A 57,290-nucleotide genomic window follows, 5' to 3' on the forward strand; every position below is an offset into this window, starting at 1 on the left:
GCGACATCGATGTTGCCCGGTTCGCGCAGCTCGCCCGGGTGGAAGATCTGCACCACCGCGCGTTTGCTGTCCGGGTCGTCCGTCAGTACGTCGATGACGCTGCGCCACTGGTCGAGGCCTGTCCCCCGGTAGTCGAATATCCGTGGCCCGTAGGCGGTGCCGGTCAGGGTGGCGCCGTCGGACGAGTACTTGCGCATGCTCGGCGCGTAGTGGGCGACGAGTTCCAGGTCGGCCGACCCCGACAGGTACCACAGGGCCTCGGCGAAGTTGAAGACCAGGTTGGATCTGCGCCCCGGCAGCGCGACGTGCCGCTGGACGGGGTCGTGGACCAGGAAGCCGGCGCCCAGTCGCTCACGGCTGGGGAAGCCGCGCGGGGCGTTGCGGAACGCCGCGCCGAGATAGGTGCTGCGCAACTCCGTCAGGTAGGCGTCCTCGACGGTTTCGTAGGTGCTGTGCACGTGGCCCCCGTCAGTCCTTGTAGAAGCACTGGATGTACGCGTCACCCGAGGTGCCGTAGGTGTACTCGGTGGTGTCGTACGCGGTGTACGGGTGGCGCTCCACGCGGATGGTGCGGAAGTGCTTGACGTACTGCCAGCGCAGTTCGGGCTTGGTGCTGAAGAAGGGGATGAAGACCCCGCCGGGGCGCAGCGCGCGGACGACCTCCGGCATGGCCTTGCGCCACAGTTCCTCGTCCTTCCACACCTCCATGTCGAGCGCGGGGTCGAAGAACATCCCGTCGATGCTCTCCGACTCGAGATCGAAGACCCGTTGGAAGAAGTCGCCCCGCTCGATGGAGAGCGTGCCGGGCAGCTTCAGGTGCTGTTCGCGGAAGAGGTCTTCGACCTCTCCGAAGAGTTCGAGGACCCTGTGGCTGCGGGTGGCGGGGTGCTCGGCGATGCGCAGAGCCGAGAGGCCGAGGCCGAGGCCCACCTCGTAGAAGTCCTTGCCGTGGCGGCAGAGCATGTCGGCGCTGGCCCACATCAGGTCGCGCTCCCAGGCCTGCATGGCCTGTTCGCCGCCGATGCTGAGGGTCAACTCGCCGTTGTGGTCGATGAGCTCGATCTCGGGTGCGGAGGACTTCTTCTCGGGGGTCTTCTTCTCGGGGATCTTCTCCATGACAACCGTCCTTCGTCGTGGGGGTGCCGGGGTGGTCGGGGCGCCTTTTCAGTCCTGGCCCGGGACGACCCCGAAGTGCCGCCGGGCGGTCGAGACAGCGAGGTCCTGCACGGCGAAAACCGTGAAGTAGTAGGCCTGCGGGGCGGTGTCGGGCGCGAACCTCACCTTGAACACGACGTCCCTGGCACGCTCGTCCGAGGCGCGGACCTTGGCCCTTGCCGGTTCCACCGTCGTGTCGTCGCGCAGGTAGCTCGGCAGGAACAGACCGAGGCGTACGGGGCCGGGGCGGGCCGCGGTGAGGGAGGCGCGCACTTCGAGGACGCCGCCCTGTTCCACCTCGTCGGCTGCGTGGGCGAGGAGCTGAGGCGCGTCGGGGACACGGAAGGTGACGTCGCCGCAGCGCATGCACACCACGCAGAGGGTGTCGAGGACGTGCGGTAGGAGTCCTCGCCTGGCGAACTCCTGGGCGGGACGCCCGCAGTGGCAGACGACCTCGTGGACATCGGGGTCCAGTGAGCTGCGGTCGCCGAAGTGGGCGGGGTAGTTCATGATCTCGTTCTCGGGGTTCTCCGAGACCTGCCCGGCGATCACATGGTCGAGGCTCTGGAGGTCCGCCGAGAGGGAGGAGCGGATCTCGTCGGGCGTCTGGTCGGCGAGGTGGGTGGGCCGGGAGACCAGGAGGTCCACCTTGCGGGCGAGCTTGCCGAGGCGGGGGCGCAGGGTGTGGTTGTGCGGCAGCAGCTCCGAGCCGAGCAGCGCGGAGAGGCGGCGGCCGACGGTGAGGACCAGCGGGTCGGGCGCGTGGTCGGAGGGGGGCGGTGGGGCCGGGGTGTCCTCCGGGCTGCCCGGCAGCCCGAAGCGCATGAACGCGGGGTACGGATGCGAGCCCGCCAGGCTGGCGTTGAGGGTGTCCACGGAGTCGGCGCCGGTGGCTGCGGCGAGCATCCAGGCGACGTTCTCGGGCCGGTCGGAGTCGTGCACGGAGACGGCGGAGACGATCGTGCGGGCGGGGCTGTCGAGGGCGTTGAGCAGGAGTTGGTACTTGGGGTCGTAGAGCGCGAGGTCGGCGAGCGGGCCGCTGTTGCAGGCGCTGAGGACCAGCTCCGTCGCCTCGACCTTGTTGAGCGGGACGAGTTTGTCCTCGGGTTTGTAGCAGGGAAGACCGTAGGCGCATCGAGGGGCCAGGACGCCCGGTTGGGCGGTCGCGGACTCGTTGAGGCCGCAGATGGTGAACTCGCCGAGGTTGATGCTGTCGTCCTTGCCGTGGCCCTGGAAGACGACGCGACGCCACTGGGTGCCGAGGATCTCGGCCTGGATGTCGTCGCGTTCGAAGTCGCGGTCGTCGAAGACCTTGACCCCGGGGAGCCGCGGCGGCCGGTCGGTGTCCGTGAACAGGCCGAGCGCGTCGAGGTCTTCGGGCATCTCGGCGTACTGCTTGGCGACGTTCCACGCCACCGACGCGCCGTCTCGGCCGCTCAGCAGCGAGAGACCGCGCCGGGCGTCCCGGTAGGTGGCGAGGAGTAGCGGGCGCACCGGGTGGAGGTTGAGACGGGCGTAGGTGCCCACCAGCAGGAGTGTCCCCGGCGGCCGTTCGTGGAAGCCGGCAAGGTCGTCCTCGGTGAGCCACTGACGGGCGAGCGGGCGGGCCAGCTCCACGACGCCGTCGGCCAGCTCCGACCGGCCGAGTACGACGCCGAAGTCCAGGGGGGCGGGCTGTCGCACACCGGAGTAGAGGCGCGAGGCGAGCGCCACGCTGTGGACCAGATCATCCCGGTCGTCGACCGGGACGGGGATCGACGTCCGGTCGGGCGCGGCAAGGAACTCCCCGACGGCCAGAGGGAGATCGGCATACTTGACCGGAGTGAACAGTGCGCTGCCCGGCGGTTCGTGCGACGGCTCGTGGCGCTGTCGGGAGACGGCAGACTTCATGAAGCGTTACCTCGTGTTCTTACGCTGACCCTGCGAGGAGTGACGTGCGTGTTGGGCGGACGGCTGTTCGGGAACAGGGGCGCCGGGGGCGGGCGTGCCGCTCCCCGCCCGGTCACCGCTCCCCCGCCTCGGTGGGCACGCGGGCCGTTGCGGGGCGCCCCGTCAGGCCTCGGCAGGCGAAGGCCACGCAGGCGGCGACGAGGGCCGTTCCGAAGGCCACGGCGAAGACGCCCCGCGGGCCCGCCGGTTCCATGAGGAGCCCGCCAGCCTGCTGGCCGAGCGCGTCCCCCACCACCGTGGCCAGGGACGCCCAGGTGAAGGCCTCCGTCAGCGAACGGCCGTCCGCCAGCAGGCTGACCAGCGTCATCTCACTGGCGGAGACGAGCGCGATGGGCACGCTGCCGACCGCGAGCGCGAGGGCGAGCGTCAGCTGGGACGTCGCGAGCAGCGGAAGGCCGGTGCCGACGGCGAACGCGAGCACCAGGCGCGGGAAGCGCAGATGCACCGCGACCTCGGACTGGGAGCGGCCGAGCCACAGGGCCCCCAGGGCACTGCCGATGCCCCAGCAGGCGTACACGAGGCCGGTGCTCCCCTGCGAGCCGTGGTCGTCGACGAAGGCGGGGATGGCCAGCGTCATCAGTCCGATGGGCACGGAGCTGAGCGCCATCACGGCGGTCAGTGCGAGCATCGGCGGCGACCGCAGCGGGCCGAGCAGGCCGCCGCGCCCGGCCTCCTCCCCCGGGTCCTTGCCCGCCGCCTGCCTCGCGCCGTCGGTGCCTTCGGGCACGCGGGTGAAGGCGAGACCGATCGCTCCCACGCCGCCGATCACCGCGACGGTGGTCAGCGCCGCCCCGGCGGACCCTGTCAGCATCAGCACCGCGAGCATCAACGGCGCCCCGATCACCAGGACTTCGGTGAGCAGTGCCTCCCACAGATAGGCGGTCTCGCGTTCGTCGTCCCGTAGCGGAAGGCGTGCCCACAGCGACCGCATGCAGGCGTTCGCCGGAGGCAGCGTGATCCCGGCCAGCACGGCCAGGACCGGCTGCGCCCAGTCGCCCGGCCCCGTCGTCCACACCAGCGCGGCGAGCGCCGCCGGATAGGCCGCTCCGGTCGCCACCAGGACGGTTCTGCGACCCCGCCGGTCGACCCGGCGGGCGATGAGCGGGCTGCCCAGCGCCATGCCGATGGTGTAGAGGGCGGAGACGAGACCGGCTTGGGCGTAGCTGCCGCCCTGTTCGCGCACGACGAGCACCATGGCGAGGGACATGAGGTAGACCGGCAGCCTGGAGACCACGCTCCACCAGGCGGGTCCCGCGACCTGGCGGCGCGTCAGCAGGGCGACGAGACGGCGGCCGAGACCGTTCGGCTTCACTTCCATGGTTCCTGTTCCGTGGGGGTCCGTTGCGGGGGTGCGGGTGCCGGCGCGCGAAGTGCCGTGGGGTGGGCCTGTGTCGGGCCGGTGAGGGGGCGGCTCAGCGCTGGAGCGTTCTGGCCGTCTGCGCCTGGGTGGCCACTTCGATCGTGAAGGCGTCCAGTACGCCGCGCATGCGCTTTTCCACCTCGGTGATCGATCCTCCGGTCACGTGGACGTATCCGGACGCGTTGTGCGAGGCGCGGCGTGCCTCCACCAGGTCCCCTTCTCGGTATCTGAGGACGCTCTTGACCACCCCGGGCAGCCGCAGCAGTTCCTCCTCGGGGGTGATCCGGTGCACGGTCCCCGAGCCCGGCAGCGGCAGCAGGAGGTCGCCCGTGCAGCAGCTCTCGTAGTACTCGAGGGCGGGCCGGCGGCCGAGGTAGACGTCCAGCGTGGCGCCGAACACGTCGAAGCCGTAGGCGTACCCGTGGTTGGCGGTGATCTCGCAGCCCGCCAGCCTGACCCCGATCTCGCCCGCGTACACCTCGGCACCGACGACGAAGAACTCCATGTGCGCGTACCCGTGGTCGATTCCCATGCCGGTGACGATCCGCTGGAGCATGCCCCGCAGGTCGAACGGCGGGCCCTCGTCGGTGGCGACACTGATGTTGGCGTTCATCGCTCCGTCGACGATGTCCAGCGGGCGGCACGGCATCGCACTCGGCCAGGCGTCCAGGACCTCGCCCGCGTGGATGAGCGCGCACACCTCCCACTCCGTGCCGCCCAGATGCTCCTCGACAAGCCAGGAACGGCCGTTGATGGCCGCGTCGGGCAGCTCCTGGGGGCCGTTGAGCCGGTAGGTGTCGACGCAGGCGAAGGAGTCCACGGGTTTCAGTACGACGGGCCAGCCGCACCGTGCGGCGAACTCCGCCACCTCGTCCACCGTGGAGACGCGCGCGTACCGTGCGGTGAGGAGGCCGAGCTCGCGGAACTTGTCCTTCATCGCCGCCTTGTCGCGCACCCAACTCACTTGACGTTCCGTCAGGTGCGGCAGGCCCGCCAGCGAGGCGAACCGCTGGGCGATGTCCTGGCGCGGTTCGGAGGGGTTGCAGAACCGCGTGGGTACCGCAGGCAGTTCCGCGGCCCAGGCTCGGTAGCGGGCCGCCTCCTCCTCCAGGGGCAGCCGCTCGTTCACCCAGAACGCGGGGATGTGCGCGGTCTGGCGTACGTACGCGTCAGTGAGGTCCTTGCGCGTGGAGGCGAACCGCAGCAGAGCCAGTCGGCCGGGCAAGGCGTCGACCGCGTACCGGGTGAAGGTGGAAGCGCGGTCGTCCGCCATCAGGAGCACCGGCGGCGCGTTCACGCGGCCTCCAATGCCTGCCGGAGCGACTTGACCGCGAGGGCCTGTTCGGCTTCGGAGAGCTCCGGGGAGAGCGGCACGCACAGGGTGCGGTCGAGGAGGTCCCGGGTCCTGGCGAACCCGTCGCGGCTGAGGGCGAGCGTCTTGTCGGGGGCGAGGTTCCAGGGGAAGCCGTCGGCGTAGAGCGAGCGCCGGCCCGCGACCACGGGGTGGTCGGGCAACAGGTACTTGTTGAGCGTCCAGTTGGCGATGGACCGCTCGGTGAGGGCGGACACGGCGGCGTCGCGTAACTCCCGGCTCTCGCAGCGGAACCGGAGACTGATCTTCACGTCGCCCGCCGCTCGGGGCAGGACGTCGAGGCCGGTGCGGTCGGGCAGTTCGTCCATGGCGATGGCGTGGTGGCGCTCCAGGCCGGAGAGCACCTCGTCGAGGTGGCGGAACTGCTGGTACTGGATCGCCGCGACCTCCTCGCTGGTGACCAGGTTCTCGCCGTAGTAGGCGTCCTCGTTCCAGGTGGGGTAGCGGCCGGGCACCCGTGCGGAGCCGTGGTCGTGGTAGCAGCGCATCGTCTCCCAGGCGGCCGGGTCGTTGGTGACGAGGAGGCCGCCCTCCCCCGAGGTCAGCACCTTGTTGTGGTGGAAGCTGAAGGTGCCCGCGTAGCCACGGGTACCGGTGTGCCCGCCGTCGGGGAACGTGGCGCCGAGCGCCTGTGCGCTGTCCTCGATGACGTACGGAACGCCGTCCGGCAGGGGCGCGACAGTGCCCTCCATGTGGGCGACGATGGCGCGTTGGGTTCCCTCGGGGAGCAGCGAGGTGTCCATGGAGAGCGAGTCGTCGACGTCCACCAGGGCCGGGATGAGCCCGCTGGAGAGGACGGCGCCCGCCACGGCGACGAATGTGACGGCCGGTATGTGGACTACGTCGCCGACGCGCGGGCGGGTGGACACCAGGGCGAGCCGCAGCGCCTCGGTGCAGTTGTGCACCGCGAGCACATGGTCCGCGCCGAGCCGCTCCCCGACCCGCCGTTCCAGGCGCGAGGCGACGCTCTCGGTCTCCGTCTGGTAGCGGAAGAGCACTCCGTGTTCGATCGCGGCGCGCAGCTCGTGCATGTCGGGCCAGTCGAGGTAGTTGGCGCCGTAGGGGAGGAATCGCAGGCCGAGCCGTTTGTCGAGGGTCATGTCGCGTCAGCCTCCGTGATGGGGTGCACCGCGGCGTCGACGACCATCTCCTGGCCTCGGTAGTTGCGGAGCAGCAGGCCTTCGGGGATGCGGGAGAAGTACGGCTGGGCGATGGGGATCTTGCCGATTTTCGTCGTCAGTACGTACTGCGGTACGCCGAAGCCGGTGATGTGTCCCTGCAGGCCCTCCATGATTTCCCAGCCCTTCTCGATGGAGGTCATGAAGTGGGACACGCCGGTGACGTTGTCGCAGTGGTAGAGGTAGTACGGCCTGACCCGGATACGCAGGAGTTCGGTCATCAGCGTGCGCATCGTCGTGACGTCGTCGTTGACGCCGCGCAGGAGCACGGTCTGGTTCCCCACCGGAATGCCGTGCCGCAGCAGCCGGTCGACCGCGGCGGCGGACTCCGGGGTGATCTCCTTGGGGTGGTTGAAGTGCGTGTTCAGCCAGACCGGGTGGTAGCGCGCGAGCATCTCGCAGAGCTCGTCCGTGACGCGCTGGGGCAGCAGGACGGGGAAGCGGCTGCCGATCCGGATGATCTCCACGCTGGGGATCGCCCGGAGGCCGGAGACGATCTCCTCCAGCTTGCCGTCACGGTACGAGAGCGGGTCGCCGCCGGTGAGCAACACGTCCCGGATCTCCGGGTGTTCGGCGATGTAGCGCAGGTCCTCCTCGAAGGACTCCCCCTCGTTGTCCCGGAAGTAGCTGCCGTCGACGTCGGTGGTGTGGAACTTGCGCGTGCAGTGCCGGCAGTAGACCGGGCAGGCCTCGGTGATCAGCATGATCACCCGGTCCGGGTACTTGTGCACCACCCGGTTGGTCTTGCGGTAGAACATGTCGCCGACGGGGTCGACTTCGGCGCCGCTGAACTCCGCGAGTTCACCGAGCGCGGGTACGGCCTGCTGCCGGATCGGGCAGGTGGGGTCGTCCGGGTCCATCAGGGACGCGTAGTACGGAGTGACGCTCCAGCGGTACTTGCCCGCCGATTTGTCGATGGCCCGTTCCTCGTCGGCGGTGAGGTTGATCCACTGTCGTGCCTTGTCGACGTTGGTGACGCGCTTGCGCATGTGCCAGCGCCAGTCGTTCCACTCCGCTTCGGTGATCTCGGGGGTCTTTGGCCGGTCCGGAAGGGCGTGGCGGTCCGCGTCTGTGGCTCCGGGAGTGCGGTGCATGATGTCTCCAGGTTCGACGGGTGGGTGACCTGTCACAGGGGTGCGAGGGAGAGTTGGCGCAGGGTGCGGGCGACGCGCTGTGCGCCCCGCAGGTCGTCCACGGCGCCGTCGAGCGCGGACCACGGGCCCGGCATCTCGGGGGCCCAGAGGGAGGGGTCCCGCGGATCGGCGACCACGGGGACGGGGACCGCGCGGGCGACCCGCTCGGCCAGGTCGCGCTGCCCGTCACTGAGCGGTGGGAGAAAGGCGAGCGGCGCGCGTCGGGCCTGGGCCAGCGCCACCGCGCCCAGGATCGGGGCGGCCAGGAGCAGTTCGGCGCCGGCGTGCAGCGCGTCGACATCGGTGTCGGCGGCACGTCGGACCCGTACGCCTTCGAGCCCTTCGAGCGTGGCACGCACACTCTCGACGCGCATGTCGCAGACCACCTCGCACCGCTGTGTGCGGCGTACGGCCTCCGCGGCGAGCTGACGCAGCGCTCCGGAGGTGAACGCCTCCGCTTCTGGGTCCGGGACGCCCCACAGCGAGAGCAGCAGCAGACTGCCGCTCCGCTGACGCCCACGCGTCATGCGTGCGGGGGCGAGTACGCCGGTGGTGCGCGCGCCGCCCGGCGTCGTGGGCCACGGTCCCGGGAGCCACCCCGGGCGGTGCACACGGTGCAGTGCCCTGTCGGCCCCTTCCGAGGCGGAGCCGACGGCCACCCGGTGTCCCGAGCGCAACCGCACGACCGGTACGCCCAGGCCGATGAGCCGACGGGTGGCGGCATCGTCGTCGCAGACCAGCGCCACGTCCGGCCGCGGCCCGTCGTCGCCGGGCCGTTCGTCGCCGGGCCCGCCCTCGCCCGCGGTCCGCTCGAGTTCGCCCAGGTGCGCGGCGATACGCCGCCCGGCGAGCAGCGAGTCGAGTTCATCGTCCCGCGAGACCAGCAGCACACGGCGCGGGGCGGGACCGGACGGCAGCGGGCCGGACCCGCCGGGGCTCAGTACTGCCACGGTGCGGCCACCCCGAGCCTGGCGACGTCGTCGCTGTAGCCGGCGGCCGTGGTGGAGCAGCCGCCGCACATGTCGGGGCCGCGCTCGCGGAAGAAGTCCGCATGGGTGCGGAAGACCGGCGTGTCCAGGTGGATGGCGCCGTCTTCGCGCAGCGGGGCGCCGCCCAGGTCCTCCCCCTCCCGGTGCGGGAGGCAGCTGCAGGCGTACATGCGCCCGTACTTGCCGTCGATGTAGATCACATCGTCCACGACATGGCACAGGGGTTCCGAGGCCCGTGGGGTCAGTGACTCGGCGAAGTAGCGCTGTTGTTCCTCACGGGTGTCCCCGTAGAAGCGCTTGCCGAGCGGTACGAGGAGGGTGTCGGGATCCGCGTCGTAGATCGGGTCGCAGACGGCGCGCACGTGGTCGGGGTCCGGGTAGGTGATGGAGCGCTCCAACTTCAGGGCGGAGAGCTCCCATTGCCTGACGCCCGCCTCGGTGAGCACCTTCTGCAGGTCCGGCATCTCCGTGTAGTTGTGCGGCCCGACCACGGTGTTGACGCGGGGCAGGACACCGAGGGCCGCGGCGGCACGCAGTCCTTGCAGGCCGTTGTCGAACATGCCGGGCGAACGCCGGTAGACGTCGTGTGTCGCCGCGGATCCGCCGTCGAGACTGACGATCACCTGGGCGAGTCCCGCCTCGGCGAGCAGCGGGGCCTTCTTCGGCAGCATCATGCCGTTGGTGATCACGGACATCTTCATGCCCGCGTCCGTGCCCGCACGCACCAGCTCGACGACGTCCCTGTGCATGAGCGGTTCGCCGCCGGTGAACCGTACGTAGGCCACCCCGGCCGCACGGGCCTTGGGCAGCAGGTCGGCGAAGTCCTCCAGCGAGAAACGGAAGGTGTCGCGGGAGAGCGCGAACTCGCACATGAAGCAGTCCGCGTTGCAGGCTTCCAGGATCCTGATGAACAGATAGCGCTGACGCTCAGTCATGTACGTCGATGCCTTCCTGGACGGTACGCGGAACCGAGGGCCCGGCGGGGCCGGGGCGCGGCTCCCTGTCGAGCACGTCGAGCAGTGCCCCGGCCACCTGTGCGGCGCCACTGGTGCCGACCTGGGCGGCAAGGCCTCCCCATGCGGCGCCGGACGACGCGCGCCGCAGAGCGTCGAGTACGCCGTCGCGTACGGCGGTCATCACGCGCGGGGCGTTGCGTGGTTCGGCAGCGGTGGTGATCCCCCCGTAGATCACCCGCAGGGCCGCGTCCTCGCCCTGCGACCGGCGGGCCAGGGCCTCGTCCTCGGCGAAGACCGCCGGCGGCCAGACGACTCTGACGTCGGCGAGGGCGGCGCTGCTGTGGAAGCGGCCGTTGAAGATCTGGCTGAGGTTCTGCGGTGGCAGGCAGACGGTGGGCACCGAGAGACTCGCGGCCTCGAGCAAGGTGGTCAGGCCCGGCGAGGTGAGCAGAACGTCGCAGGTGGCGAGCTGGTGGAGGAACTCGTCGTGGGAGAGCGGCCCCGCCGTGACACCGAGGTCCGCGTCGCCCGCCGCACGGAGCCGCTCGGCCAGATCGGCGGGCAGATTGCCCGCCACATGCGCCTCACGGACCCCGTACGTCGCGAGGGCTTCGAGCACCGCGGGCACGACGATCTCCGGATAGCGCGTCCAGTCGGCCAGGTCGGGGGCGCGCAGGCCGCCCAGGTTCACCAGGGCACGGCGGAACGGTTCCGGACGGTTCCGCCGGGGCCGCGGAGCCACGGGGGGAGCGGCGATCACGGCTTCGACCCAGCGCAGTTCGCGCACGGACGCGAGTACACCGCGGCACTCCTGCGGTAGCTCGACGCACTGTTGCGCGCAGTAGACGGAGACCTCGAGCGGGAGTTCGGCCAGGTCGCCCTCGGTCCACAGGAACGGCAGGCTGTCCACGAACACGGTCGGCACGCCCGCTGCTTCCAGGGCCATGGCCGCGGGGCCGTCGAGCACCACGACGGCCGCTTCGACGCGTTCCGCCTCCACGACCTTGGCCACGGCATCGGCCCTCTCCCCCGCGGGAGCCCCGGTCGGCAGGTCGTACCAGTGCTCGACCCCGTGCTGAGCCAGCAGCGGCCGCCCGAGGCCGGACGCGAGGCCGACGAACCTCAGCGGGCGAGCGGACCGTTGGCGCAGCGCGGTCAGGACGGCGCTCAGCTTGCCCGAGCTTCCCCAGCCGAACTCGGCGCCCGCGACGGCGACGGTGACCGGATCAGCGCCGGCGGCCGCTCTGGGTGCGCCCGGGGCGGGGGCGGGTTTCTCCCGGACGTCTCGCGGATCCGGAGGGGGTACACCATGCATCGTTCTGTCCAACTCCCTTGCCGGGGCCGGGGTGTGGCCCCTGTCGGGTGAGTGCGGGGAGGGAATGTCACGTGGGGATGAGGGTGCATTCGAGCCGCGCCGCGGCGGTCGACCACGGCAGGCTCCTACCGGAGAGGGAACCCCTCCGCTTCCCACACGATCACCCCTGGCCCCGGGCGACGCAAAGGCCCCCCGGTCACCTTCTGGCCACCGATAAGTAGTTGCGACATGGTTGCAATAAGCCGCTCGCAGGCGTCGTCCCGGCTCACGCGAAGGCCCCCTCCCGAGCGCCGCCACCCCTGGGGCACACCGGCTGCGCACGTGACCACGGAGCGACCCGACACCCCCTCCAACAAGCCGTTTTGACGGCCGAAGACCGTCGGCGGGGCAGTCCTCAACAACGGCCGAAAGAGGCCAGTGGCACATGCCGCGGCATGAGCTGACCGCCGAACTGTGGGGGTTGCGCGGCGAGCGGACCCCGCGGCCGCTCGACACCGTCGGCCTCACCGTCGAGGGCATCGGCACCCTGACCAACACGGTCGTCCCGGGAGTCGAGCCCGTGCCCCTGCCGACCGGCCGGCGCCGCACCCGGGAGCGGCCGTGAACGATCCGCACCGTGATCTGTACCCCCGCGTCTCCGATGCCCTAGGCGAGCCGCACTCGTAGACTCCATCGCAGACCGGCACAGCTCACAGGAGGTACCCATGAAGATGCTGATCAACGTGGCGGAGACGGTCGTGGCGGACGCGCTGCGGGGTATGGCGGCCGCGCATCCCGATCTGACGATCGACGTGGACAATCGCGTGATCGTGCGCAGGGACGCCCCCGTCGAGGGGAAGGTCGCCCTCGTCTCCGGCGGGGGCTCCGGGCATGAGCCGCTGCACGGTGGGTTCGTGGGTCCTGGCATGTTGTCCGCCGCCTGTCCCGGTGAGGTCTTCACCTCGCCCGTGCCGGATCAGATGGTGCGGGCCGCGGCCGCCGTGGACAGCGGGGCCGGCGTGCTGTTCGTCGTGAAGAACTACACGGGGGACGTCCTCAACTTCGACATGGCGGCGGAGCTCGCCGAGGACGAGGGCATTCAGGTCGCGAAGGTCCTCGTGAACGACGATGTGGCCGTCACCGACAGCCTTTACACGGCGGGCCGCCGCGGCACCGGCGCGACGCTCTACGTGGAGAAGATCGCGGGGGCGGCGGCCGACGAGGGTCAGCCGTTGGAGCGGGTGGAGGCGATCGCGCGACAGGTGAACGAGAACGCGCGGAGTTTCGGCGTCGCGCTCAGCGCCTGCTCCACTCCCGCCAAGGGCAGCCCCACCTTCGATCTTCCCTCCGGCGAGCTGGAGTTGGGCGTCGGCATCCATGGCGAGCCCGGACGTGAGCGGCGCCCGATGATGACGTCGAGTGAGATCGCGGACTACGCCGTGGACGTGGTGCTCGGGGACCTTCAGCCGCGCAACCCCGTGCTCGTACTCGTCAACGGCATGGGGGCCACTCCCCTCCTCGAGCTGTACGGCTTCAATGCCGAGGTCCAGCGTGTCCTCGCCGACCGCGGCGTCGTCGTGGCGCACACGCTGGTCGGCAACTACGTGACGTCACTGGACATGGCCGGGGCCTCCGTCACCCTGTGTCAGGTCGACGAGGAGCTGCTGCGGCTCTGGAATGCCCCGGTGCGTACCGCGGGGCTTCGCTGGGGTATCTGATCTGGGGTATCTGATCCCTCAGCCGTCACCCTGCTCGACCCGTGGCATCCCGTACCCAACCGTGCCCAACTGTTCTACCGCGCAAGGAGTTTCCGTGCTCGACGCCGCATTCTTCCGTCACTGGCTGACCTCGGCCGCCGCACTCGTCGACCGGGAGGCGCAGCGGCTCACCGAGCTGGACTCGCCGATCGGCGACGCCGACCACGGCAGCAATCTGCAACGCGGGTTCGCCGCCGTGGTGGCCACTTTGGAGAAGGACGCGCCGGCCACTCCGGGGGCCGTGCTCACCCTGGCGGGACGGCAGTTGATCTCGACCGTGGGGGGTGCATCGGGGCCGCTCTACGGGACACTGCTGCGGCGCACCGGCAAGGCCCTGGGTGACGCCGCCGAGGTCAGCGAGCAGGAGTTCGCCGACGCGCTGCGCACGGGCGTCGACGCCGTCAGCGCGCTCGGTGGCGCCGCGCCCGGCGACAAGACCATGCTGGACGCCCTCGCCCCCGCCGTCGACGCGCTCTCGGAGTCGTTCGGCGCGGCTCGCGAGGCCGCCAACGAAGGTGCCCTGGCCACGACGCCGCTGCAGGCACGCAAGGGGCGGGCCAGTTATCTGGGCGAGCGCAGCATCGGGCACCAGGACCCCGGGGCGACCTCGTCGGCGCTTCTCTTCGACGCGCTCGCGCAGACCGCGGAGGCCGGCCGTGAGTGACGACAAGCTGGTCGGCATCGTCCTCGTCTCGCACAGCGGCCCCGTCGCCGAGTCCGTCGCCGCCCTTGCCACGGGGCTCGCGGGCGGCGGAACGACCGCGCCCGTGGCCGCCGCGGGCGGCACCGAGGACGGCGGCCTCGGCACCAGCTCGGAGCTCATCGCCGCGGCCGCCGCGAAGGTGGACGGCGGCGCGGGCGTCGCGATCCTCACCGATCTGGGCAGCGCGGTCCTGACCGTGAAGGCGCTGATCGCCGAGGGTGACGAGCTCCCGGAGGGCGCCCGCCTGGTGGACGCCCCCTTCGTGGAGGGCGCGGTCGCGGCGGTGGTGGCCGCCTCCGCGGGCGCCGACCTGGCGGCGGTGGAGGCAGCGGCAGTCGAGGCGTATTCCTACCGGAAGGTGTGAGGCCGGGCGGCCGTGACTGGGTGGTCAGTTCTGGCCGAGGAACTGCCGGGCCAGCGCGTCGCCGCGGGCGACCGCGGCCCGGTGGCTCTCGATGGGGGACGCCTTGGGGCCGTTGAAGACGATGTAGGTGACGCCCGACCCGGTGCCGCCCGTCCGGGGGTCGGGGTTGATGCCCAGCGACTTGGCCGCCGCGTACGACGCCTCGCCGATGAGGTCGGTGGGTCCCGTGTCGCCGACGACGGCGTACAGGACCTTGCCCCCGTGGATGACGGCGGCCACCGAGCCACCCGTGATGCCGTGCCGCGCGTGATTCCACAGGGGGCTCGCGCCCGGCACGACGACGTACGGAAGGCTCTCCGCGCTCAGCTGGCGGCCGCCCGATTCCTGGAACGCGGTGGCGTCCTGGAACAGCGGGTCCGTGCGCCGGTTGCAGGCCTTGCCCGGCCGTCCGTCACAGTCGATGTCCATGTCGGCCTTCCAGAACACCGCGCCCCGCTTGCCGCAGACGGGGATGTTCGCGGGGGCTCCGCCGTCCGTACGGTACTTGCCGCGCGAGACTTGGTGACAGGTTGCGGTCCTGGCCAGGAGGTCGGCTGCGGAAACGGACCCCTCCTGGCTGACCGGAGCCGGTGAACCACCTCTGCTCGCAAGCAACTTACGCTCCTGCGGATCTGCCGCGGCGGGCAGTGAAGCGGGGACGAGCAGGACGACTCCGACAGCGGCGGCGAGGGCCGCGTTTCCGGTACGCACGTGAAAAGGCCTTCCCTGGGAGGAAACTGACGGCCGGTCGGACGAGTGGGTACCGGCAGCCTGTAGCACCTGACCAGACATCCCAATCTGTTCCGGGTCCTACACCTCGGCCACCGCTCGATGCCCGGACGGTGCACGCGCACCCCTTGATGTGCACCCGACACCTGTGTGGAAATAGGTCCGGACCAATGCCGCCCGAGTGGAAGGCACGACCGTGCGACGGACCCCCCACCTGTCCACCCCCTTCACCCGCCTCTCCACCCTCCTCGCCGTCACCGCCTGCGCCCTCACCTCCTGCGCATGGGGCGGCGACCAGGACGCGAAGGACGTACAGCCCCCGGCGGCCCCCAGAGGCGTCACGGTCCAGGCGGGCAGCGCCACCACCGCCCACGTCATGTGGAACCGGGCGACGGACGACACCGAAGTCACCGGCTACGACGTGTACCGGGGTTCCACCCGGGTCGAGCGTGTGCCCGGCGGCAAGCACATGGTGGACGTCGGCGGTCTGAAGCCGTCCACCGCCTACACCTTCACCGTCCGCGCCCGGGACGCCGAGGGGAACGTCGGCCCGGCCGGCAGGAAGCTGACGGTCACCACGCCCGCCGCGACCGCCGCGGACCGCGAGCCGCCCTCCCGCCCCGGCTCGCCGCGGGGCGCGGTCGAGGGGAGCCGGGCCGTGACGCTGTCCTGGGGCGCCTCCAAGGACAACCGGGGTGTCGCCTCGTACGAGATCTATCAGGGCACTTCGAAGATCCACAGTGTGGGCGGGAGCGAGCGGCGGACCCTGGTCACGGGGTTGCGGCCGGGCACCGCCTACCGCTTCAGCGTCAAGGCGCTCGATGCGGCCGACAACGCATCCCCCGCGAGCCACGCCGTCCGTCTCACCACAGCTGCGGGCCGGGACGACGGGCGGGGCACGGCGCCGGATGACTTCCGCGCCAAGACCCGGCACGCCGACGGGGCGTACTACATCGACCTGGCGTGGACGCCTCCGGACACCGGCGGCGCGGTGGCGGAGTACCAGATCCACCTCGACGGGAAGAACGCCACTTCGCTGGTGTTCGGCGGTACAGCGCCCCGGAAGAAGGCCACGCACAGCTTCTACGTGGGCAAGCAGGCAGGGGATACCCACCGGGTGAAGTTGCGCGCCAAGCTCCCCGACGGGACGTGGGGCGGCTTCACCCCCGAGCGGACGGTTACCACAGGCCGGCGGCCTTGACGCCGGGTCGCCTGTCGGCCGTACGAAGGATTCCGTCACCTGCCCGGTCGCAGTCCGCATGCGGTCTCGGCGATGGACACGTTGGCTCGTCGGCAGGTAGCACGGGCGCTCCCCGACCCCCGGCGGCGCATGGGATGTACCGCCTCCCGTGCCACCGGAGGGCAGACACTCATGCGCACACTCCAGATATTCGTCCGCTCCGGCCTGACCATCGCCGCCGCGGCTGCGCTTCCGATGGCACTGACCGCTCCGTCGGCGTTCGCCGCCCCCGGAGGAATCACGGTCACCGCCACGGGATCGACGGTCATGGTGTCCACGGCGGCCTGCCCCGACGGGGGAGACGCCTCCCTGATGAGCAACGGCCAGGCGAGCTTCGCCCAAGGCAGGCAGATGGCGCTGACGAACGGCAGCGCCTCCTGGCAGAACGTCAGCACAGGTCTCCACACGGTGGCCGTGATCTGCGAGGACGGCACGACAGCCGGTTCACAGACGGTCACCGTCGGGGCATCGGCATCGCCGACCACCCGCTCCACGACGGCGCCCCCGCGCGGCGTCCGGGGCGGTCTCGGGGGCGGCAGCGAGGACTACGGCACCTTCACCCTCGCCGCGGGCGGGGCCCTCGTGGTCCTGGCCGTGGGCGGTGGTGGCGCCTGGTACCTGCGTCGCCGCGGCGCGCAGCACAGGCTCTGATCCAGAGCCGACGAAAAGGCGGCTGCCGCCGGTCCGGAGTCACGCCGGGCCGGCGGCAGGCGTCGTCCTGAGGAACATCACGCGTCCGGCGCCCCGAGCTCCTCCAGCGTCCGCTCCAGCCACTGCGTCCAGAACGTCTCCAGATCGATCCCGGCCCGCAGCACCACATGCCGCAGCCGGTCCTCCACCGTGTCCTTCCCCGGTGGGAAGTCCCGCTTCTCGATCTCCTCGTACTCGGCCAACTGCCGCCGGTGGAGGTCGAGATGGCGGCGCAGGTCCGCCTCGATGCCGTCCGTGCCGACGACCGCCGCCGCCCGCAGGCGCAGCAGCAGCGTGTCCCGCAGCGGCTTGGGCTCCTGGCTCGCGGCCGTCCAGCGGGCCAGCTCGGCGCGGCCCGCGGGCAGGACCTCGTACTCCTTCTTCTGCCCACGGGTCGTCTGCTGCTGCTCAAGGGCGCGGATGGCCCCGTCCCGCTCCAGTTTCCCCAGCTCGCGGTAGATCTGCTGGTGCGTGGCCGACCAGAAGTAGCCGATCGACTTGTCGAACCTGCGGGTCAGCTCGAGCCCCGACGAAGGCTTCTCCAGTAGGGCGGTGAGGATCGCGTGCGGGAGTGACATGGCGGCCATCCTAGGTACGGCGTCCGGAGCGGGCGCCCGCTGTCACGGGGCGCCGGGGTCACAGGGCCGCGGCGAGCTCCGTGCCCTGCTTGATGGCCCGCTTGGCGTCCAGTTCGGCCGCCACGTCCGCGCCCCCGATGAGGTGCGCGCTGTGCCCGCCGGCGAGCAGCTCCTCGTACAGGTCGCGGCGCGGGTCCTGGCCCGAGCAGAGGACGACCGTGTCGACGGGGATGACGGTGGACTGTCCGTCGACCGTGATGTGCAGGCCCGCATCGTCGATGAGGTCGTAGCTCGCGCCCGCGACCATGGTGACGCCGCGGTGGCGCAGCTCGGTGCGGTGGATCCAGCCCGTGGTCTTGCCGAGGCCCTGGCCGACCTTGGACGTCTTGCGCTGCAGCAGGTGGACGGAGCGCGGCGGGGTGGGTCGGTCGGGCGCGGTCAGGCCGCCGCGGTCCTTGTAGTCCATGTCGACGCCCCACTGCCGGAAGTACGTCGCCGGGTCGAGGCTCGCCTTGTCGCCGCTGTCGGTGAGGTACTCGGCGACGTCGAACCCGATGCCGCCCGCGCCGATGATCGCGACGCGCTCCCCCACGGGCGCGCTGTCGCGCAGCACGTCGAGGTAGCCGACCACGCTGGGGTGGTCGATGCCGGGGATCTCGGGGGTGCGGGGGGTGACTCCGGTGGCGACGACCACTTCGTCGTACGCCGCCTGCGCGAGGTCCTCGGCGGTGGCGCGGGTGTTCAACCTGACGTCCACGCCGTGCAGTTCGAGCTGGGTGCGGAAGTAGCGCAGGGTCTCGTCGAACTCTTCCTTGCCGGGCACCTTGCGCGCGACGTTCAGCTGGCCGCCGATCTCGGACGCGGCGTCGATGAGCGTGACGCCGTGGCCGCGCTCGGCCGCCGACACCGCGAAGGCGAGTCCTGCCGGGCCCGCGCCGACGACCGCGACGCGCTTCTTGGTGCGGGTCGGCGCGAGAACGAGCTCGGTCTCGTGGCAGGCGCGCGGGTTCACCAGGCAGGAGGTGATCTGGAGGTTGAAGGTGTGGTCCAGGCAGGCCTGGTTGCAGCCGATGCAGGTGTTGATGGCGTCGGACTGCTCGGCCTCGGCCTTGGCGACGAAGTCCGGGTCGGCGAGCAGCGGGCGGGCCAGGGACACCATGTCGGCGGCGCCGTCGGCGAGCAACTGCTCGGCGATCTCAGGGGTGTTGATGCGGTTGGTGGTGACGAGGGGGACGGAGACCTCGCCCATGACCTTCTTCGTGACGAAGGTGTACGCGCCGCGCGGCACCGATGTCGCGATGGTGGGGATGCGCGCTTCGTGCCAGCCGATGCCGGTGTTGATGATCGTGGCGCCCGCGGCCTCGATCTCCTTGGCGAGGTGGACGACCTCTTCGAGGGTCGAGCCGCCGGGGACGAGGTCCAGCATGGAGAGGCGGTAGATGATGATGAAGTCCGCGCCGACGCGCTCGCGTATGCGCCGGACGATCTCGACGGGGAAACGGATGCGGTTCTCGTAGGCGCCGCCCCAGCGGTCGTCGCGCTGGTTGGTGGGGGCCGCGATGAACTCGTTGATCAAGTAGCCCTCGGAGCCCATGACTTCGACGCCGTCGTAGCCCGCGCTCCTGGCGAGCTCGGCGGCGCGCACGAAGTCCTCGATGGTCTGCTCGACCTCGTCGTCCTCAAGCGCGCGCGGCACGAAGGGGCTGATCGGCGCCTTGATCGCGCTCGGCGCGACGAGGCCCTCGTGGTAGGCGTACCGCCCGAAGTGCAGGATCTGCATGGCGATCCTGCCGCCCTCGGCGTGCACGGCCGCCGTGACGCCCGCGTGCTCCTCGGCCTCCGCCTCGGTGGTCAGCTTGGCGCCGCCGTCCCAGGGACGGCCGAGCTCGTTCGGGGCGATACCGCCCGTGACGATGAGGCCGACACCGCCGCGCGCACGGGTCGCGTAGAACTCCGCCATCCGCCTGAAGCCGTCCGGCGCCTCTTCGAGGCCCACGTGCATGGATCCCATCAGGACCCGGTTGGGCAGGGTGGTGAAGCCCAGGTCCAGGGGGTTCAGCAGGTGTGGGTAGCGGCTCATGCGGGGCCTCCGTACGGCGTGTGTCGTCAGGACAGTTCTAGAGGACGCCGACCCCTTGTGCAACTAGTTGCATAAAGACGTGTCGGGCGCCACTTCGACGCCGTGCGCATCGGCCTGCGTTTTGGGCGTTTTGGGCGTTTCGCCGGAAGATTCACCGTGCGCAACAGGGGATTGACCATCCGACGAAGCACTCCTACGCTCCTCGCACCCCCGCAGGTATATCGATTAACCCCTGGTTGTCATCGCCCTGGTTGGAGACATCCCGCTGTGCGCTCAACGATGAGTCGGCGCGGCTTCCTCGCCGCAGGTTCAGGCCTGGCCGCCGCCACCACCCTGCCCGCCGTCGCCGGCTGCTCCACGCTGGCATCGGCGGATTCCGATCCCGACACGCTCGTGGTGCACAGCCAGCTCGGCACCACCGCGCCGGGCTCGCCCACGTACCTGTCCGCCCTGAACACCTTCCGGGATGAGAACCCGGGCCTGAAGGTGAAGAACCTCGTCAACGGCGACGACCTCGCGCAGGTCTACGAGACCTCGCGGCTCGCCCGCAAGGAGCCGGACGTCGTCATGGTGAACCTCTACGACAAGACGCTGGCCTGGACCGATGTCGGGGCCACCGTCGACGTCAAGGGCTACCTGGACGACTGGGGGCTGCGAAAGCGCGTCCTGCCCGTCGCCCTGGACGCCTGGACCGACGGCAAGGGGCGGCTTCGGGCCTTCCCGTACTTCGCCACCAACTGGCCGGTCGCCTACAACACGGCACTGCTCGGCAAGGCCGGTGTCGACGCGATCCCCACCACCGGCGACCAGCTGATCGCCGCGGCTCGCAAGCTCCGCGCCAAGGGCATAGCGCCGGTGACCGTCGGCGGCAACGACTGGACGGGCCAGAAGCTCCTGGCGCAGGTCATCCAGACCTTCCTCTCCCCCGACGAGGCGCAAAAGGTGTTCACGAGCGGCGACTTCAGCGGCAGCCGTGGCGCCCGCGACGGCATCGAGTACTTCGCCGCCCTGCGCGACGCGGGCGTCTTCGCCGACAAGGCGCAGGGCCTGACGTCCGACACGATGACGACGCAGTTCAACACCGAGGCGGCGGCCATCCAGTCCGCCATGTCATCGGCGCTCGCCAAGGTCCCGGACAAGGTCGCGCGGCACACCGAGGTCGGCGGCTGGCCGCTCGCACCGGACGCCGCGCACGCCAAGCCGACGATCCTGCGGACGTACACACTGATCGGATTCTGGATCAGCCCGAACGGCACGAAGAAACTGGACGCGGTCGAGAAGTTCCTGCGCTTCATGTACCGCCCCGACACCGTCTCGCGGTTCATCAAGGAGAGCGGGCGCGACATGGCCCTGCGCTCCGACACCCTCAGCACGGACTTCCCGCTGGTCGCCGATGCGCAGAAGCTCGGCGACGACGTCAGCGAGGCCCTGCTGCCCGACGTCTACGTCCCGCCGGCCGCGACGCAGCCGCTGATCACCGCGACCAGCACGGCGTTCACCCGCGGCACGAGCCCCGCCAAGGTGCGTTCCGTGCTCGAAGCCGCGTACCGCACCGCATGAGCCGCCGTCCGTCCGAGCTGCCCGAGCCGCCCGAGCCTTCTGGGAGTCACCCGAGATGACGACAACGATGTCGACGCCGGGCGGGACCGAGGTCCGCCCCGCTGCCCCCTCCGAGCCCCCGATCCGGGGGCGCCGCCAGGAAGGCGGCACGATCCTCGCCGTACCCGCCCTGGTCTGGTACCTGGTCTTCATGGTCGGGCCGATGATCGCGATCTTCGTGATCGCGGCCCTGCGCTGGCCGGGCATGCTCCAGCCCGTCTCGTTCGCCGGGCTCGACAACGTCCGCACGGTCCTCGACGACCCGGTGTTCTGGGACGCCGTGCGCAACACGGCGGTCCAGCTCGCCGTAGCACTGCCGATCATGCTCGTGTGCGCGTACATGCTGGGCTACTACGTGGCGCAGAAGCCGCCGGGACACCGCGTCCTGCGCTATCTCCTCTTCATACCCGGCCTGATCTCCACCCCGGCCAAGGCGATGGTGTTCTACGCCGCCCTGTCCCCCGACGGCCTGGTCAACGGCGCGCTGAAGTCGGTGGGACTCGGCTCGGTGACCGATGCCTGGCTGGCCTCCCCCTCGACGGCGCTCGCCTGCCTGATCGTGCTCGACATCTGGGGCGGGATCGGCTTCACGGCCGTTCTGTTCGCCGCGCGTCTCGGCAGCGTGCCCGAGGAGCTCGGCGAGGCGGCGCAGCTGGACGGCGCCGGGCACTGGCGGACGATGTGGCGCGTGCACTTCCCGGTCATCCGCGAGTACGTGGGCGTGGTGACGATGCTCCAGTTCCTCTGGACGTTCTTCGGGTCCGCCCAGCACGTCCTGCTGCTGACCCAGGGCGGACCCGGCAGCTCGTCGACCACGCTGTCGTTCCTCGTCTACCAGAAGGCGTTCATCGCGGCCGACCTCGGCTACAGCCAGACCGTCGGCGTGATCCTCTTCCTGGTCGGCCTCGTCGGTCTGCTCACCATCCGCCGCGCTTTTCGCCAGAACTACTGAGGTCACTGTGAAACACGGAAAGTCCTGGCTGCCCGCGCACATCCTGGCGTGGGCGTACGCGGCGCTGCTCGTCGTCCCCCTCTACTATCTGCTCGCCTCGGCCTTCAAGACGAACGAGCAGATCTTCGCGAGCCCCTTCTCGCTTCCCACCTCGCTGTCCTTCGGCAACTTCGGGACCGCCTTCGAGAGCGCGGACCTGGGCCTCGCGGTCGTCAACTCGGCGCTGGTGACGGCCTTCTCGCTCGCGCTGACGCTGGCCCTCGCTCTTCCGGCGGCGTTCGCGATCGCCCGTGCGACGGGCCCGCTCGGCGCGTTCGTGGAGAAGGTCTTCTCGCTGGGCTTTCTCATCCCGACGTTCGCCGCTCTCTTCCCGACGTTCCTGCTCGCAGCGGCCACCGGGCTGTTCCACACGCGCATGTTCATGGTGCTCTTCCTGCCCGCCACCGCGATGCCGCTGTCCGTCGTCATCCTGGTGCAGTTCATGCGGACCATCCCCAAGGAGATGGAGGAGGCCGCACGGATGGACGGCGCCTCCACCTTCGCGGTGCTCCGGCACGTCTATACGCCGATGTGTCTGCCCGGCATCGCGACGGTGCTGCTCCTGAACTTCCTGACGTTCTGGAACGAGTACCTGTACTCGCTCGTCATCATCGGCCCGGATCCCTCCCAGCGCACCGTGCAGGTCGCCCTGCCCACCCTCAAGTCCCTGACGGGGACGGATTACGGGGTGCTGACCGCCGGTACGGTTCTGACTCTCGTACCGGTATGGGCCGTCTACACCGTGCTGCAGAAGCGGATGCAGCAGGCCCTCGTCAGTGGGGCGGTGAAGATGTGAGCGGGTCGGAAGCTTCCCGTAGGGACAGCGGCAGGGACAGTGGTACGCGTCCGACGATCAAGGCGGTCGCCGCGGCGGCCGGGGTCTCCACGGCCGCCGTCTCGCAGGCCTTCAACGCCAAGGGCCGCATCTCCGAGGCCACCCGGCGCCGTATCCTGGACGCCGCGGCCGAGCTCGGCTGGTCGCCCAGCGCGACGGCCACGGCGCTGCGCAGCGCGCGGACCCGCACGCTCGCCCTCGTCGTGCGCCGCCCCACGGACGTGCTCGGGGCGGACCCGCACTTCAGTGAGCTGATCACCGGCCTGGAGGGCGAACTGGCCCCGCGCGGCTACGGCTTGCTGCTCCACCTGGTCACGGACGTGGCCGAGGAGAGCGCGCTGTACGAACGCCTTGCCGCCGAGGGCCGCGTGGACGGCGCCGTCCTGACCGACGCCCGCGCCGACGATCCCCGCCCTCCGCTCCTGCGCGGCCTCGGTCTGCCCGCGGTGCTGCTCGGCACGCCCCACCCGGACGCGCTCGTGCCCACCGTGGGTCTCGGCAACCAGGGCGCCGGCATACACGAGGCCGTCGACCACCTCATGGAGCTCGGCCACCGGCGCATCGCCTATGTGTCGGGACCCGGCGAGCTGCTGCACACGGGGCTGCGCCGCACGGTCTTCGAAGAGACCTTGCTGCTCAGGGGAGTTGAGCCCGCAGCCGTTCTGAGCACCGACTTCTCCGAGGCGGCGGCCGTCGCCGCGACCGAGGAGCTGCTTGCCATGGCGGAGCGCCCCACCGCCGTCATGTACGCGAACGACTCCATGGCGGTGTGCGGCATCGGCGCCGCTCAGCGCTGCGGGCTGCGTGTCCCGGGCGACCTGTCCGTCGTCGGCTACGACAACCTCCCGATCGGCCGCTGGCTGCATCCGCGTCTGACGACCGTCGACCAGCAGGTGCAGCGGGTCGGTGCGGCCGCCGCGCGTGCGCTGCTCGCGCAGTGCGGCGAGGACGTGCCGCCGGTGACGCTCGGCGACCGGCCACGGCTGGTCGTGCGCGAGTCGACGGGCCCGGCCGACTGACCTGGCGCTTCTGCCTTCCCCGCACTTCTGAGTACCACTTCGCCCCCGTACGGAAAGACCTGAGTACCGCCATGCGACGCCACAGCGCCCACCTCACCCATGACTCCGCCGTCCTGCCCTGGATCGGCGCCAACTTCTGGTCCCGCACCGGCGGTCCGCTGATGTGGCGGAACTACGACCCGAAGACGGTCCGCGAGGAACTGACCGTGCTGCGGGAGCACGGCATGACGATGACCCGCTCGTTCTTCTACTGGCCTGACTTCCACCCCGAGCCGCACCGCATCGACGAGGAGCTCTGCGAGCGCTTTCGTGACTTCCTCGACGCGCACACCGAGTTGGGGATGGGTACGGTACCCACCTTCATCGTCGGGCACATGTCCGGCGAGAACTGGGACCCGGCGTGGCGCGGGGGCCGCGACCTCTACGAGGACGTGTGGCTGGTCGGCCGCCAGGCGTGGTTCGTGTCGCAGATGACGCGGCGTTTCAAGGACCACGCGGCGGTCACCGGCTGGCTCATCACCAACGAGATGCCGGGCTACGGACGCATCTACCAGGTGGACCCGCCGTCCAGCGATGTCGTCACCGCCTGGGCGCAGTTCATGTGCGACGCGGTGCGCGCGGCGGGCGGCACGCAGCCGGTGTCGCTCGGCGACGGCGCGTGGGGCATCGAGGTGACGGGCCGCGACAACGGCTTCTCGCTGCGGGACACGGCCGAGTACGTCGACTTCGTGGGCCCGCACGTGTACCGCTCCGACACGGACCGCGTACGACAGCACTACCGTGCCGCGTTCGAGTGCGAGCTGGCCGCTGTCACCGAACAGCCGGTGATCCTGGAGGAGTTCGGCCTGTCGACGGACACCGTGTCGGCAGAGAACGCAGGGATCTACTACCGCCAGACGCTCCACAACTCCCTCCTCGGCGGCGCGAGCGGCTGGATAGCCTGGAACAACACCGACTACGACGACCTGTGGGACCAGTCGCCCTACGACCACCACCCCTTCGAGATGCACTTCGGCATCACGGACAAGGCCGGCGTCCCGAAGGCCCCGCTCGTCGAGATCGCCGCGTTCTCGCAGGTGTTGGAGCAGGTCGACTTCGCGCGCTGCCGCCGCTCGGACGCGGACGCGGCGCTCGTCGTGCCCGCCTTCCTGGAGCGCGGCTACCCCTACAGCCGGCCCGCCGACCGGCCCCTGATCTTCACCTCTCTCCACCAGGGGTACGTCGCCGCACGCGGGGCCGACCTCCCGGTGGCCCTCACCCGGGAGGCGGACGGAATCCCGGGGGACGCGGCGCTGTATCTCCTGCCGTCCACACGGCAGTTGACCACCCGGACGCGGCGCGAGCTGGAGCGGCGGGCCCGCGAGGGCGCCACCGTGTACCTGTCGTTCTGCTCCGGTGAGCACCCCGGGACGCGCGGCCCGTGGTTCGACGACCTGGACGGGCTCTTCGGTGTCGAGCTCCAACTCACCTACGGGGTGGCCGAACCCATCGAGGACGACCTCCTGGAGATGACCTTCGCGGAGGAGTTCGGCGGTATCGCGGCGGGCGAAACCCTGCGCTTCCCCGTGGCGGGCAACGAGGACAGCCGCGCCTACCTGCCGGTCGTCCCGACAGGGGCGCGGGTCGTGGCGAAGGACGCGCACGGCCGCCCGGCACTGCTGGTGCACGAGACGGGGCACGGCCGTACGGTGCTCGCCACCTACCCGCTGGAGCACATGGCCGCGCGCACGGCTCGCGTGAACCCGGAGCAGACGCACCGGCTCTACGCGGCCCTTGCCCAACTGGCGGGCGTGGAGCGGCCGGTGACCGTCGACAGCCCGTACGTCTCGGTGGACGTCCTGGTGCACGAGGACGGGCGGCGGTTCGTGTGGCTGGTCGGCCAGGCGGACGAGGAGCTGACGGTGTGCCCGGCGGTGGACGGTTCGCTGCACGACCTGGCGACGGGAGAGGCGGTGGAGGAGGTGCGGCTCGCCCCGTTCGGCGTGCGCGTCCTTCAGCAGCGATGAGCGCGCCGCTGTACCGGGACGCGGACGCGCCGGTCGCCGACCGGGTGTGCGACCTGCTCTCCCGGATGACGCTCACCGAGAAGGTGGGCCAGGTCAACCAGCGGATGTACGGCTGGGACGCCTACGAGCGGACGGCGGACGCCCAGGAAGGCCACCGTCTGACGGACGCCTTCCGTGCGGAGGTCGCCGCGTTCAACGGGATGGGCGCGCTGTACGGACTGCAGCGCGCCGACCCGTGGTCGGGGGTGACGTTCACTGACGGCATCACCGCGGCGGACGCGGCGCGGGTGGCCGACTCGGTGCAGCGGCATGTCATGTCGAGCACCCGGCTCGGCATCCCGGTCCTGCTGGTGGAGGAGGTCCCGCACGGCCACCAGGCCCTGGACGGCACGGTCCTGCCGGTGAACCTCGCGGTGGGCGCGACGTGGGACCCGGATCTGTACGAGGCCGCCGCGGCGGGCGCCGCCCGTGAGCTGCGCGCCAGGGGCGCCCATGTCGCCCTCGTCTCGGCGCTCGACCTGGTCCGGGATCCGCGCTGGGGCCGCGCGGAGGAGTGCTTCGGCGAGGACCCGTATCTGGCGGCACGCTTCACCCAGGCGCTGGTGCGGGGCATGCAGGGCAGCGACGCCGTCTTCGCCCCCGACCGGGCGGCGGTCGTGCTCAAGCACTTCGCCGGGCAGGGCGCGACGGTCGGTGGCCGCAACAGCGCGGCCACGGAGCTCGGCCCGCGCGAACTCCACGAGATCCACCTGGTGGCGGCGCGGGCGGGCATCCGCGCCGGAGCGGCGGGCGTCATGGCCGCGTACAGCGAGTACGACGGCCTGCCGTGCGCGGCGAACCGTGAGCTGCTCACCGGTCTCCTGCGTGAGCGATGGGGCTTCACCGGACTGGTCATGGCCGACGGGTGCGCGCTCGACCGCCTCGTACGCCTCGCCGGTGATCCGGTGGCGGCGGGCGCGCTCGCCCTGAACGCGGGGACTGATCTGAGCCTGTGGGACGGCTGCTTCCCGCGGCTCGCGGAGGCGGTCGAGCGGGGCACGGTCCGCGAGCACGACCTGGACACGGCGGTCGCCCGCGTACTGACGCTGAAGTTCCGCCTGGGTCTCTTCGAGCGGCCCTACGTCGGTGGTACATCTCAACCTCAGGATCAGCAGGCCGAGTTGAGCGAGCGCCTGGCCCGCGAGTCGATCGTCCTGCTGAGCCATGACGGGTCGACGCTCCCCTTGGCGGGTCCCTCCCGCATCGCCGTCATCGGCCCCAACGCCGACTCGCTCCCCCAGCAGCTCGGCGACTACACAGCGCCGCAGCGCCCCGGCACCGGGCTCACCGTCCTCGGCGGCATCGAGGCGGTGGCGCCGCCGGGCGTCGAGGTCACGTACGCGCGGGGCTGCGATCTCGTCGGCCACGACCGCGGCGGGATCGCGGACGCGGTGGCGCTGGCCTCCGCTGCCGATACGGCCGTACTCGTACTCGGCGGGTCGAGCGCGCGGGAGGCCGACACCCGGTTCGACAGCAATGGGGCTGCCGTCGTTGCCTCCGGCACTCCGGTGGGGATGACGTGCGGCGAGGGAGTCGACCTTGCCGAACTGAGCCTCCCGTCCGGCCAGTTGGCGCTGCTCGATGCCGTGGCCGCCACCGGCGCCCCCGTCGTCGTGGTCCTCGTCCAGGGGCGGCCGCATGCCGTGCCGGAGCTGGCCGGGCGGGCCCGTGCCGTGCTCTCGGCCTGGTATCCGGGGCCGTGGGGCGGGCGGGCGCTCGCCGATGTGCTCTTCGGTCGCGCGGAGCCGGTGGGGCGACTCCCCGTCTCCGTGCCGCGTTCGGCGGCCCAGCTCCCGGTGTTCCACAACGCCAAGGATCACGGCTACCGGGGCTACGTGGACCAGCCCGCCGGCGCGCTGCACGCCTTCGGCCACGGGCTTTCGTACACGACCGTCGAGTACGGGGAGCCCCGGCTCTCGCGCGCGCAGGCTCCGGTCACCGATCCGGCGGTCGTCTGCACGGTCGCCGTGCGGAACACGGGTTCGCGTGCCGTGCGGGAGACCGTGCAGCTCTATGTGCGCCGTCTGACGGGAGCAAGCTCCTGGCCGCGCGTCCGGGAGCTGCGGGGCTTCGCGCGCGCCGACCTGGGCCCCGGCGAAAGCACCGATGTCGCCTTCGTCGTCGAGGCCAATACCCTTGCCTCGCTGGGCCGCGTCCTGGAGTACGTCGTGGAACCGGGCGAGATCCTCCTGGAGACAGGACCCTCATCCGACCGCACGCAGGGCGCACCGCTGACCCTGACGCCCTCGGCGGCGCACCCCTGAGTCCCATGTCCGAATCCCGCCGGCCGCAGGCCCGGGCACCCCGCAGAATTGGGGGCGTCACCGGGGAAAGGCCCCCGGGCAGAGGGAGCATCTGATGAGCAAGGTCATGGCAGCCAAGGCCGTCTACACGACCGTCGACAGCCCGCTGGGTGAGCTGCTGCTGGTCGGCGAGGAGTCGGCCACCGCGCAGGGCGGCACCGCGCTGGCCTCGCTGTCCCTGCCGGGGCAGAAGGGCGGCGCGGTCGTCCAGGCCGGGTGGGTGCGCGACGACGAGGCATTCGCCGTGATCACCGGGCAGCTGCGCTCGTACTTCGACGGAAGGCTGACGCACTTCGACATCGAGTACGTGAGCGGCGTCGGCACCGACTTCCAGGAGCGGGTCTGGCACGCCCTCGAAAGCCTCCCCTACGGCACGACCACCACGTACGGAAAGCTCGCCGCGCAGCTGGGGCTCTCGCGCGTCGCGGTCCGTGCCCTGGGCACGGCGATCGGGCGCAATCCGCTGCTCGTCGTGCGCCCCTGCCACCGGGTCATCGGCGCCGACGGCTCACTGACCGGATACGCGGGCGGCCTGGAGGCCAAGCGGCGGCTCCTGGACCTGGAGTCGAAGAACTGACCGCTCAGCGTCCGCCCCGGTGGCCCAGGCGCTCCGAGAGGTCGTCCGCGCCCTTGGCGGCCAGCTCGGCGAGCTCGTCCTCGCGCTGCTCGCTCCAGCGGATCATCGGCACGGAGATGGAGAGCGCCGCGACGACGTGGCCCGCGCTGTCGCGGACCGGGGCGGCCACGCAGCTCACGTCCGGGTTGGACTCGCGGTGTTCGGCCGCGACGCCTCGCTCCCGGATGTCGGCGAGGGCGGACAGCAGCGCGTCCGGCTCCGTGATGCTGTTCTGGGTCATGGCCACCAACTCGCGCCCCGCAAGGCGGGATTCGAGCTCGGTCGGGGGCAGTGAGGCGAGCAGCATCTTGCCGACCGACGTGCAGTGGGCGGGCAGCTTGCGGCCCGCGGCGGAGACCATGCGCACGGCGTGCGTGGAGTCCACCTTGGCGATGTAGATGACGTCCGTGTCCTCGAGGACCGCCACATGGACCGTCTCGTCGCAGGTCTCGGCGACCTCGCGGGCCACCTGCTGGCCCTCGGCGGCCAGGTCGAGCTGCTCGGCGTACCGGCTGCCGAGCTGGTAGGCGCGTACACCGAGGCGGTAGCGGCCCGTCTGGTCCGGGATCTGGACAAGGTACGAGCGGGCGGCGAGGGTGGTGAGCAGTTCGTGCACGGTGGTGCGCGGCAGCTGGAGTCTGCGGGTGACCTCGGGGGCCGACAGTGTCCCGTCGCCCTCCAGGAACAGCTCCAGTATGTCCAGTGCCCTGGTCACCGCGGGAACGAGTCGTCCCATGGTCGGCCTCCCACCCCGTGCGCCCGAAGTCGCGTCAGCGGATGCACTCGTGAGCACGTCCGAAACTTCGGTCAACGATCGATATGACGAACACAGGCTAGCCACAGCGACGTTCGGCGCGCAACGGCCCAAGGGGCACGCCTTCGGATCCGAGCCGGACCCAAGACCGTTTCGCGTGACCCATTGACACCCTGCCGCCTGCGTGAATACGGTCACGCCAACATTTCGAACGTGTGACGAAATACCGAACAACCAAGGGGCAACTGCCTTGCGTATTACGGGAATCAGCACGCACGTGGTGGGAACGCCGTGGCGCAATCTCACCTACGTCCAGGTCCACACCGACGAAGGCCTCACCGGAGTCGGCGAGACCCGCATGCTCGGCCGCACCGACGCGCTCCTCGGCTACCTCCGCGAGGCGGCGGCCAACCACATCGTCGGGTCCGACCCGTTCGCGGTCGAGGACCTCGTGCGGAGGATGAAGTACGGCGACTACGGCCGGGCCGGCGAGATCGTCATGTCGGGCATCGCCTGTGTGGAGATGGCCTGCTGGGACATCAAGGGCAAGGCCCTCGGCGTGCCGGTCTGGCAGCTGCTCGGCGGGAAGGTGACCGACAGGGTCAAGGCGTACGCCAATGGCTGGTACACCACCGAGCGCACTCCGGAGGCGTACCACAAGGCCGCTCTGGCCGTGGTCGAGCGGGGCTACCGAGCCCTGAAGATCGACCCGTTCGGGACGGGGCACTTCGAACTCGACCAGGCGGGCACGTCCTACGCGGTCTCGCTGATCGAGGCGGTGCGGGACGCGATCGGTCCCGACGCCGAGCTGATGCTGGAGATGCACGGACGGTTCAGCCCCTCGACCGCCGTGCGCCTCGCGCGGGAGATGGCGCCGTTCCGGCCCGCCTGGCTCGAGGAGCCGGTGCCGCCGGAGAACCTCAAGGCGCTGGAGAAGGTCGCCGCCAAGGTGGACATGCCGATCGCCACCGGCGAGCGCGTCCACGACCGGATCGAGTTCCGCGAGCTCTTCGAGTCGCAGGCCGCCGACATCATCCAGCCGGACCTCGGCCACATCGGCGGCATCCTGGAGACCCGCAAGCTGGCCGCGACCGCCGAGACGCACTACACGCTGATCGCTCCGCACAATGTCGGCGGCTCGGTGCTCACCGCGGCCTCCCTGCAACTGGCCGCCTGCACACCCAACTTCAAGATCCTGGAGCACTTCAACGACTTCGCGGACGCGGAGATCAAGAAGGTCGTCAAGGGTGCGCCCCAGGTGGTCGACGGCTACTTCGAGGTGTCGCACGAGCCAGGGCTCGGCGTCGAGCTCGACACGGACGCGGCGGCCGAGTTCCCGCAGCAGCAGGCGCGGTTCGACCTGTGGGCCGAGGGCTGGGAGAAGCGCGCCCCCAAGGCGGCCGGAAAGTGAGCACCGTCTCACCCACGGGCCATGACTCACGCGCGATCGTCATCGACCGGCCGGGCTCACACCGGCTCACGGTCGGCGCGCGCCCCGAGCCGGGACCCGGTGAGGTCCTGGTCCGCGTGGCCGCCGCCGGGATCTGCATGAGCGACCGCGAGGTGTACGACGGCCATCGGGACTCCGGCTACGTCCGCTATCCCGTGATCCCCGGGCACGAGTGGTCCGGCACCGTCGAGGCCACCGGAGAGGGCGTCGACCCGGCGCTCGTCGGCCAAAAGACAGTCGCCGAGGGGTTCCGCGCCTGCGGCACCTGCGAGCGCTGCCGCGAGGGCGAGACGAGTCTGTGCGGCGGCGGATACGCGGAGACCGGCTTCACCGAGCCCGGCGCCTTCGCCGACCATGTGGCCCTGCCCGCCCGCCTGTTGCACCTTCTGCACCCGGACGCGGACCTGGCAGCCGCCGCCCTCCTCGAACCCGCCGCGGTGATCGCGGGGGCGGTCCGGACGGGGCGGCCGAGGCCGGGCGAGCGGATCGCGGTGGTCGGGGCGGGCACCCTTGGCATGCTCGCGGTACAGCTGCTGGCGGCCACCTCGCCCGGCGAGCTCGTGGTGATCGACCCGCGGGCCGAACGCGGGCGGCAGGCGCTGGGCTTCGGAGCGAGCGAGAGTTCGACGCCTGCCGAGGCTGAGGCGTACCACGGCCGCTTCGACCTGGTCGTGGAAACCGCGGGGGCGCCGAGCACGGCCGCCTCCTCGTGTCTGCTCGCGCGCAGGGGCGGCCGGGTGGTGCTGACCGGCATGTTCACTCCCGGCGCCGTCGGCATCGATCCGGTGCATCTCTCGCTGAGCCGGTTGGAGGTGCGCAGTGTCTTCGGCGCACCGTCCTCCGCCTGGTCGGACGCGGTCCGCGCCTTCGGTCTCGGCCTGCTCGACCCGGCGCCGCTCATCACCCACGAGTTCCCGCTGGAGCGGTTCGGCGACGCGGTGGCGCTGGTCGGTGGCGGTGACCCCAAGACCGGGAAGGTGCTGCTCCGCCCCTGAGACGCCCCCGCGGACCACGAGAACGCAACCCCCTTGAACCGACCAACGTACGAAATCTCGAACACAGCAGAATTCACAGCGCATGGGAGCCCCGTGACCAGCCCGTCAGCACCCCGCCGCCCCGGCGTCGACGCCCTCGCCCGCATCGGCCACCCCGTACCCGCCGTCGACCCGGCCGACGCGTCGCCGCACGCGTTCCCCGACGGTGGCACCTGGCGCACCGAGATCCCCTCCGTGGAGGGGCCCGAGGCGCTGGCCGTCGTCCTCAAGGAGAGCTCGCGGCTCGATGTGCCGATCCACCGGATCAGCCAGGGCAGCGGCATCTGGATGCTCTCCGACGTCGAGATCACCGAGATGGTGGAGGCCTGCGCCGAACGGGACATCGAGCTCTGCCTGTTCACCGGGCCCCGCGGCACCTGGGACATCGGCGCCGCGACCCGCACCGACTCGGGCGGCGCCGGTCTTCGCTCGCGCGGCCATGACGCGCTCGCCGGATGCGTCGAAGACGCCGTACGATCAACGGAGTTGGGCGTGCGCTGCCTGCTCGTGGCCGACGAGGGCGTGCTGTGGACACTGCACCGGCTGCGGGTCGCGGGCGCGTTGCCCGCCGACACGACGTTCAAGGTGTCGGCCCTCATCGGGCCGGTCAACCCGGCCTCGTACGCGGTGCATGAGCGGCTCGGCGCGGATTCCCTCAACATCCCCTCCGACCTGACCCTGGACCACCTCACGGAGATCCGCAGGGCCAGCCGTGCCCCGATGGACCTGTACGTCGAGGCGCCCGACGACCTCGGCGGCTACGTCCGGATGTACGAGGCGGCCGAGCTGATCAGGCGCGGCGCCCCGCTCTACCTCAAGTTCGGCCTGAGCAAGTCTCCCGGCATCTATCCCTACGGTGCCCAGCTGCGCGAGCACACCCTGGCCACCGCCCGCGAGCGGGTCCGCCGCGGTCGTCTCACCCTCGACCTGCTGGCCCGGCACGGGGCGGACGGCGGAATGTCTCCGCTCGGCGCACGGCTGCCCGGCGAGCTCCAGCGCTTCCCCGTCCCGGAAGGGGACTGACCCATGAGCACCCGCACGCACACCCGCGTATCGAGACAAGTACGCCTCGGCGCCGCCACGGCCACCGTCGTCCTGCTCGGCTCCCTGACCGCCTGCGGGCAGGAAGCCCTGGGCGGCAGCCGCTACAAGCCGGACGAGGGCAAGGGCAGCACCATCGGACTCGCGATGCCCACCAAGGCCTCCGAGCGGTGGATAGCCGACGGCAACAACATGGCGAAGCAGTTCCAGAAGGCCGGGTACGAGACCGATCTGCAGTACGGCGACGACAAGGTCGAGAACCAGATCGCCCAGCTGGAGAACATGATCACCAAGGGACGCAGCCTCCTGGTGGTCGCCGCCATCGACGGCTCCGCGCTCACCGAGGTCCTGCAGCGCGCGCACGACGCGGACATCCCCGTGATCTCGTACGACCGCCTCATCCTCGGCACCGAGAACGTCGACTACTACGCGTCGTTCGACAACGAGCGCGTCGGCCGCCTCGAAGCCCAGTACATCGTCGAGAAGCTGAAGCTGGGCAAGCCGGAGAAGGGCGACGACCCGAAGAACATCGAGCTGTTCGCGGGCTCGCCGGACGACAACAACACCAAGTACTTCTGGAACGGCGCGATGAAGGTGCTCCAGCCGTACTTCAAGAGCGGTCAGCTCACCGTCCGCAGCAAGCAGACGAAGATGAACCAGGCCACCACGCTGCGCTGGGACGGCGGCACAGCGCAGAAGCGCATGGACGACCTGATCAGCAAGAACTACGGCTCCGCGAAGGTCGACGCGGTCCTGTCGCCGTACGACGGGATATCCATCGGCATCATCTCCGCGCTCAAGAGCGCGGGGTACGGCTCCAGGAGCCAGCCGCTGCCGGTGATCACGGGGCAGGACGCGGAGCTCGCGTCGGTGAAGTCCATCATGCGCGGCGAACAGACGCAGACGGTGTTCAAGGACACCCGCAAGCTGGCCGCTCAGACGGTGTCCATGGGTGACGCGGTCCTGAACGACAAGAAGCCGAAGGTCAACAACACCAAGGACTACGACAACGGCAAGAAGACCGTGCCGTCCTTCCTTCTCGATCCGGTCAGCATCGACAAGTCCAACACCCAACTTCTGGTGGACGAGGGCTACTTCAAGGCCGGTCAGCTCTCGTGAGCGGGCCCGTACTGGAGATGCGCGGCATCACCAAGACGTTCCCCGGCGTCAAGGCGCTCTCCGATGTGAACCTGACCGTGGGCGCCGGGGAGATCCACGCGATCTGCGGCGAGAACGGCGCGGGCAAGTCGACGCTGATGAAGGTCCTCAGCGGCGTTCACGAGCACGGCAGTTACGACGGCGAGATCCACTTCGAGGGCCGGCAGGTGGCCTTCAAGGACATCCGTGCCAGTGAGAAGCACGGCATCGTGATCATCCATCAGGAGCTCGCGCTCGTCCCGTACCTGTCCATCGCCGAGAACATCTTCCTGGGCAACGAGCAGAGCACCCGGGGCTTCATCGACTGGAACGACACGCTGCGCAGGGCGAGCGCGCTGCTCAAGCGCGTCGGCCTGAGCGAGAAGCCGCAGACTCCGGTCGCCGACATCGGCGTGGGCAAGCAGCAGCTGGTGGAGATCGCCAAGGCCCTGTCGAAGGAGGTGAAGCTGCTCATCCTGGACGAGCCGACGGCCGCGCTCAACGACGAGGACAGCGCCAAGCTGCTCGACCTCATCCTGGAGCTGCGCGATCAGGGCATCGCCTGCATCATCATCTCGCACAAGCTGAACGAGATCAGGGCCATCACCGACTCGGTGACGATCCTGCGCGACGGGCGGACCATCGAGACCCTGACGGTCCGTGAGACCCCGGCGTCCGAGCCGCAGGTGGCCGAGGACCGCATCATTCGCGGCATGGTCGGCCGCGACCTGGACCACCGCTTCCCCGACCGCACGCCCTATGAGGGCCCTGATGCGGGCTCCCTCGCCCTGTCCGTGAGCGGCTGGACGGTGCGGCATCCCGTCGACCACCAGCGCAAGGTCGTCGACGACGTGTCGCTGACCGTGCGGCGCGGCGAGATCGTCGGCATCGCCGGCCTGATGGGCGCCGGACGCACGGAGCTCGCGATGTCGGTCTTCGGGCGCTCCTACGGTCAGTACGTCGCAGGGACGGTGGCCGTCGGTGGGCGCGAGGTCGTGACGAAGAACGTGCCCGCGGCGGTCGACGCCGGGATCGCGTACGTCACCGAGGACCGCAAGCAGTACGGCCTCAACCTCATCGACAACATCAACCGCAACATCTCCCTGGCCTCGCTGCCGGGCATGCGGCGCAAGGACGGCTTCGTCGACGAGCACCACGAACGCTCCGTCGCCGAGCGCTACCGCAAGTCGATGAACATCAAGGCTCCCACCGTCTTCGAGCAGGTGGGGCAGCTCTCCGGCGGCAATCAGCAGAAGGTCGTCCTGAGCAAGTGGATCCACGCCGACCCCGAGGTCCTGATCCTCGACGAGCCGACCCGCGGCATCGACATCGGCGCGAAGTTCGAGATCTACACCGTCATCGACAAGTTGGCGGCCTCGGGCAAGGCGGTGCTGTTCATCTCCTCCGAACTGCCCGAGCTGCTCGGGATGTGCGACCGGATCTACACGATGGCCGAGGGCAGGCTGACCGGTGAGGTCGACCGCGCGGACGCCACCCAGGAACTCCTGATGCGCCACATGACCAAGAACAGAAGCTGAGGCATCCGCCATGACCACCACGACCACGCCACCACGTGACGCGTCGTCCACGCCGTCCGCCAAGGAGTCCACGGGTGCTCTGCTGCTGCAGAGCGTGCGCTCCAACATGCGCCAGTACGGCATGCTCGTCGCCCTGGCCTTCATCGTCATCCTGTTCCAGATCTGGACCGACGGCACGCTGCTGCTGCCGAACAACGTGTCCAACCTGATCCAGCAGAACGGCTACATCCTCATCCTGGCCATCGGCATGATGATCGTCATCATCGCCGGCCACATCGACCTGTCCGTCGGTTCGCTGGTCGCCTTCGTCGGCGCCATGTCGGCGGTGATGATGGTCAAGCACGACATGCCCTGGGTGCTCGCCCTCGTCCTCTCGCTGCTGATCGGCGCGGTGGCGGGAGCGTGGCAGGGCTTCTTCATCGCCTACGTCGGCATCCCGTCGTTCATCGTGACGCTGGCCGGGATGCTGCTCTTCCGCGGTCTCACGCAGATCGTCCTGGAGGGCCAGTCGCTCTCGCCGTTCCCCGAGGGCTTCCAGAACATCGCCAAGGGCTTCATCCCGGAGATGGGCCCGTACACGCAGTACCACAACCCGACGTTGGTGCTCGGCCTGGTGACGGTCGCGTTCCTGCTCTTCCGTGAATGGCGCAGCCGCAAGCAGCAGTTGGCCTACGACCTCGACGTGATGCCGACGGGCCTGTGGGTCGCCAAGCTGGTGGCGATCTCCGCGGCCGTCATCGCCTTCACGCTGACCCTGGCGAGCTTCCACGGCGTGCCCGTCGTGCTGCTCATCATGTGCGGCCTGCTCATCGCCCTCGGTTACGTGATGCGCAACGCGGTCGTCGGACGCCATGTCTACGCGCTCGGCGGCAACAAGGCGGCGGCGAAGCTGTCCGGCGTCAAGGACAAACGCGTCACCTTCCTGATCTTCGTCAACATGGGTGTGCTCGCGGCGCTCGCGGGCTGTGTGTACGCGGCGCGGCTGAACGCGGGCACCCCGCAGGCAGGCCTGAACTTCGAACTGGAGGCGATCGCGGCCTCGTTCATCGGTGGCGCGTCGATGAGCGGTGGCGTCGGCACGGTGATGGGCGCCGTGATCGGCGGCCTGGTGCTCGGTGTCCTGAACAACGGCATGTCCCTGGTCAACATCGGCACCGACTACCAGCAGGTCATCAAGGGGCTCGTGCTGCTGGCCGCGGTCGGCTTCGACGTCTGGAACAAGCGCAAGGTCGGTCGCTAGCCCTCTCCGTCAACTCTTCCTTCTGGAGCCGCACATGGAAACGAGCAGACGCACCGTCCTGGCCACCGCTGCCGCCGCCGGCCTCACCGCCGCCGTCGCCGGCGCCTCGTACGCGTCGCCGGGTTCCGGCAGGACGCCCGCCAAGGAGCTCTTCGGCAAGCTGGCCGACGGCACCAAGGTGTACCGCTGGTCCCTTGCCAACGGCGGCACCCGCATGAAGGTGCTCTCGTACGGCGGCGTCGTGCAGTCCCTCGAACTCCCGGACCTCCGCGGCCGGTACACGAACGTGTCCCTCGGCCACGACACCATCGAGGCGTACACGGCCGGGACGACGTTCTTCGGCGCGCTCATCGGCCGCTACGGCAACCGCATCGCCAAGGGCCGCTTCACGCTTGACGGCAAGACCCACCAGCTCTCTGTCAACGACGGCGAGAACAGCCTGCACGGCGGGGCCAAGGGATTCGACACACGGGTGTGGGACGTGGAGCCGTTCACCGGTTCCACGGGCGTCGGTCTCGTCCTGCGGTACGTGAGCGTCGACGGCGAGATGGGTTATCCCGGCACACTGCGCGTGAAGGTGACCTACACCCTCACCTCGCGCGGTGACTGGCGCATCGACTACGCGGCGACCACGGACAAGCCCACTGTGGTGAACCTGACGAACCACACGTACTACAACCTCGCGGGCGAGGGCAGCGGCGGCATCTACGATCACGAACTCTCCCTGGCCGCCGCCCGGTTCACTCCCACCGACGCCGGTCTCATCCCGACGGGTGAGCTGGCACGGGTGGCGGGCACGCCCTTCGACTTCCGGCGCGCGAAGACGGTCGGCGAGGACATCCGTGTCTCGCACGAGCAGTTGGTGAAGGCCAAGGGCTTCGACCACAACTGGGTCCTGGACAAGGGCGTCACCAAGCACCCCGAGCACTTCGCGACGCTGCGGCACCCGGAGTCGGGGCGCTCCATGAAGGTCGCCACCACCGAACCGGGCGTGCAGTTCTACTCCGGGAACTTCCTGGACGGAACACTCACCGGGCCTTCGGGGCGCACCTACCGGCAGGGCGATGGCCTGTGCCTGGAGACCCAGCACTTCCCGGACTCCCCGAACCAGCCGAAGTTCCCCTCGACGGTGCTGCGGCCCGGGGAGACCTACCGGTCAAGCACGGTGCACAGCTTCTCGGTGCGCTGAGCCGCGCCGCCGTGGCCCTGGGTGCCCTGAAAGCCCTGAGAGGCCGGCCAGTCCCCCACCGTCCGTACCGTGAAGGGCTGTGTGGTCCCCTCCGCTGTGACCCGGGCCCCGGCGCCGTCCCGTACGGCGCGGAAGACAGCCGCGGGCCGCCCCTCCAGGTCGGGCACCGTGATCTCCGTGCCGTCCTCCGTGTCCGGGGTGACCAGGAGGGTGAGGTCCTGGAGCCAGTCGCCATCGGCCAGTCCCGGCAGGGCGCGGAGAAGTTCCACTCGGGGATGGTGAGCCACGCGGGTGCGCACGGCCGCACCTTCCAGGAGGTCAGGGCGCTGGGCGCCGAACTGGCCCGGGTGGGCCCCGAGGTGGCGGGCACTCGCGTCACGGCAGAAGTGGCCGTTCTGCACGACTGGGACTCCTGGTGGGCGAGCGGGCAGGAGGGGCGGCCCTCCTCCCTGCTCGACCACGCGGAGGTGATCAGCGCCTGGCATCGCGCGCTGTGGGAGGCCAACATCCCCGCCGACTTCGCTCACCCCGAGCACGACCTGACCCGGTACCGCATGGTCGTCGTCCCGCACCTCTACCTCCTCACCGACACCGCGATCGACAACCTCCTGGCGTACGTACGTGAGGGGGGCACCCTCGTCTGCGGCTTCCTCACCGGCGTGGCCGACGCGGACGACCGGGTGCGGCCCGGCGGCATGGACACCCGGCTGCGCGCGCTGTGCGGCATCCGCACCGTGCACGAGTGGTGGCCACTGGAGGCCGAAGGGCAAGTGGACTGCGGGGAGTTCACCGGCACGCTCTGGTCGGAGGAACTGCAGGCCGACGACAGCGCCGAGACCGTCGCCGCCTATCGGGGTGGCGAGCTCGACGGGCTGCCCGCGCTGCTGCGCCGCGACCGCGCCTGGTACCTGTCGACCCTCCCCGAGCCCGAGGCCCTGCGCGACCTGCTCACGCGCGTGGCCTCCGCAGCAGGCGTACGGCCCCCGCTCGCCGGCCTCCCCCGCGCAGTGGAGGCCGTACGCCGCGGCGATCTCCTCTTCCTCCTGCACCACGGCCGCGAGCAGGTGACCGTGCCGGTGCCGGGCAGGTACATCGATCTGCTGACCGACACGGAGGTCGAGGGTGCGATCGCTCTCGGCCGCCACGGTGTGGCCGTCCTGCGCCGCGCCACCGCCGACGTCCGCGGGCCCGACCCGGCCCCGCGGCACTCCCCCCACCCTGGAGACACCACATGACACGACACACCCGCCGCACCCTGACCCGCCTGCTGCTCGCCCCCACCCTGGCGGCGGGCGCGGCGCTCGGGCTCGCCTCCGCCCCCGCCCAGGCCGCCGTCTGGAGCTCGTGCGACCAGTGGGGCAACACCACCCTGGGCGGCTACACCCTCTACAACAACATCTGGGGCTCCGGCGCCGGCAGCCAGTGCATTTCGGCGGACTCCGGCACCAAGTGGAGCGTGCGCGCCGACCACCCCACCACCAGCGGCATCAAGTCCTACCCCAACTCCAAGAAGGTCATCGGCAAGCCGGTCGACTCGCTGTCCTCGCTGAAGAGCTCGTACGACGTCAACGTCCCGTCGGCAGGCGACTACAACTCCTCGTACGACATCTGGGACACCGACTACGACTACGAGATCATGCTCTGGGTCAACTACAACGGGAACGTCGGCCCCCTCGGCACCGCCCAGGGCACCGTCGGTCTCGGCGGTCACACCTGGGCGGTCTACAAGGGCACCAACGGCGCCAACGAGGTCTTCTCCTTCCTGCGCACCTCCGACTCCTCGTCCGGGGCGGTCGACATCCTCCCGATCCTCAAGTGGATCAAGAACACCAAGGGCTGGATGGGCAACGAGACCATCGGCGACGTGCAGTTCGGCTACGAGATCAGCGGCTCGGCCGGCGGTCTTGACTTCACCACCAACTCCCTGACGGTGTCGGGCGGTTAGTCCGGGAGCTCATCGCCGACCAGGGCGAGGTTCTGGATGGCGGCGAGACCGGGCCCGTGAGGGCGGCGCGGTCCCAGCTCATCGCCTTGGTAAGACCGTCGCTCTCGTGGAACTTCCGCCAGGCGCGCGCCGCGAGCTTCTCGTCCTTCAACTGGGCGGCGGCGTAAGCGTCCTGGCGGGAGTGCCCTGACAGAGCAGGCATGTCGAACGAGTTTTCCTGTGCGAAACGTTGACGCGGGCCCGGGCGGCGCCCTAGCTTCATCGCGTCGTACTTCGTACGTCATATATGAGACGCGATACGCGATGACTGCACGACGGCCTACGCGATGACCGCACTATGGCCGCCTGACGACTGAGAGCATCGATGAACTTTGCGCCCCACCCCATCCCCTCGCGCACGCAGTACGTGCTCGAGGCGGTCAAACACCGCATCCTCACTGGACAGTTGGCGCCCGGACAGCCCCTCGTCGAGACCGAGCTCGCCGCCCAGTTCGCGGTCTCCAAGACGCCCGTGCGGGAAGCGTTGAAGACACTCGCCGGGACCGGGCTCGTCGTGATGAGCCAGTACAAGGGCGCCACCGTGCGCATGGTGGACGCGGCCATGGCGCAGGAGGTATACGACGTACGCCTGCTGCTCGAACCGGAAGCGCTGCGGCGCACCGTCCACAGCGGCGCTCTCCTGGAGGAGGCGCGCGACGCTCTGGAGCGAGCGGACACCGCGGCGGACGCGGCCGAACGCTCCCTGGCCAACCGGGAGTTCCACCGCGCGCTCTACGTCCCGTGCGGCAACCCCCTGCTGTCCCGGATGCTCGACGACGTGCGTGACCAGGCGGCCCTGGTCTCCGCCGTCGCCTGGGCGACCCTGCCCTCCTGGGAGCGGGAGGCGGCCGAGCACCGCGAGATCCTGCGGCTCGCGCTCGCCGGGGAAGCCGACGCGGCGGCGCGCGGACTCCACGACCACATCGCCTCGTTCGTGCGGCGGGCGTTCCCGGAGGGGGAGCTTTCATGACCGGACCCAGCCACTCCAACTCGCGTTTCCGTGGCTTGCGTTCGGCCCTCGCCGATGTCGTCGCGATCCCCGTGACGCCGTTCGCCGAGGACGGCTCCGTGGAACGGGGCACCTACCGCGCCCTGGTGCGACGGCTCATCGAAGGCGGGGTGCGCACCCTCACCCCCAACGGCAATACCGGCGAGTTCTACGCCCTGGACCCCGACGAGCGGCGCCTGGTCACCGAGTTGACCATGGAGGAGGCGGGCCCCGGCGGTGCCTACGTCCTCGTCGGCGTCGGCCACGACCTGCCGACCGCGATCGCCGCCGCCCGGCACGCGCGGGACGCCGGGGCGCACATGGTGATGGTCCATCAGCCCGTGCATCCGTACGTGTCCCAGGACGGCTGGGTCGACTACCACCGTGCCGTCGCCGACGCCGTGCCCGAGCTCGGCGTCGTCCCGTACATCCGCAATCCCCGCCTCCCCGGCCAACGCCTGGCAGGTCTGGGCGAGTTGTGCCCCAATGTGATCGGCGCGAAGTACGCGACGCCGGACGCCGCCGCCTTCGCCTCGTTCGCGCGGGACGCGGGGCTCGGCCGCTTCGTGTGGGTGGCGGGGCTCGCGGAGCTGTACGCACCGGCGTACTGGGCCGTCGGGGCGACCGGTTTCACATCGGGCCTGGTCAATGTCGCACCCGAGGTGTCGCTGAGCATGCTTCAGGCCCTGCGGGCGGGCGACTATCCGGCGGCCATGGACGTCTGGGAGCGGATCCGGCGCTTCGAGGAACTGCGCGCCTGCGACCACTCCGCGGACAACGTCACCGTCGTCAAGGAGGCCCTTGCCGCCCTCGGCCTGTGCCGCCGCGAGGTGCGCCCGCCGAGCCGGGTCCTGCCCGTCGAGCGGCGCGAGGAGATAGCGGCGCTGGTGAAGGCGTGGTCGCTGTGAGGCCCGACGAGCTGCGCAGCCACCAGTGGTACGGCACGGACGGCCTTCGCTCCTTCAGCCACCGGGCCCGCACCCGGCAGCTCGGGTATCTGCCCGAGGAGCATCTGGGCAAGCCCGTCATCGCGGTGCTCAACACCTGGTCCGACATCAATCCCTGCCACGTCCATCTGCGCGAACGCGCCCAGGCGGTCAAGCGCGGGGTGTGGCAGGCAGGCGGCTTCCCCCTCGAGTTTCCCGTCTCCACGCTCTCGGAGACCTTCCAGAAGCCGACCCCGATGCTGTACCGGAACCTCCTGGCCATGGAGACCGAGGAGCTGCTGCGGTCCTATCCCGTTGACGGCGCGGTACTGCTCGGCGGCTGCGACAAGACGACACCCGCCCTGCTCATGGGCGCCGCGAGCGCCGATCTGCCGGCCGTCTTCGTGCCCGCTGGGCCCATGCTCCCGGGGCACTGGCGCAACGAGGTGCTCGGTTCCGGCACCGACATGTGGAAGTACTGGGACGACAAGCGCGCCGGGCTCATCGGCGACTGCGAACTGGCCGAGCTGGAGAGCGGTTTGGCCCGCTCCCCCGGCCACTGCATGACCATGGGCACCGCCTCCACGCTGACCGCGGCGGCCGAGGCGCTCGGCGTGACGATGCCCGGCGCCTCCTCCATCCCGGCGGTGGACTCCGGGCACGACCGGATGGCGGCCGCGTCCGGGATGCGGATCGTCGAACTCGTCCGCCAGGACCTGAAGCTGTCGAGGCTCCTGACGCCACAAGCGTACGAGGACGCGGTAGCCACCGTCCTCGCGCTCGGCGGCTCCACCAACGCCGTCATCCATCTGATCGCGATGGCTGGACGCAGCGGCGTACGGCTCACGCTCGACGACTTCGACCGGATCGCGCGGGCCGTGCCCGTGCTCGCCAACCTGCGCCCGGGCGGGCAGTACCTCATGGAGGACTTCCACTTCGCGGGCGGACTCCCGGCGTTTCTCGCCCAGTTGACCGACGTCCTGCATCTGGACCGGCCCACCGTCGCCCACGACACCCTGCGCGAGCAGCTCGCGGGCGCCACCGTGCACAACCCCGAGGTCATCCGGCCCCGCGACAAGCCCCTGGCCGACGAGGGCGGAGTGGCGGTCCTCCGAGGCAACCTCTGTCCGGACGGCGCCGTCATCAAGCACATCGCCGCCGAGCCGCACCTGTTGCGGCACACCGGCCCCGCGGTCGTCTTCGACGACTACCGGCAGATGCAGCGCACCATCAACGACCCGGCGCTCGGCATCACCGCCGAGCACGTCCTCGTGCTGCGCGGCTCCGGCCCCAAGGGCGGTCCCGGCATGCCCGAGTACGGCATGCTCCCGATCCCCGACCACCTGCTCAAGCAGGGAGTGCGTGACATGGTGCGGATCTCCGACGCGCGGATGAGCGGCACGTCGTACGGCGCGTGTGTGCTGCACATCGCGCCCGAGTCGCATGTGGGCGGGCCGCTCGCCCTCGTCCGTACTGGAGACCCGATCACCCTGGACGTCGAGGCTCGAACGCTCCATCTCGGTGTGTCCGACGCGGAGTTGGCGCGGCGCCGGGAGGCGTGGACGCCGCCTCCTGTGCGCTACGAACGCGGCTACGGCGCGCTGTACAACGAGCAGATCACCCAGGCCGACACCGGGTGCGACTTCGCGTTCCTGGCCCGTGAGGGCGGGGTCCCCGACCCGTACGCGGGCTGAGCCCCAGCCGGCCCCCGGCGCCTCTCTATTTGTACGAGATCTCGAACAACGTCTGCGAAGCGCTTCATCTCGCCGACTGTGTGCCACCCATCAGAACGGAGAAGCAGACATGGCCTCAGCTGTGGCGAAAGCGCCACCACAGCCACCACCCCGGCGCCGCACGCCGGGTGGGCGCCGGCGCCGAACGGGAGCGACCCCGCGCCGTCTCCCGTATCTGCTGATCGCGCCGGCCGGGCTCCTGATGCTGGGCTTCATCGCCTACCCGGTCATCAGCGTCTTCTACTACAGCCTGCGTCACCACAACCCCACCAAGCCCTGGCGCGACGGCTTCGCGGGCCTCGACAACTTCGTGACCGCTTTCACCGAGGATCCGCAGTTCTGGCAGACGCTCGGGTTCAGCCTGCAGTGGGTGGCCGTCGAGGTCGTCCTGCAGCTGCTCCTCGGCCTCGGACTCGCGCTGATCGTCAACCAGACCTTCATCGGCCGCGCGATGGCCCGCGCCCTGGTCTTCTCGCCGTGGGCGGTCTCCGGTGTGCTCACCTCGACGATCTGGCTGCTGATCTTCAACTCGCAGACAGGCATCACCCGTTACCTGGCGGACATGGGCATCGGCTCGTACGGCACGTCGTGGCTCTCGGACACCAGCACCGTCTTCCCGGCCGTCGTCATCGCCGAACTCTGGCGCGGTGTCCCGTTCTTCGCGATCCTCATCCTCGCCGACCTGCAGTCCGTCTCGAAGGATCTGTACGAAGCCGCGGAGGTGGACGGCGCGAGCCGCTTCCGGCAGTTCTTCCACATCACGCTGCCGCACCTGAAGGACGCGATCATCCTCTCCACGCTGCTTCGCGCGGTCTGGGAGTTCAACAACGTCGACCTGCTCTACACCCTCACCGGCGGCGGACCCGCGGGTGAGACGACGACCCTGCCACTGCGCATCGCGTCCATCGCCGTCGACTCGCACGACTTCGGCTACGCCTCCGCGCTCACCTCCATCGCGTTCGTGATCCTCCTCTTCTGCTCGATGGTCTATCTGCGGCTGAGCAAGTTCGGAGGTCAGGACAAGTGACCACCGCCCAGCACCTGGACAGGGAAGCCGCCATGGCGGGCACCACCGCGCCCACCGGGGTCCTCGCCGGCGGCCCGCGCACACCGAAGCGGCGCCCCTGGGACGAGGCCCCCCGCTGGCAGATCTATCTCCCGCTCGGCCTCTATCTCCTCTTCACCCTCATCCCCTTCTACTGGATGCTGCTCTTCGCGATCCGCCCGGCGGGCTCGACCTCGCTGCTCCCGTGGCCGATCACCTTCGAGCACTTCGACAAGGTGTGGACCGAGCGGAGCTTCGCGCTCTTCTTCCAGAACAGCCTCATCGTCGGCGTCCTGTCGATGCTGATGACGACGCTCGTCGCCCTCGCCGGCGGCTATGCCCTGGCCCGCTTCGACTTCAAGATCAAGCGCGGCTTCATGCTGGCGCTGCTGTGCTCGCAGTTCATCCCGGGCGCGCTGATGCTGGTGCCGCTCTTCCAGATCTTCGCCAACCTCCAGATGATCAACTCGCTCGGCAGCGTCATCATCGCCGAGGCCGTCTTCCAGCTGCCGCTCTCGATGATCCTGATCAGCGGCTTCATCAGGAACGTGCCGTACTCCCTGGAGGAGGCCGCCTGGGTCGACGGCTGCGGACGCTTCCGCGCCTTCTGCGCCGTCGTCCTGCCCCTGCTGCGGCCCGGTCTGATCGCCGTCGGCTCCTTCGCCTTCGTGCACAGCTGGAACCACTTCCTGTTCGCCCTGATGTTCCTCTCCAACCAGGACAAGCAGACGATCCCGGTCGGCCTCGCCACCCTGATGGGCGCCGACAGCGTCGACCTCGGCGCGCTCGCGGCGGGCGGTGTCATCGCCGCCCTGCCCGTCGTCATCGTCTTCGCCTTCATCCAGAAGTGGCTGGTCACGGGGTTCAGCGCCGGGGCGGTGAAGGGATGAGCACCACCCCGCTGCCGCTCGTCCTCGCCGGTGCGCGCGGGCACGGCAGATGGCATCTCGAGAACATCCGGCGCCTCCAACAGGCCGGGCGCGTACGGCTCGTGGGGATCTGTGAGCTCGTTCCGCTGACTGGTGCGGAGCTCGACGGGCTCGAGGGGCTCGGCGAGCCCGCGCAGTCCGCTGACTTCGCCGCTCTGCTCGACGCCACCAAAGCCGCCGTCGCCGTCATCTGCACGCCCATTCCCAGCCACGCCGAGCTGGCCGTGGCCGCCGCCGCGCGAGGCGTGCACGTGCTCCTGGAGAAGCCGCCCGCTCCTTCGTACGCCGACTTCCAGCGGATCATCGACGCGGTGAACGACGCGGGGGTGGCCTGTCAGGTCGGGTTCCAGTCGCTCGGCTCGCACGCCGTGCCCGCCGTCCGCGCCCTGGTCGCCGAGGGGGCCATCGGGGAGCCGATGGGTGTCGGCGCGGCGGGCGCCTGGGCGCGTGACGAGGCGTACTACCGGCGCGCGCCCTGGGCCGGGCGACGCCGCCTCGACGGCGTGGATGTCGTGGACGGGGTCCTGACCAACCCCCTCGCCCACGCCGTCGCCACCGCCCTGGCGGTGGACGGGTCCATGCGGGCCGATGACGTCTCGCGGGTGGACACGGAGCTGTTCCGCGCCAATGCCATCGAGTCCGACGACACCTCGTTCGTGGGGATCACCACCGCGCGCGGTGGCCGCGTCGGGGTCGCGGCGACCCTCTGCGCCGAGCGCCCTGACGAGCCGTACGTCATCGTCCACGGCACCCGGGGCCGCATCACGTTCTGGTACAAGCAGGACCGAGTGCTCGTGCAGCGCGCCGGGCGCGGGCCCCAGGAGGTCCTGCACGGGCGGACGGACCTCCTGGAGAACCTCGTCGAGCATCTCGCGGGCCACGCCGAACTGCTCGTTCCGCCGGCGTCGACGGGCGCCTTCATGAAGGTCGTCGAAGCAGTCCGCGCGGCGCCCGATCCGCTCCCCCTGCCGGTCGAGGCGTGGCGGGCCGTGCCCGGTGAGCACGTAGGCGTGCGGCGCCGGGTCGTGCACGGCATCGACGGGCTCGTCGCGGCGAGCGCCGACACTCTGTGCGGCTACGCGGAGCTCGGCACGTTCTGGGCGCTTCCCGACCAGCCCCCTGCTTCCGATTCCCGGCCCGCCGCCCCGCGGGCCCCCGATGCCCGGATCCCCTCCGCCGAGACCCCACCGAGGTGAGAACGCCATGAACAGAACCGCGACCGACACCGCGCTCATGCTGCGCTGCTCGGGCCGCCCCGTAGGCCGCTACGTGATCCACCCCTCGGCAGGCCCGCGGCTCGCTCCCCGCCCCTACCTCCACCCCGTGCGCACCTTCGGCGGCCTCATCGTCAGCGAGTACGGCCCGGCCGACCACCCGCACCACTTCGGTGTGGGCGTCGCCGTGCCCGACGCGGCGGGCCGCAACTTCTGGGGCGGGCGCACCTACGTACGCGGCCAGGGGCCGACCGAGCTCGACAACCACGGTGAACAGCGCCACCTGGAGTTCAAGCTGCGCGACCCGGACGGTTTCGTCGAGGAGATCGGCTGGCTCGACGGGGAGTGCGAGCTGCTTCGCGAGCGGCGCACCGTCGCCGTCACGCCCCTCACCAGGTCCGCCTGGGCCCTCGACTTCACGTTCTCCCTCACCAACCCGGCCGCCGCGGAGATCTCGCTCGGCAGCCCCGCCACCAACGGCCGCCCCGGCGCCGCTTACGGAGGCTTCTTCTGGCGTGCGCCCAAGGAGACGCTGGCCCCCGAGGTGTTCACCGCGGACGCCGATGGCGAGACCGCCGTCCATGGCGCCACCGCCGACTGGTTGGCCCTCGCGGGCCAGGGCTGGACGCTCGTCTTCGCCGGGGCGACACCCGCAACGCGGCGCGACCCGTGGTTCGTGCGGACGGCGCAGTATCCGGGCGTCGGCTCTTCGCTCGCGCACGCGCGGCGCCTGCCGATCGGCCCCGGCGAGACCGTCGTACGCCGTGTCGTGACCGTCGTCTCCGACGGCCGCCCGAGCCGGGCCGAGGCCGCGGGACTCGTGCGCAAGGCGGTGACCGCATGACCGCGGCAGAAGCAGAAGCAGAGACAGAGGCAAGCAGGCTGGGCGACCTCGGTGACGGGACCTATCGCAACCCCGTCCTCGCCGCCGACTGGTCCGACCCCGATGTCGTCCGGGTCGGCGACGACTTCTACCTCACCGCGTCCAGCTTCGGACGTGCCCCGGGGCTGCCGCTGCTGCACTCCCGCGACCTGGTGAACTGGACCCTGATCGGGCACGCCCTTGAGCGCCTGGAACCGGCGGAGTCGTTCGCCGCGCCCCGGCACGACTGCGGGGTGTGGGCGCCTTCGATCCGGCACCACGAGGGACGCTTCTGGATCTTCTGGGGCGACCCCGACCACGGCGTCTTCCAGATCAACTCCCCTGACATCCGCGGGCCTTGGAGCACACCGCACCTCGTCAAGGCGGGCAAGGGGCTCATCGACGCCTGCCCGCTGTGGGACGAGGAGCGCGGCGAGGCGTATCTCGTGCACGCCTGGGCCAGGTCGCGGTCCGGCGTCAAGAACCGGCTCACCGGTCACCGCATGAGCCCGGACGGCCGTGAACTCCTCGACGAGGGGCGGGTGTTGATCGACGCCGACCGGCTGCCCGGCTGGTTCACGTTGGAGGGGCCCAAGCTGTACCGCCACGACGGCTGGTTCTGGATCCTCGCCCCGGCCGGCGGCGTGCAGACCGGCTGGCAGGGCGCCTTCCGTTCACGGACCTTCCATGGCCCCTACGAGGAGAGGATCGTCCTGGAGCAGGGCGGCACCGACATCAACGGCCCTCACCAGGGCGGCTGGGTGCGCACCCCGTCCGGCGAGGACTGGTTCCTGCACTTCCAGCAGCGCGGCGCGTACGGCCGGGTCGTCCACCTCCAGCCGCTGCGCTGGGGCACGGACGGCTGGCCGGTGATCGGGGACGGCGGCGCCCCCGTCGACGTACACAAGAAGCCCGACCTGCCCCCGCAGCCCGTCGCGGCGCCCGCCACCGACGACGACTTTCCCGGCGGGCGCCACGGCCGCCAGTGGCAGTGGTCCGCCAACCCCCGTGCGGGCTTGGCCACTTCGCACGCGGCGGACGGGCTGCGGCTGACCTGCGTGCGCTCCGCGGACACCGAGGACCTGCGCCGCCTGCCGCACGTCCTGACCCAGCGGCTGCCGCTCGCGCCGTGCACCGTCGAGGTCGGCCTGCGACTCGACAGCACCGCGGCGGACGCCAGGGCCGGGCTCGCCGTGCTCGGTGACGCCTTCGACTGGATCGGCCTCGAACGCGACGGTGACGGGGCGGTCCGCCTCGTCCACCGGTTCGCGGAGGCGGTCGCCGAGCGGGAGCGCGACGCCGAGCATCCGCGCCCCGCGCCCGACGGCACGGCACGCCTGCGGATCGACATCACGGACGGCGCCCGCTGCCGCTTCTCGGCCGACACCGGTGATGGCTTTCGCCCCTCGGGCCAGGTCTTCGCCGCGACGCCGTGGCGGTGGGTGGGCGCGCTCATCGGCCTGTTCGCCACGGCCCCGGCAGGGCGGAACGGGGCCGGGACAGCCCTGTTCACGCACTTCCGGATCACCCGCAACTGACCCGTTCCGTACGCCTGTTGGGAGCCGCAATGAAGCAGCACCTGCGCAGCACCAGACGCCTGAGGGCCCGTGCCCCGGCGGCGGTGGCCGCGCTTGCCGTCGTCCTCGGCCTGACGACCGTGCACGACCCGTCGCGGGCCGCAGCCGCTCCGGCCCACGACCGCCTCTCCGGCGCAGCGCACGGCTTCGCGTCGCTGGCCGGAGGCACCACCGGAGGCGCGGGCGGCAAGGTCGTCACGGTCACCGACCAGGCTTCGCTCGCCGAGTACGCCGCCGCCGATGAGCCCTACGTCATCCGCGTGAAGGGCACGGTGGCCGTCGAGCCGTTCGGCTCGGACATCGTGGTGGCATCGGACAAGACGATCGTCGGCCTCGGGAGTTCCGGCGAGATCGTCCACGGGGAGCTGCACCTGAACCCCGGCACGAGCAACGTCATCATCCGCAACCTCACCATCCGCGACTCGTACGTCGAGGGCGACTGGGACGGCAAGACCCAGGACTTCGACGCGATCCAGATGGACTCCGTCGACCACGTCTGGATCGACCACAACCGGCTCACGCGCATGGGCGACGGCCTGATCGACGTGCGCAGGGACAGCGAGTACGTCACGGTCTCCTACAACCGCTTCGAGCACCACAACAAGGCGTTCGGCATCGGCTGGACGGACCAGGCCAGGACGCAGGTGACCATCGACCACAACTGGTTCCGCGGCACCAAGCAGCGCAACCCGTCCGCGGACAACTGCGCCTACGCGCACCTCTACAACAACTACGTGTCGGCGCAGGTCACCGACGGCGACCCGCTGTGGACCTACGGCAACTGGGCGCGCGGCAAGACGAAGATGGTCATCGAGAACAGCTTCTACGAGGACGTCCAGCACCCCTACCAGGCCGATGAGACGGCCGAGTTGGCGCAGCGCGGCTCGATCACGAGGAACACGACGGGACGCCACGACGCGTGGGGCGCGGCCTTCGACCCGCGCGACTTCTACGCCTACGACCTCGACCCGGCGGCAGCCGTCCCCCGCCTGGTGAAGAAGTTCTCCGGACCCCGGAAGGCGATCGGGACCAGGACCTGACCGGCCGGACCCACACCGCCACCCCTTGACCCCACAGCACCTCGCACGACCCCCGTACATCTGACGAAGAGAGCCGACGATGAGCATCACGATCCGTGGAAACACGAACAGGGACAGAAGCAGAAGCCGGAGTGGTCGCGCGGTGACCGCCGTCGCCCTCACCGCCGCGTTCGCGCTGACCGCCACCGCCTGTGGCGATGACGGCAGCGGAGCCGGCGGGGACAAGGGCAAGGAGGGTTCCGGGAAAGGTGAGATCACCTTCTGGGACAACAACGGTGGTGTCCGCACCGACGTCTGGAAGGAGATCATCAAGGACTTCGAGGCGAAGAACCCGGACATCCGCGTCAAGTACGTGCCGATCCCCGCGGAGAGCGTCCAGTCGAAGTACGACACGGCCATTCAGGGCGGCGGTCTGCCGGACGTCGGCGGCGTCGGCGCCGCGATGCTCGCCGGGATCTCAGCGCAGGACGCACTGGAGCCGCTGGACGGCCGGCTGAGCGAGAGCTCCCTGGACGGCAAGCTGAACCCGGGCATGGTCGAAAGCGTTCGCGCCGCGGGCGGCGGCAACCGGCTCTTCACGGTGCCGACTTCCGCGAGCAACGGCGTGCTGTACTACCGCACCGACCTGTTCAAGGCCGCGGGTCTTGACGCCCCCACCACCTGGAGCAAGTTCTACAAGGCAGCGGACAAGCTCACCGCCACGGGCGAGAACAAGTTCGGGTACACCATTCGCGGCGGCGAGGGTTCCATCGCGCAGGCGCTCGACGCGGCGTACGGCCAGTCCGGCATCGGCTCGTTCTGGGACGGCGACGAGACCACCGTCAACGACCCGAAGAACGTGGAGGCGTTGGAGAAGTACGTCGCGCTCTACAAGAAGAACACTCCCGAGGCCGACGTCAACAACGACTTCAAGAAGATGAACGCCCAGTGGGACGCGGGCCAGATCGGCATGCTCAGCCACAACCTCGGCTCCTACACGGACCACGTGAAGGCGCTCGGTGAGGGCAAGTTCCGTGGCCTGCCCAACCCGACGACCGACGAGGGCGTCCGTGTCCAGGTCTCCAACCCGGTCGACGGGCTCGGCCTGTTCAAGTCCGGCAAGAAGAAGGCGGCCGCCTGGAAGTTCATCGAGTTCGCCGCCTCGCACGAGTCCAACAGCAAGTGGAACAAGTCCGCGGGAGCCATCCCCGCCAACACCGCGGCCTCCAAGGACGCCTGGGTGAACGAGGCGGAGCCCACGAAGCTGGCCGCCGCCGCGCTCAACGACGGCTCCCTGAAGGTCGTACAGCTGCCCTACTACCTGCCCGACTGGAACACCATCAGCAAGGCCGACAACGAGCCGAACTACCAGAAGGTCCTGCTCGGCAAGATGTCCGCGAAGGACTTCCTGGACACCCTCGCCGAGCAGCTCAACGAGGCTCAGGCCGAGTGGAACGAACAGAACAAGTGACAGGGCGCCCCGCGCACGGCGTCGGCCGACGCCGTGCGGTCGCGGCCCTCGCGAGTCTTCCGCTCGCGGCGTCCGCGGCCCCGGCGGCGTTCGCCCGCACGGCACGCACCAGGCCCACGCTCTACATCGCCGGGGACTCCACCGCCGCGCAGAAGTACACCGACGCGACGCCCGAGACCGGCTGGGGCATGGCCCTTCCTTTCTTCCTCAGCAACCGCATCGTGGTCGCCAACCACGCGATGAACGGCCGGAGTTCGAAGAGCTTCGTCGACGAGGGCCGCCTCGCCGTGATTCTGGAGGCGATCGGGCCCGGTGACCGCCTCCTCATCCAGTTCGCGCACAACGACGAGAAGAGCGCCGATCCGACGCGCTCCACCGAGCCCTGGTCGACGTACCAGGACTACTTGAGGCAGTACGTCGACGGAGCGCGGTCCCGTGGCGCGCGGCCGGTGCTCGCGACCGCCGTGGAGCGCAGGAAGTTCGACGCGGACGGCACAGCGCTGCCCACTCACGGCGAGTATCCGGCGGCGATGCGCGCGCTGGCCGAGGCCCGGCGCGTGCCGCTGCTCGACGTCCAGGCCCTGTCGATCGCCCTGTGGCAGAAGCTCGGCGTCGAGGAGACCAAGGCGTACTTCAACTGGACCGCCGCCGAGCAGGACAACACGCATTTCAATCCGCCGGGCGCGATCGCCGTGGCACGTCTGGTGGCGGCCGAACTGCTGCGCCGCCGGGTGCTCGCACCGCGGGACGTGCGCCGGCTCGACGACGCGATACCCGAATCCTGGATCACCTGGCCAGAAGGACCGTGATGTTGAGGACGACGAGTATGACCGCCCGCAGATCCCTCGCAGCGCTTGCCGGGTGTACCGCCCTGGTGGTGGCGGTCGCCGGGGCCCCGGCCTCGGCCGCCGTCGCCGTCGCCGTCGCCGGGCATGACGTACTGCCGCCCCGCGACGGCTGGGCGTCCGCCGGCGGCGGGACAACCGGCGGCGCCGGAGCCGACGCCGCGCACACCTACACCGTCACCACCTGGGATGAGCTGCGGGCCGCGCTCGCGGACGACGCGGGCGCTCCCCGGGTCATCCAGGTCAAGGGCACGCTGGACGCCACGGCCGCGGGGTGCGCCGCGTTCGGGGCCGACGGCTACGACTTCGACCAGTATCTCGCCGACTACCACCCCGCCGTCTGGGGACGTGACACGCCGGTCAGCGGCGCGCAGGAGGACCTGCGGGCGGCCTCGGCTGCCCGCCAGGGTGCGGCGATCAAGGCGTACGTCCCGGCCGACACGACCATCCTGGGCGTGGGCGGACATGCCGGGATCGTCGGCGGCAGCCTGCAGATCCAGGGCGTGGACAACGTCGTCGTCCGTGACCTCACGCTGGAGAGCCCCCTTGACTGCTTCCCTCAGTGGGATCCCACGGACGGGGACAGGGGGGCGTGGAACTCCGAGTACGACAGCCTGGTCGTCCACGGCTCGACGCACGTATGGGTGGACCACAACACGTTCACCGACGGTGAGTACCCCGACAGTTCACTGCCGTCCTACTACGGCGAGCTGTACCAGCAGCACGACGGCGAGCTGGATGTCGTGCGCGGCGCGGACCTGGTCACCGTCTCGTGGAACGTCTTCGCCGACCACGACAAGACCCTGATGATCGGCAACAGCGACAGCGCGGGCGACACCGACCGCGGCAAGCTGCGGGTCACCCTGCACCACAACATCTTCCGCGACATTGTCGAGCGGGCGCCGCGTGTCCGCTTCGGGCAGGTCGACGCGTACAACAATCACTACGTGGTCCCCGCGGGCGGCTACCAGTACTCCCTCGGCATCGGTCAGGAGTCGCAACTCGTAGCCCAACACAATGCGTTCACGCTCCCGCGCGGGGTCAGCGCGGCGAAGATCCTCAAGAAGTGGAAGGAGGCGCCGGTCACCGCTGACGCCAACCACGTCAACGGCAGGCGTGTCGATCTCATCGCCGTCCACAACGCGGAGATGCCGGAGGAGACCCTTCAGTCGGACGCGGGCTGGACACCGAACCTCCGGACGAGGGTGGACGACCCTCGCACACTGCCAGGTCTGCTCTCGCGTCACGCGGGCGCGGGAAAGCGCCACTGAGCCCCGAAGGAGCAGCCATGCCCTCGCACCACTCCCCATCCCCCCTCAACTCCCCTGTCAACAGGCGTACGTTGCTCACCGCGAGCACGGCCGCCGGAGCCGCCCTGGCACTCGGCCGCACCGCACCCGCCGGCGCCGCCGCGCGCCGCCCCACCCGTCGGACCCTGTACGTCGACCCGGCGGGCGGCGGCGACCACACCACTGTGCAGGCAGCGGTGGACGCCGCCTCCGGCCCGGGGTGGACGCTGGTCCTGGCCCCGGGCACGTACCGCGAGACGGTGAGCGTTCCCGAGACGCGTGCCGGGCTCACGCTCGTCGGCGCGAGCGGCGACCCGCGGGACACGGTCATCGTGTACGACAACGCGGCGGGCACCCCGAAGCCCGACGGGTCCGGCACCTACGGCACCAGCGGCTCGGCCACCACGACCGTGCGAGCCACCGGTTTCACCGCCCACGCGATCACCTTCGCCAACGACTGGCTCCGCGCCGACCACCCGGACTACACCGGAACCCAGGCCGTCGCCCTGAAGGTGACGGGGGACCGCTCGGCGTTCCTCCGCTGCCGGTTCCTGGGCCACCAGGACACCCTGTACGCCGACACCGCGGACCTGGATGCCTTCGCCCGCCAGTACTTCCGCGACTGCTACGTGGAGGGTGACGTCGACTTCGTCTTCGGCCGCGCCACCTCCGTCTTCGAACACTGCCGCTTCCACACGCTCACCCGCGGCGACCTGGCGGCGGCGCCGTACGGCTTCGTCTTCGCACCGTCCACCGCCCTCACCAACCCACGCGGCTGTCTCGTCAGCCGCAGCCGGGTGACGAGCGGCGCCCCGGACGCGTACTACAAGCTGGCCCGCCCCTGGGTCCCCAGCTCCGACACGACGGCTCGCCCCATGCTGACGGTGCGCGACACCCACTTGGGGCCCGGCATCGACGCGATTGCCCCGTACGCGAACATGCGCGACGCCCACCCCTGGCAGGCCCAGCGTTTCGCCGAGTACCGCAACACAGGGCCGGGCGCGGCCGTCACGATCCCGGAGAACCGACCCCAACTCGGCTTCGGCGAGGCCGCGCTCGCTACACGCGCCGCCTATCTGACGGACTGGACACCGCCGGGAGAGGACGGCCGCTGAGCCACAGCCACATCGCCGCTCCGGCGAACTGGAACACCGCGATGCCCAGCATCAGCCCCTCCGCGCCGAGCCGTCCCGCGAACACCCCGGTCAGGGCCGCGCCGCCCGCCGACGCGCCGATCTTCAGGCTGCCGCCGGTGGTGTTGACCTGGCCGAGCCGGTCCGGGGGCGACTCGCGCTGGCGGAGCATCAGTGTCGCGGCGAAGAGCGGGCCCTCGGCCAGGCCCGCCGCCACGCAGACACCCCACGCCCAGGGCAGCGACGGCACCACCGCAAGCGCGGCGACGGCCGTACCGAACCCCAAAAGCCCTGCGACCACGACCCGTTCGGAGCGGCCGGGCGTCAGCCACCGCGACGAGAAGAGCGCTCCCACGAGCGATCCCAGCGCGAAGCAGGCCAGCAGCTGACCGCCCGCCGCGGAGCCCGCGCCGATGTGCCGGCCGAGCAGGACCGCCGCCACCGCGAATCCGCCGTATCCGAACCAGGCGAACATCGTCGACACGGTCAGGGCCCGCAGCACCCGGTTGGTTCCAAGCACCGAGAGCCCGCCCGCCACGATCTCGGCGCCTGTCCGCGTCCGCTCCGGCCGGGCCTCCGGGGGCGGAATCCGCAGCAGGGGAAGGAAGAGAAGTCCGAGCACGGCGGCGGCCACGGTCACGACGCCGGTGTGCGCTCCGCCCGCCAGGGCGGCGACCATCGCGGCCAGGCCCGGCCCGGCGATGGCCGCGATGTTGTAGCTCGACGCCTCGAGGCCGTACGCCCGCGAGAGGCGTTCGGCAGGTACGAACCGCGGCAGCAGACTGGTCAGGGCCGCCACGACCGGCTCGACGCAGCCGACCACGGCGGCCACCATCAACACGAGCACCAGCGGCGAGCGCCCCGCCGACAGCATGAGCAGGGCGATCGCGGCGGCGTAGCCGCACGCCAGCGCGATCACCAGGCGGCGCGGCCGGTCGGTCCCATCGAGCGCGTGCCCGATGACCGGCCCGCTCAGCACGTACGGAAGCGTCATCGCGGTCTGGACGAATCCGGCGCTCGCCGCGTCGCCGGTACGCGCCTGGACGGTCAGCACCAAGGTGGTGGCGGCCCCCTCGGCGGACACCCTGAGCAGTGTGGCGGCCGTCAGGTGCGGGCGCAGCAACCAGGTCCCCCTATGCGTTCGTGCATTGACCACCCAACTCAATCACCCGCCGCGACTGTCAGGAAGATGTTCCCGCGAGAAGCCACCCGCGACCGGCCGGTCACGGGTGGCCCGAGCCCTGCGCCTACGGGTAACTGATGTCCGATGCGCTGTACTTGCAGTACGTCCCGTCAGGGCCGCTGCCCGTCTCCTCGGGCTCGTCGCCCGAGTTGTTGCCCGTGAAGCGGATACAGGGCTTGATCTTCTTGTCGCCGTCGCCGTGGATGCGGATCTTCCGCAGGGTCGCGGTGTCGCCGTAGTTGGTGTTGATGCCGACCAGGGACGTGCCGGGCGCGGTCACGTCCACGTCGTTGATGGTGATCGTGCGCTTGTACTGCTTGGAGCAGTTGCCACAGGAGCGGACCAGCTTGCCGAAGTCCGAGACCTGGAATCCGCTGATGTTCAGCGTGCCCGCGCCGTTGAACTGGAGGACCTTGTCGTCGGCCTTCCGCGCGCCGCCTCCGGTGACGGTGTACGTCGAGCCGGTGGAGGTGCCCTTGAAGGTGGCCGCGTCCTCGCCGACGTCCTCCCACCACACGTTCTGGATGGTGCAGCTGCCCGAGCAGTGCACACCGTCGGCGGCCGGCTTGCCGAGCACGACGTTCTTCAGGACCGCGCCGTCCTTCAGCTTGAAGACCGGGTCCTGGCCCTCTTCCTGGCCGTCGCCGCCGAGGTCTCCGCTGCCGTGGAAGCGCCGGAGTCCGCCGTCGTAGGTGCCGGACACCTCGATGGTCTTGGTGACGGGCGTGTCGCCG

The 57,290-nt window shown here is 70.4% G+C and carries 49 protein-coding genes and 4 pseudogenes (2 of these 53 only partly in view); 35 read left to right on the forward strand and 18 right to left on the reverse strand.

Annotated elements, in window-relative coordinates; all coding sequences use genetic code 11:
- From ACZ5WE_RS10005 to ACZ5WE_RS10050, 10 genes are all read right to left on the reverse strand, one after another.
- A protein-coding gene (locus ACZ5WE_RS10005; RefSeq protein ID WP_467684010.1) for a thymidylate synthase crosses the window boundary here: on the reverse strand, nt 1-458 show its 5' end (the start). 544 nt of this gene lie to the left of the window's left edge; the window shows 458 of its 1,002 coding nt (coding positions 1-458); its start codon is at nt 456-458; the stop codon falls past the left edge of the window.
- A gap of 10 nt (nt 459-468) precedes the next feature.
- On the reverse strand, nt 469-1,116 hold the full coding sequence (locus ACZ5WE_RS10010) for a class I SAM-dependent methyltransferase (RefSeq protein WP_467684008.1): 648 nt from the start codon (nt 1,114-1,116) through the stop codon (nt 469-471).
- Nucleotides 1,117-1,164: 48 nt separating this feature from the next.
- The gene (locus ACZ5WE_RS10015) at nt 1,165-3,045 is read right to left on the reverse strand and encodes a hypothetical protein (RefSeq protein WP_467684006.1); all 1,881 of its coding nucleotides are present in this window, start codon (nt 3,043-3,045) and stop codon (nt 1,165-1,167) included.
- 112 nt (nt 3,046-3,157) lie between these two features.
- Nucleotides 3,158-4,423, reverse strand: coding sequence for an MFS transporter (locus tag ACZ5WE_RS10020; RefSeq protein ID WP_467684004.1), 1,266 nt, complete (start codon nt 4,421-4,423; stop codon nt 3,158-3,160).
- A gap of 94 nt (nt 4,424-4,517) precedes the next feature.
- A complete protein-coding gene (locus ACZ5WE_RS10025; protein ID WP_467684002.1) occupies nt 4,518-5,762 on the reverse strand; it encodes an ATP-grasp domain-containing protein in 1,245 nt (414 codons plus the stop codon).
- A complete protein-coding gene (locus tag ACZ5WE_RS10030) occupies nt 5,759-6,937 on the reverse strand; it encodes a DegT/DnrJ/EryC1/StrS family aminotransferase (RefSeq protein ID WP_467684000.1) in 1,179 nt (392 codons plus the stop codon). Before ACZ5WE_RS10030 ends, ACZ5WE_RS10025 begins: the two co-directional genes overlap by 4 nt.
- Nucleotides 6,934-8,109 (reverse strand): arginine 2,3-aminomutase, encoded by a 1,176-nt coding sequence (blsG, locus tag ACZ5WE_RS10035; RefSeq protein ID WP_467683998.1) that lies wholly within the window; start codon nt 8,107-8,109, stop codon nt 6,934-6,936. Before blsG ends, ACZ5WE_RS10030 begins: the two co-directional genes overlap by 4 nt.
- A 32-nt stretch (nt 8,110-8,141) precedes the next feature.
- Nucleotides 8,142-9,098: a CGA synthase-related protein gene (gene blsF, locus ACZ5WE_RS10040; RefSeq protein WP_467683996.1), complete on the reverse strand. Its 957-nt coding sequence runs from the start codon at nt 9,096-9,098 to the stop codon at nt 8,142-8,144.
- Entirely contained in the window at nt 9,086-10,072 is a 987-nt protein-coding gene (gene blsE, locus ACZ5WE_RS10045) for a cytosylglucuronate decarboxylase (RefSeq protein ID WP_467683995.1), read from the reverse strand. The genes blsF and blsE overlap by 13 nt, the downstream gene beginning before the upstream one ends.
- A complete protein-coding gene (locus ACZ5WE_RS10050) occupies nt 10,065-11,408 on the reverse strand; it encodes a hydroxymethylcytosylglucuronate/cytosylglucuronate synthase (protein WP_467683993.1) in 1,344 nt (447 codons plus the stop codon). Before ACZ5WE_RS10050 ends, blsE begins: the two co-directional genes overlap by 8 nt.
- 445 nt (nt 11,409-11,853) lie before the next feature.
- Here ACZ5WE_RS10050 and ACZ5WE_RS10055 point away from each other — a divergent pair.
- The 4 genes and pseudogenes from ACZ5WE_RS10055 to ACZ5WE_RS10070 all read left to right on the forward strand — a co-directional run.
- Nucleotides 11,854-12,012, forward strand: a pseudogene (locus ACZ5WE_RS10055) (fumarylacetoacetate hydrolase family protein); the annotation flags it as partial.
- Between the two features lie 100 nt (nt 12,013-12,112).
- Nucleotides 12,113-13,105, forward strand: a complete 993-nt coding sequence (dhaK, locus tag ACZ5WE_RS10060) for a dihydroxyacetone kinase subunit DhaK (protein WP_467683991.1) — start codon at nt 12,113-12,115, stop codon at nt 13,103-13,105.
- A gap of 94 nt (nt 13,106-13,199) precedes the next feature.
- A complete protein-coding gene (gene dhaL, locus ACZ5WE_RS10065; RefSeq protein ID WP_467683989.1) occupies nt 13,200-13,808 on the forward strand; it encodes a dihydroxyacetone kinase subunit DhaL in 609 nt (202 codons plus the stop codon).
- Nucleotides 13,801-14,211 carry a PTS-dependent dihydroxyacetone kinase phosphotransferase subunit DhaM gene (locus ACZ5WE_RS10070; protein ID WP_467683988.1) on the forward strand — a complete coding sequence of 137 codons (411 nt, stop codon included), beginning with the start codon at nt 13,801-13,803 and terminating at the stop codon, nt 14,209-14,211. Before dhaL ends, ACZ5WE_RS10070 begins: the two co-directional genes overlap by 8 nt.
- A gap of 24 nt (nt 14,212-14,235) precedes the next feature.
- On the opposite strand, the gene ACZ5WE_RS10075 is transcribed toward ACZ5WE_RS10070, so the two are convergent.
- Nucleotides 14,236-14,961 carry a glycoside hydrolase family 75 protein gene (locus ACZ5WE_RS10075; RefSeq protein ID WP_467683986.1) on the reverse strand — a complete coding sequence of 242 codons (726 nt, stop codon included), beginning with the start codon at nt 14,959-14,961 and terminating at the stop codon, nt 14,236-14,238.
- Nucleotides 14,962-15,175: 214 nt separating this feature from the next.
- Here ACZ5WE_RS10075 and ACZ5WE_RS10080 point away from each other — a divergent pair, with 214 nt between their 5' ends.
- Entirely contained in the window at nt 15,176-16,180 is a 1,005-nt protein-coding gene (locus ACZ5WE_RS10080) for a fibronectin type III domain-containing protein (RefSeq protein ID WP_467683984.1), read from the forward strand.
- Nucleotides 16,181-16,351: 171 nt separating this feature from the next.
- Nucleotides 16,352-16,870: a hypothetical protein gene (locus ACZ5WE_RS10085; protein WP_467683982.1), complete on the forward strand. Its 519-nt coding sequence runs from the start codon at nt 16,352-16,354 to the stop codon at nt 16,868-16,870.
- Nucleotides 16,871-16,947: 77 nt separating this feature from the next.
- Here the strand turns inward: ACZ5WE_RS10085 and ACZ5WE_RS10090 are convergent, their stop codons facing one another.
- Entirely contained in the window at nt 16,948-17,487 is a 540-nt protein-coding gene (locus tag ACZ5WE_RS10090; RefSeq protein ID WP_467683980.1) for a PadR family transcriptional regulator, read from the reverse strand.
- A 58-nt stretch (nt 17,488-17,545) separates the two neighbouring features.
- Nucleotides 17,546-19,567, reverse strand: coding sequence for an oxidoreductase (locus ACZ5WE_RS10095; protein WP_467683978.1), 2,022 nt, complete (start codon nt 19,565-19,567; stop codon nt 17,546-17,548).
- Nucleotides 19,568-19,834: 267 nt separating this feature from the next.
- Between ACZ5WE_RS10095 and ACZ5WE_RS10100 the strand changes: the two genes are divergently transcribed.
- The 7 genes from ACZ5WE_RS10100 to ACZ5WE_RS10130 all read left to right on the forward strand — a co-directional run bounded on the left by ACZ5WE_RS10100 (nt 19,835) and on the right by ACZ5WE_RS10130 (nt 28,936).
- On the forward strand, nt 19,835-21,127 hold the full coding sequence (locus ACZ5WE_RS10100; protein WP_467683977.1) for an ABC transporter substrate-binding protein: 1,293 nt from the start codon (nt 19,835-19,837) through the stop codon (nt 21,125-21,127).
- A gap of 55 nt (nt 21,128-21,182) precedes the next feature.
- Nucleotides 21,183-22,118: a carbohydrate ABC transporter permease gene (locus tag ACZ5WE_RS10105; RefSeq protein WP_467683975.1), complete on the forward strand. Its 936-nt coding sequence runs from the start codon at nt 21,183-21,185 to the stop codon at nt 22,116-22,118.
- Between the two features lie 7 nt (nt 22,119-22,125).
- Nucleotides 22,126-22,953: a carbohydrate ABC transporter permease gene (locus tag ACZ5WE_RS10110; protein WP_467683973.1), complete on the forward strand. Its 828-nt coding sequence runs from the start codon at nt 22,126-22,128 to the stop codon at nt 22,951-22,953.
- Entirely contained in the window at nt 22,950-24,011 is a 1,062-nt protein-coding gene (locus ACZ5WE_RS10115; RefSeq protein ID WP_467683971.1) for a LacI family DNA-binding transcriptional regulator, read from the forward strand. The genes ACZ5WE_RS10110 and ACZ5WE_RS10115 overlap by 4 nt, the downstream gene beginning before the upstream one ends.
- Before the next feature lie 71 nt (nt 24,012-24,082).
- On the forward strand, nt 24,083-26,017 hold the full coding sequence (locus ACZ5WE_RS10120) for a glycoside hydrolase 5 family protein (RefSeq protein ID WP_467683969.1): 1,935 nt from the start codon (nt 24,083-24,085) through the stop codon (nt 26,015-26,017).
- Complete coding sequence (locus ACZ5WE_RS10125; protein ID WP_467683967.1) at nt 26,014-28,320, forward strand: glycoside hydrolase family 3 N-terminal domain-containing protein; 2,307 nt, start codon at nt 26,014-26,016, stop codon at nt 28,318-28,320. The genes ACZ5WE_RS10120 and ACZ5WE_RS10125 overlap by 4 nt, the downstream gene beginning before the upstream one ends.
- Nucleotides 28,321-28,414: 94 nt before the next feature.
- Nucleotides 28,415-28,936 (forward strand): methylated-DNA--[protein]-cysteine S-methyltransferase, encoded by a 522-nt coding sequence (locus ACZ5WE_RS10130; protein WP_467683965.1) that lies wholly within the window; start codon nt 28,415-28,417, stop codon nt 28,934-28,936.
- Between the two features lie 4 nt (nt 28,937-28,940).
- Here the strand turns inward: ACZ5WE_RS10130 and ACZ5WE_RS10135 are convergent, their stop codons facing one another.
- Nucleotides 28,941-29,711, reverse strand: coding sequence for an IclR family transcriptional regulator (locus ACZ5WE_RS10135; RefSeq protein WP_467683963.1), 771 nt, complete (start codon nt 29,709-29,711; stop codon nt 28,941-28,943).
- A 268-nt stretch (nt 29,712-29,979) separates the two neighbouring features.
- Here ACZ5WE_RS10135 and ACZ5WE_RS10140 point away from each other — a divergent pair, with 268 nt between their 5' ends.
- The 7 genes from ACZ5WE_RS10140 to ACZ5WE_RS10170 all read left to right on the forward strand — a co-directional run bounded on the left by ACZ5WE_RS10140 (nt 29,980) and on the right by ACZ5WE_RS10170 (nt 38,358).
- The gene (locus tag ACZ5WE_RS10140) at nt 29,980-31,140 is read left to right on the forward strand and encodes a mandelate racemase/muconate lactonizing enzyme family protein (RefSeq protein WP_467683961.1); all 1,161 of its coding nucleotides are present in this window, start codon (nt 29,980-29,982) and stop codon (nt 31,138-31,140) included.
- Nucleotides 31,137-32,174, forward strand: a complete 1,038-nt coding sequence (locus ACZ5WE_RS10145; protein ID WP_467683959.1) for a zinc-dependent alcohol dehydrogenase — start codon at nt 31,137-31,139, stop codon at nt 32,172-32,174. The genes ACZ5WE_RS10140 and ACZ5WE_RS10145 overlap by 4 nt, the downstream gene beginning before the upstream one ends.
- Nucleotides 32,175-32,267: 93 nt before the next feature.
- On the forward strand, nt 32,268-33,236 hold the full coding sequence (locus ACZ5WE_RS10150; protein ID WP_467683957.1) for a hypothetical protein: 969 nt from the start codon (nt 32,268-32,270) through the stop codon (nt 33,234-33,236).
- Between the two features lie 3 nt (nt 33,237-33,239).
- Nucleotides 33,240-34,373: a multiple monosaccharide ABC transporter substrate-binding protein gene (gene chvE, locus ACZ5WE_RS10155; RefSeq protein WP_467683956.1), complete on the forward strand. Its 1,134-nt coding sequence runs from the start codon at nt 33,240-33,242 to the stop codon at nt 34,371-34,373.
- A gap of 17 nt (nt 34,374-34,390) precedes the next feature.
- Nucleotides 34,391-35,929: a multiple monosaccharide ABC transporter ATP-binding protein gene (gene mmsA, locus ACZ5WE_RS10160; protein ID WP_467685142.1), complete on the forward strand. Its 1,539-nt coding sequence runs from the start codon at nt 34,391-34,393 to the stop codon at nt 35,927-35,929.
- Between the two features lie 10 nt (nt 35,930-35,939).
- The gene (gene mmsB, locus ACZ5WE_RS10165) at nt 35,940-37,169 is read left to right on the forward strand and encodes a multiple monosaccharide ABC transporter permease (RefSeq protein ID WP_467683954.1); all 1,230 of its coding nucleotides are present in this window, start codon (nt 35,940-35,942) and stop codon (nt 37,167-37,169) included.
- A gap of 34 nt (nt 37,170-37,203) precedes the next feature.
- Nucleotides 37,204-38,358, forward strand: coding sequence for an aldose epimerase family protein (locus tag ACZ5WE_RS10170; protein WP_467683952.1), 1,155 nt, complete (start codon nt 37,204-37,206; stop codon nt 38,356-38,358).
- On the opposite strand, the gene ACZ5WE_RS10175 is transcribed toward ACZ5WE_RS10170, so the two are convergent.
- Nucleotides 38,319-38,627, reverse strand: coding sequence for a hypothetical protein (locus tag ACZ5WE_RS10175; RefSeq protein WP_467685208.1), 309 nt, complete (start codon nt 38,625-38,627; stop codon nt 38,319-38,321). The genes ACZ5WE_RS10170 and ACZ5WE_RS10175 overlap by 40 nt on opposite strands.
- Between ACZ5WE_RS10175 and ACZ5WE_RS10180 the strand changes: the two are divergent.
- Nucleotides 38,598-39,593 (forward strand): annotated as a pseudogene (locus tag ACZ5WE_RS10180) (beta-galactosidase); the annotation flags it as partial. The gene ACZ5WE_RS10175 and the pseudogene ACZ5WE_RS10180 overlap by 30 nt on opposite strands.
- Nucleotides 39,590-40,303: a GH12 family glycosyl hydrolase domain-containing protein gene (locus tag ACZ5WE_RS10185; RefSeq protein ID WP_467683950.1), complete on the forward strand. Its 714-nt coding sequence runs from the start codon at nt 39,590-39,592 to the stop codon at nt 40,301-40,303. The pseudogene ACZ5WE_RS10180 and the gene ACZ5WE_RS10185, both read left to right, overlap by 4 nt.
- On the opposite strand, the pseudogene ACZ5WE_RS10190 reads toward ACZ5WE_RS10185, so the two are convergent.
- Nucleotides 40,300-40,490, reverse strand: a pseudogene (locus tag ACZ5WE_RS10190) (exo-rhamnogalacturonan lyase family protein); the annotation flags it as partial. The gene ACZ5WE_RS10185 and the pseudogene ACZ5WE_RS10190 overlap by 4 nt on opposite strands.
- A gap of 177 nt (nt 40,491-40,667) precedes the next feature.
- On the opposite strand from ACZ5WE_RS10190, the gene ACZ5WE_RS10195 reads away from it, so the two are divergent.
- From ACZ5WE_RS10195 to ACZ5WE_RS10255, 13 genes and pseudogenes are all read left to right on the forward strand, one after another.
- Nucleotides 40,668-41,312, forward strand: coding sequence for a GntR family transcriptional regulator (locus ACZ5WE_RS10195; protein WP_467683948.1), 645 nt, complete (start codon nt 40,668-40,670; stop codon nt 41,310-41,312).
- Complete coding sequence (locus ACZ5WE_RS10200; protein WP_467683946.1) at nt 41,309-42,238, forward strand: dihydrodipicolinate synthase family protein; 930 nt, start codon at nt 41,309-41,311, stop codon at nt 42,236-42,238. Before ACZ5WE_RS10195 ends, ACZ5WE_RS10200 begins: the two co-directional genes overlap by 4 nt.
- Complete coding sequence (gene araD / locus ACZ5WE_RS10205; RefSeq protein WP_467683944.1) at nt 42,226-43,950, forward strand: L-arabinonate dehydratase; 1,725 nt, start codon at nt 42,226-42,228, stop codon at nt 43,948-43,950. Before ACZ5WE_RS10200 ends, araD begins: the two co-directional genes overlap by 13 nt.
- A gap of 109 nt (nt 43,951-44,059) precedes the next feature.
- The gene (locus ACZ5WE_RS10210; protein ID WP_467683942.1) at nt 44,060-45,016 is read left to right on the forward strand and encodes a carbohydrate ABC transporter permease; all 957 of its coding nucleotides are present in this window, start codon (nt 44,060-44,062) and stop codon (nt 45,014-45,016) included.
- Nucleotides 45,017-45,048: 32 nt separating this feature from the next.
- A complete protein-coding gene (locus ACZ5WE_RS10215) occupies nt 45,049-45,924 on the forward strand; it encodes a carbohydrate ABC transporter permease (RefSeq protein ID WP_467685140.1) in 876 nt (291 codons plus the stop codon).
- Complete coding sequence (locus tag ACZ5WE_RS10220) at nt 45,921-47,159, forward strand: Gfo/Idh/MocA family protein (protein ID WP_467683940.1); 1,239 nt, start codon at nt 45,921-45,923, stop codon at nt 47,157-47,159. Before ACZ5WE_RS10215 ends, ACZ5WE_RS10220 begins: the two co-directional genes overlap by 4 nt.
- Nucleotides 47,160-47,166: 7 nt before the next feature.
- Nucleotides 47,167-48,021 (forward strand): DUF6807 domain-containing protein, encoded by an 855-nt coding sequence (locus ACZ5WE_RS10225; protein WP_467683938.1) that lies wholly within the window; start codon nt 47,167-47,169, stop codon nt 48,019-48,021.
- Nucleotides 48,018-49,577 carry a glycoside hydrolase family 43 protein gene (locus ACZ5WE_RS10230; protein ID WP_467683936.1) on the forward strand — a complete coding sequence of 520 codons (1,560 nt, stop codon included), beginning with the start codon at nt 48,018-48,020 and terminating at the stop codon, nt 49,575-49,577. The genes ACZ5WE_RS10225 and ACZ5WE_RS10230 overlap by 4 nt, the downstream gene beginning before the upstream one ends.
- Nucleotides 49,578-49,606: 29 nt before the next feature.
- Nucleotides 49,607-50,653: pseudogene (locus tag ACZ5WE_RS10235) on the forward strand (pectate lyase family protein); the annotation flags it as partial.
- Between the two features lie 82 nt (nt 50,654-50,735).
- Complete coding sequence (locus ACZ5WE_RS10240; protein ID WP_467683934.1) at nt 50,736-52,106, forward strand: ABC transporter substrate-binding protein; 1,371 nt, start codon at nt 50,736-50,738, stop codon at nt 52,104-52,106.
- Complete coding sequence (locus ACZ5WE_RS10245) at nt 52,103-52,915, forward strand: rhamnogalacturonan acetylesterase (protein WP_467683932.1); 813 nt, start codon at nt 52,103-52,105, stop codon at nt 52,913-52,915. Before ACZ5WE_RS10240 ends, ACZ5WE_RS10245 begins: the two co-directional genes overlap by 4 nt.
- 17 nt (nt 52,916-52,932) lie before the next feature.
- Nucleotides 52,933-54,222, forward strand: coding sequence for a pectate lyase family protein (locus ACZ5WE_RS10250; protein ID WP_467683930.1), 1,290 nt, complete (start codon nt 52,933-52,935; stop codon nt 54,220-54,222).
- 17 nt (nt 54,223-54,239) lie between these two features.
- Nucleotides 54,240-55,355, forward strand: coding sequence for a pectinesterase family protein (locus ACZ5WE_RS10255; protein WP_467683928.1), 1,116 nt, complete (start codon nt 54,240-54,242; stop codon nt 55,353-55,355).
- Here the strand turns inward: ACZ5WE_RS10255 and ACZ5WE_RS10260 are convergent.
- Nucleotides 55,300-56,457, reverse strand: a complete 1,158-nt coding sequence (locus tag ACZ5WE_RS10260; protein WP_467683926.1) for an MFS transporter — start codon at nt 56,455-56,457, stop codon at nt 55,300-55,302. The two genes, ACZ5WE_RS10255 and ACZ5WE_RS10260, sit on opposite strands and share 56 nt — an antisense overlap.
- Before the next feature lie 163 nt (nt 56,458-56,620).
- Nucleotides 56,621-57,290, reverse strand: the 3' portion of a protein-coding gene (locus tag ACZ5WE_RS10265; RefSeq protein ID WP_467683925.1) for a pectate lyase. Its footprint extends 191 nt past the window's final position; only the last 670 of its 861 coding nucleotides appear in the window; the start codon falls outside the window, past its right edge; the stop codon is at nt 56,621-56,623.

The sequence above is a fragment of the Streptomyces sp. NPDC033180 genome (assembly GCF_055577645.1).

Bases quoted from the DNA above. Each gene is read 5' to 3' on its own strand.
- ACZ5WE_RS10010 (WP_467684008.1), bottom strand. From the start codon at position 1,116: ATGGAGAAGATCCCCGAGAAGAAGACCCCCGAGAAGAAGTCCTCCGCA.
- ACZ5WE_RS10015 (WP_467684006.1), bottom strand. From the start codon at position 3,045: ATGAAGTCTGCCGTCTCCCGACAGCGCCACGAGCCGTCGCACGAACCG.
- ACZ5WE_RS10020 (WP_467684004.1), bottom strand. From the start codon at position 4,423: ATGGAAGTGAAGCCGAACGGTCTCGGCCGCCGTCTCGTCGCCCTGCTG.
- ACZ5WE_RS10030 (WP_467684000.1), bottom strand. From the start codon at position 6,937: ATGACCCTCGACAAACGGCTCGGCCTGCGATTCCTCCCCTACGGCGCC.
- blsG (WP_467683998.1), bottom strand. From the start codon at position 8,109: ATGCACCGCACTCCCGGAGCCACAGACGCGGACCGCCACGCCCTTCCG.
- blsE (WP_467683995.1), bottom strand. From the start codon at position 10,072: ATGACTGAGCGTCAGCGCTATCTGTTCATCAGGATCCTGGAAGCCTGC.
- ACZ5WE_RS10050 (WP_467683993.1), bottom strand. From the start codon at position 11,408: ATGCATGGTGTACCCCCTCCGGATCCGCGAGACGTCCGGGAGAAACCC.
- dhaK (WP_467683991.1), top strand. From the start codon at position 12,113: ATGAAGATGCTGATCAACGTGGCGGAGACGGTCGTGGCGGACGCGCTG.
- ACZ5WE_RS10085 (WP_467683982.1), top strand. From the start codon at position 16,352: ATGCGCACACTCCAGATATTCGTCCGCTCCGGCCTGACCATCGCCGCC.
- ACZ5WE_RS10090 (WP_467683980.1), bottom strand. From the start codon at position 17,487: ATGTCACTCCCGCACGCGATCCTCACCGCCCTACTGGAGAAGCCTTCG.
- ACZ5WE_RS10095 (WP_467683978.1), bottom strand. From the start codon at position 19,567: ATGAGCCGCTACCCACACCTGCTGAACCCCCTGGACCTGGGCTTCACC.
- ACZ5WE_RS10105 (WP_467683975.1), top strand. From the start codon at position 21,183: ATGACGACAACGATGTCGACGCCGGGCGGGACCGAGGTCCGCCCCGCT.
- ACZ5WE_RS10120 (WP_467683969.1), top strand. From the start codon at position 24,083: ATGCGACGCCACAGCGCCCACCTCACCCATGACTCCGCCGTCCTGCCC.
- ACZ5WE_RS10125 (WP_467683967.1), top strand. From the start codon at position 26,014: ATGAGCGCGCCGCTGTACCGGGACGCGGACGCGCCGGTCGCCGACCGG.
- ACZ5WE_RS10130 (WP_467683965.1), top strand. From the start codon at position 28,415: ATGAGCAAGGTCATGGCAGCCAAGGCCGTCTACACGACCGTCGACAGC.
- ACZ5WE_RS10135 (WP_467683963.1), bottom strand. From the start codon at position 29,711: ATGGGACGACTCGTTCCCGCGGTGACCAGGGCACTGGACATACTGGAG.
- chvE (WP_467683956.1), top strand. From the start codon at position 33,240: ATGAGCACCCGCACGCACACCCGCGTATCGAGACAAGTACGCCTCGGC.
- mmsA (WP_467685142.1), top strand. From the start codon at position 34,391: ATGCGCGGCATCACCAAGACGTTCCCCGGCGTCAAGGCGCTCTCCGAT.
- mmsB (WP_467683954.1), top strand. From the start codon at position 35,940: ATGACCACCACGACCACGCCACCACGTGACGCGTCGTCCACGCCGTCC.
- ACZ5WE_RS10170 (WP_467683952.1), top strand. From the start codon at position 37,204: ATGGAAACGAGCAGACGCACCGTCCTGGCCACCGCTGCCGCCGCCGGC.
- ACZ5WE_RS10185 (WP_467683950.1), top strand. From the start codon at position 39,590: ATGACACGACACACCCGCCGCACCCTGACCCGCCTGCTGCTCGCCCCC.
- ACZ5WE_RS10195 (WP_467683948.1), top strand. From the start codon at position 40,668: ATGAACTTTGCGCCCCACCCCATCCCCTCGCGCACGCAGTACGTGCTC.
- ACZ5WE_RS10200 (WP_467683946.1), top strand. From the start codon at position 41,309: ATGACCGGACCCAGCCACTCCAACTCGCGTTTCCGTGGCTTGCGTTCG.
- ACZ5WE_RS10210 (WP_467683942.1), top strand. From the start codon at position 44,060: ATGGCCTCAGCTGTGGCGAAAGCGCCACCACAGCCACCACCCCGGCGC.
- ACZ5WE_RS10215 (WP_467685140.1), top strand. From the start codon at position 45,049: ATGGCGGGCACCACCGCGCCCACCGGGGTCCTCGCCGGCGGCCCGCGC.
- ACZ5WE_RS10220 (WP_467683940.1), top strand. From the start codon at position 45,921: ATGAGCACCACCCCGCTGCCGCTCGTCCTCGCCGGTGCGCGCGGGCAC.
- ACZ5WE_RS10225 (WP_467683938.1), top strand. From the start codon at position 47,167: ATGAACAGAACCGCGACCGACACCGCGCTCATGCTGCGCTGCTCGGGC.
- ACZ5WE_RS10230 (WP_467683936.1), top strand. From the start codon at position 48,018: ATGACCGCGGCAGAAGCAGAAGCAGAGACAGAGGCAAGCAGGCTGGGC.
- ACZ5WE_RS10240 (WP_467683934.1), top strand. From the start codon at position 50,736: ATGAGCATCACGATCCGTGGAAACACGAACAGGGACAGAAGCAGAAGC.
- ACZ5WE_RS10250 (WP_467683930.1), top strand. From the start codon at position 52,933: ATGACCGCCCGCAGATCCCTCGCAGCGCTTGCCGGGTGTACCGCCCTG.
- ACZ5WE_RS10255 (WP_467683928.1), top strand. From the start codon at position 54,240: ATGCCCTCGCACCACTCCCCATCCCCCCTCAACTCCCCTGTCAACAGG.